The organism is Modicisalibacter xianhensis (assembly GCF_900113605.1).
Lineage (GTDB): Bacteria > Pseudomonadota > Gammaproteobacteria > Pseudomonadales > Halomonadaceae > Modicisalibacter > Modicisalibacter xianhensis.
The window spans coordinates 1-56,634 of sequence record NZ_FOPY01000004.1; the positions used below are offsets into that span (position 1 = coordinate 1).

Sequence of the window (56,634 nt, forward strand, 5' to 3'; positions counted from 1 at the left end):
GAGAGCAGTAGCCTTTTTTAATATTGCTTTTTCCCGCTCCAGACGATGGACCTGGGCTTCCAGTTCCTGTATCCGCTGCTGCTCCGGCGTCAGTGCCTTGGACTTGGGCGTGACACCATCACGCTCCTCCGCGAGCTGCCTTACCCATCGTCGCAGCGCGCTTTCCACAACGCCGAGCGAACGGCTGGCTTCGGTGATGGAATATCCCTCATCCAGTACCAGACAAGCAGCCTCCTGCTTGAACTCCGGCGTGAAAGATCGTCGTTTTCTGGTCATCAGACACCTCGCTAGGGGTGGCAAGCGTACCACCTACATAGGTGTCCAGTTTTATTGAACCACTACAAATAACACGCTGAGCCTGGCCGTGGATGGTGCGTCACAGATGGTTCGGGTGCCTCACAGCACGGTGTTCGATCCACAGTGGTCAAGCGACAATTGGGGATCTCGGTCTCGCAGTGGGACGATTTCATGGTGCGCATGAAGGCCTTGGCCGAGCGTCGCATCCATCCGACAGTGCCCATGCGTTCCCATCCATCTAGGTCTGATAATTCCAAGACGGCCAGCTAGCCCAGCCTTGGTCATTCCAGGATACTCTCGCCAACCGCACAGCAGTGGCACCTTGTCAGTCGGGTGACGACTGTCAATTTCATGGGTGGGGGCCAGGCCACTTACCTACTTGGACCGCTCTACCAGCTCGATAAACTGTTTTAGGGATACCACGGCGAAGCGGCGGCCCGCCTCATCGCTGGTGCGGTGATTAGTAGTTACGCACCTCTTTCCTCCCCTATCAGATGTGCACACCACATCGAATAGCACATACTATCGACCCATGCAGAGCTCATAGTAATGCGCCTCAACGGTTTTATGTCCTTGCTCGTGATGCAAGTTCACCCAGAATAGCGCCGGTTCTGTCCCAACCGAGCCTGGACGCCTTTCTGGCTTGATTGGCGGCCTTCAGTGCCCACTGCTCCTGAGCTTAGTTTCTATAAGCCGTAAATGTAGGTGAGGGTTGGTCATGCTGGTATCGCCAGCGATGATCAGCCATCCTCGGTCACGCTTGTCTAACGTTGAACCCGGCCTCTTCGGCAGCAATCTCGCTGCCCTGCCCTGGCGCTAGCTTGGCGAACGCCTCGACGGCATCACGCTTATGGTCTGGCGCTAGGTGGGCATAGAACTTGATAGTTGTCTCGATGCTACTGTGTGCCATCAGCTTAGAGACGGTCAGAATGTCTGTGCCGGCCATTATCAATTGGCTAGCAAAGTTGTGACGCAAAGTGTAGAGCTGTAGATCTTCAGGTAATCCGGCCAGCTTTCGTACGGTCGCCCACGGCTTTCGCATCGCCGTTCTGTCCAAGCGCTTGCCGCTTCTCGGGCTCGGGAAGACGAAGCTCGTCATCGGCTGGCCTTGCTGCTTGTGCCACGTCTTGAGCACTTCAACGGCCGCTCCGGAGATAGGGAATGTCTGGGGCTCAGGGCGCTTATGTGCAGTCTTCTCAATCGTTTTCCTGATAGTGGCGAACATCAAATTGACATGTTCCCAGCGCAAACCGAACAGGTCGCCAGGTCGTAAGCCCGTATAGAACATGGTTAATATCCATGGTGTTACGTGGTCGACGTAGGCCACATACTCCAAGTCTGGCAGGTACGCCTTGCCATGCTCACGGCTATTGCGACGTTGCTGCCGCTTTTCGTCTTGATACGCCTCGAGGCCGGCGAATAGCGCTTCGACCTCATTGGTTTCTAGGTAACGGCGTTCGCTTCCCTGTTCGGCCAGCTCCTGCTCGGTCAGTGCCGGCTTCTGAAGCTTGATGCTTTTCAAGGGATGAGTAGGTATCACATTTCGGTCGGTGGCATGAGCCAGAAGCGCTTGCAAAGCATCATAGGAACGCTTGAGGGTCTGGAAGGCCCGCGGCTTGTCGGCTGCTTCTTCCTTGGCTTGCCACCGTTCCACGTCAGCCCGGGTTAGGCTCCCCATTGGCTTATCCAGCCAGTCGGGGAAGTCACGGGCGATGCGTGTGAGCGTCCCTTTCCCATCCTTGCGGCGATTCTGGAATGCGGTGTATGGGCCGGTGAGGTAGGCCCGCAGGGTCTGCTGGTTCTGTCGCTCGGCCTCGGCCCGGGCCTCCTCCAACACCGCACGGGGATCGCCGCCTTGAGCGACGATAGCCAGGGCCTCAGTAGCGTTGGCACGCGCCTGGGGGGCCGTCAAGATGCCGTACTGCCCAAGGGTCAGCACGCGCTGCTTGCCGGTCTTGGTTCGATAGTAGAGACGGAAGGCCAGGCCACGTTTCCCGGCGAGGACATGATAGCCGGCCAGATCGGTATCCCACACCTTGCCACCAGAAGGTAGCTCGATTGCGAGCTGCTTCAGTGCCGCAGCGGTTAACTTCTGCTTGTTCTCAGCCATATACCGGCCCGTTTATTGGTAGCAAATTGGTAGCAAAGCTAGAATAAAACAGGGACAAAGCAGCAACAATAGGAAACAAAGGAAAAGCCCATAACCGATTGTAGATAAAAGGTTTTTGTGCTTATTTGTTTCTTGCTGTTTACCCTGAGATATGCCAATTAAGGAATGGGGTTGCAGAGGTCGCTGGTTCGAATCCAGTCGCTCCGACCAAAAAGATCAAGAAAACCGCCACTTACGGATCATCCCGGGTGGCGGTTTTTTGTTGCTCACAAAAAACTCCCAAAATATTTCCAAAACTCTGTAGCCAAGCTATCAGACCGCCCCTTCAAGCGAGCTCTTCGGCACAAATGTGTAGAGCCTTGCTTTGATGCCTTTTATGTGACGGCAATCAAGTTCCGAGATAAAAAGCTTTGCAGGCCCCTGAGTTGCTCTATAGCGTAAAAGACTCTACTTGCCGTGCCTCCAGACTCCTCATGACTACTTACACCATTGCTTATGAACTGACCCTTACCGACGGATACAAAGGTTTTTACGAGCACCTTGAGTCCTACCCTCACTGTCGAATGATGAGTTCCTGCTGGCTGATTCAGTCGGATAGCGACGCAGGCGAAATCCGGGACAAACTCGTTCCCTTCATGAACCATGGTGATTCTCTGTTTGTCGCCGAGTTGAGTTATGAGTGGGCCGGCGCAGGTACGCACTGCGGTAACTGGCTCAGCGCTCCCGAAAGAGAGGCATAAGCCAAGCTTTCGCTCCCCACCTTGATTTCAGATAGCCTGTAAGTTGAAACAGAAAGATTCCCTTGAATGGCCTCGCGCTGCATCGTTCCATCAGCGGTTACCTAACTGCGCCTCCACCCCGCACCCTCTATGGGAGAATAGTATTTTCAGCAGGGAGGATCATCATTGCAATACAGGCGAAGTCCGCGCCAGTTTCCCTAGTTCTGCGGACGATCATTAGGAGGGGGATCTCAAACTGGTCGGGCGCTTGATCCAGCCCCCTTCTACAACGTTTTACGTCAGGGCCAAGAGAGCCAGCATGGTTTCCTTCGGTATCTTTGATGACGACCTGCTTACTCGTAGACGCGCGCTTGATCCGCGCCCAGGCGACATCCTGATAGACCTCGTAGATGGTGAACTCGCCTGCAAGCGCCTCGGCACGTCCGACAGTTGCACGGCACTCATGTCCGGTAACTCCGACTATGCCTCGACCCTGCTGGACGGCTGCGTAGTTGCGGTCTGAGGCGTGGTCACGCACAACATCCATGCACACCGTCATGGGTAAGACAATGATCGCGCTGGTGGATTGCAACACTTATACATCTCGTTCGAGCGGGTATTCAATCCGAAGCTGGAGCAGCTGTGCCAAGGCTCATTTAGCAGCACACCCCTGTCGCGGAATTATGTGACATTGCCCGGAGAACAGGTGTTCGTCTGGCTTGCATGGGGTACATTCCTTCTGGGAACTGTGCCAGGCCGATCCCCCGGCGCATTGCGCGAGCAGTTCAGTATGGTGATGGAGAGGACGGTGCGGGAGTGCGCGGCGTGGACTGTAGAGAGGCAGGCGTCATCACCAAGCCCAAGCAGACGCCCCGCTACACCGCCCGATGGGACGAGCTGCCCGTGGCTTGTGCGATGAGCCAACACGCAAAAGCCCAACCGCTTAAGGCCGGGCTGTTTATAACGCTGCTTTCCTTGCTGCCCTCATAGGCATCTTGCCCATACTCCACGGTGCTTGAACTATCCATGCGCCCGGCGTTTTTTGCTTGCCTTGTTTGAGCTTTCCTCAACTCGGCGGGCGCAGAGTGGCAGGTAGAGACGGATTACGGATTGAAAAATTAGCGATGCTTGCAGGAAATTACCGTCACACAGCGTAGTAGCTATCAAAACGTCACTATCATGAGCTAATTGACAATTATGACTAACGCTATGCTTGAGAGGTATCGTGTTGGAAATCAATCCATGTTATACGAGAGAGAAAACAAGTAGTTTACGATCCACAACTCACGTTACGAGGCGCGGCAGGCCCCGTAGTGTTCTCATCACTACCTGCATGGATACCTGCATGAGCCTTCAAGCTAGTGTACTCATTAGGCAGTTCAGCCAGTACTGTACTTTATCGTTTGCCGACAAGGAGATATTGCTCTCTTTGGAGCAGCATCCGATCCGCGTCAGCGCAGCACAAGCCATCTGCCTGGAAGGTGACGAGCCCGAGCAGTTTTTTACTATCAGGGAAGGCTGGGCTTTCTCGTTTCGAACCCTGGACGATGGCAGCCGACAGATTCTTAAGATCTATCTGCCGGGCGACATCATTGGGATGCGAGACTTCTCCTTCTCCCAGCGCTTGGCCGGGGTCGCCATGATCACTGATGGCGTTATCTGCGCTTTCAATCACCCACAGCTACTCTCGGTATTTCATCGTTCAGGGAACCTGGCGGTTGGCTTCATCGCGATTGCCAGTCGTCAGCAGGCGATGCTGACCGAGCGCATGATTTACCTGGCGCAACGCCCCGCACAACAAAGGCTGGCACATTTCCTATACGAAATGTACCTGCGCCTAAAGCGAATCGGCGCCGTACAAGAGGGACAGTTTCTCCTGCCACTGTCACAGGAGCAGATTGGAGAAGCGCTGGGACTCAGCGCGGTTCATGTTAACCGCACCTTCAAAGCCTTCCGTGAAAGTGGAATAGTCTTGCGAGAGCGCCATCACGTCTCCATTCCCAACCTCAAAGACCTGGCCAACCTCGCTGAATTTGATGGCGGCTATCTCAACAACGAAGTTCCATCGGGTTTTTTTGTTCCACAGTGGGAGGAAGATATCCGTAAGGAATCACTGGATCACACGACCAATCTGGGCGGGCCGTAAACGAGGCGCACATTGGCCTCGAATATGCCTTGAGCCTGTCGGCGAGCGGAGATGGCTCAGTTGATGCTGTCCTGCCTGGCTGTGTGTGCTTACAGTATCGGGCCTGGCGATAGCTGCAAACTCGGGCGATTTATTCTGGATGACGATCAGCTAAAGATTGCTCAGCAACCTGAACAGGCCGATACCTGAACTATGCACGGCCCTGCGCGGTCTCTAGATAAGGTGACGCGAAAGATTACCAGGCTCCGCTACCTAGGATAATGCCGACTCATAGCTGATAGATGCTCAGCTTTAGCCGCCCGCAAGGCGGCTTAGCCGTTTCAGGGGCCCATGACGAGAGGAGAACGAAATGGATAGCTTGGATCTGGACGATGTTCAGCATCCACAACACGAGCCGCTGGCTCGGATTGAGTTCAAGGGCCAGGCCCGCCGCCCGGAGAGCGCATTGAGCGAGATGTTTCCTGAACTGGCGATAGCTACACAGGCATTTACACCAAGGCCGGAACAGGCAGACACATCACTCCCCCTTCGCGTACACGAGAAGTCGGTATGGGATGACGGAATGGTTCTAAAAGTGCGGGTCAAGAACACGACAGGACGCAAACAGCCACTGAGCGTTCAGCTGTCGCTGGCGGCCACCATCGAAAATCTATGGGGCGGGACTTATAAGGCAGACGGCAGTCACTACGTCATCACGTCCGACAAGGCCATCGCTCCAGGCGAACAATGGGACTATACGGTCAAAGTGTCGGGTAAAGATCACGGTTATGAGTTCAGAAGCATGGCCGACGGCCAGGAACCGGCATTGCAGGAAACAGCCTTCTCGCACACAAATCGACTGAGGCCAGAGGGGCCAGCCAAGACGACAGCCAGACCTGCAACAGGGTCACTGGAAAGCATTACTCCTGACCAGTTGGCTTATGCACCACGCCTCGACCCGGCCATGAGCGCCAAGCAAAACATCCTCGACAGTCTTGGCGGTGTCTACGCTGGGGGTTGGGGCTGGGAGAATATCGAGGTCAAGCACGGGCCCAGCGGTTCCTTCCTGCGAACGCATATGGAGGAAGGCGCTTATGTCCGAGAGAAAAAAGAGATCCGTGGCGCCGGCTTCGACACCCGCACGCTCTCAGTCACACATGCTGCCCTCACTTACGATCTGCGGTTCAAGCCGGGCTTCGATCCAGTGAAAGGCGGCAAGTTGCCCGGATTGATGGCAGGAGACTCTCCGAGTGGACACAAGAAAGCCAACAATGGCATTACTGCCCGCATGATGTGGCGTCGTGATGCTCAGGGAGAGCTTTACCTTTACTATCCCGACATGGAAAAAAGCCACGGTGATTCGATTGGGCGAGGCAACTTCTACTTTGACACATCCGGCGAATGGCACCGGATCAAGCAAGAAGTGAAGCTCAACGATATCGGTCAAACAAATGGCTTCATCAAGGTCTGGTACGACGACGAGTTGGTGATCGAAGCAAACGACCTGCGTCTGCGCACAAAGGACAGCGTTTATATCGAAGGTATCATGCACACCATCTTCTTCGGCGGTGGCAACGATTCCTGGGCTGCGGCACGCGACGAATGGGTCGATACGCGAAACTTCAAAATCTTCACGCCATCAGTCACTCATGCTAATAGGACGCCTTGAGGTAAGTTTTTACTTACGGCATTTACGCAAAAGATATTACGGCACCGCCCTTGAGGCGGTTTTTGCTTGTTCCATCGAACCGAGATTATCCGAGGAACCATCATTTCAGTTGCAGACCGGCGATAATATCGACATTCTCAACCAATCATTAAAGTCTCATGTTTTTTAATGATGATTGCTCAACGTTATTATCAAAGACCATTTAGCCACGATGGCTATCCAACCACCTTTCTGCTTCAGAGCTTATTCCAGACCAGTCTCCGGACAAGCTACAGACCAAGACACCGTCACTCCCTCCCACATGAGAGAGTAAATTAGCCCTGACTTTTTCAGCACTTTCATTAGCACTTATAAGACAGTGGTTATCCATGGCCCAGCAATGATCATAATCCTCAAGCTTATCATAAAACTCTTTATATGAATCAACCGCCATGAGATCATAACAGACAAGCAGTATATTCATTATATACACCCATGCGAACCAATAACATTAAAACCCAAATGTTTTTATAGCCAAATTATAAGCAATATTTTTTTTAAATTTATGACTATGATCATGTTTTGAGAAAGAACAACCTGTCCTGCCTTTCCTTGAGCCTGGATCAACACGGCTGATCTGCGTCGCCAACCTATGGTAAGGCAACCTACCAACTTCACCTGTGATGTCTAGGCGTTGGCCTTCAAATTAATCCAGAAGGCTTCCTAGGTGACTCTGCACCTTCTCACCTGTACCCTGCTCTACTCGGCACAAGGAAGCGCTTATGAAATGGTTATTCAAATCCGCCGGCGTGGCTGGCGCCCTGTCGGCTGCGATACTGATACTCAGCTATACCACCGATGTTGTACCTGAACCTGCTACGACGGCAGACGTCGAGCCCGAGCAACTTGAGCATGAACTCAAGGAAGTGGGCGACGAAGCGAACGAAGCGGTGGACAAGCTCATGCCCGATGCTGTGGCGAAGAAGGACGGAATCAACCTGGAGTAAGACACGAACACGGCGGTGACAAACCACATCAGGCGCTGAGCCATGTTTTGGCTCGGTTGGACGGTAAGCGCCCTTTCTGCGATAGTTTGTCATTCATTAGAGACATGAATTCGCGTTCAGCCATGTAACCAACAAGCCTGACGAGGCTTGGAGGAGACACAGGATGAAGCCCCTTTTCTTGCTGATGACATTGTTTGTTGGCGTAGGCTTTGGTATTTGGCACCTAAATGAGGATCGTGCGTCCGAAGCAGCTCAGGCCCAGGTGATGCAAGAAGCTTTCGAGGAGCGTTCAATTCCCCGCGGAAAGAGCTGATCGACAGTCACAACGCCAGCCATTGCCAGGAAACCGCCCGAGAGGCGGTTTTTCTTTATTGACAGAAAGTTAAGAAAAAATCAAAGCGCCATTTTAGCAGTTGCACCTCACGCATTATTACTTTCTTGAAAACAACAAAACGCTTTTTAACCAAAAGAACGACTTGCTTTACATGGATAAGTTAAGTGAGGCTATGGCGAAAGAGGACCAATTGGGGAGAACACCATGAACAGAATATTCCTGCTGCTTGCGCTTATCGTTGGCATCGCCTCGGCCTACGTAGTATTGAAGCCGTCAGAGGAGCAAGAACAAGCACAGGGAAGCTGGAACCTCTATGAAGAGCTGGATCGTGATGCTGCAGCGAACCGTCCCGGATGGCGCTGAACCGAGTGCTCATTTATCGATATGTCGCTTCCCTCAGCGAATTTGATGCACATCAAGGTCGTCTAACGCATCCCTAACTAGCCTTCATCGTAAGATGCTGAAGGATGTAGGTGGATGCCAGAACAACAAAGCCTGACACCCAACGGGCTCCAGGCGCTACTCGATGCCCTGCAGGCACGGGGCTACCGCATCATCGGCCCAACGCTTCGCGACCAAGCGGTTGTCTACGATGACGTACAAAGCTTGACCGACCTACCCGTCGGCTGGACCGATGTGCAGGAAGCCGGTCATTATCGGCTAGCGAGACGCGACGACGATGCTCTGTTCGGCTACGCCGTTGGCCCCCACTCCTGGAAGCATTACCTGCACACACCCGTCCAGCGCCTCTGGCACGCCAAACACGAACGGGACGATATCATTGTTACTACCGAACCGCCTGAAGCGCCTCGCCTGGCCCTGTTTGGCGTACGTTCGTGTGAACTGCACGCCATCGCCATACAGGACCGCGTCCTGCTCGGTGGCCACTATCGCGACGTGCATTACGCAGCCCGTCGTCAGGATAACTTCATCGTTGCCGTCAACTGTGCCGTAGCTGGTGGGACATGCTTCTGCGCTTCCATGCACACCGGGCCGAAAGCCGTAGCCGGCTACGACCTGGCGCTGACCGAAATCATCGACGAAGGAGAGCACCGATTTCTGATCGAGGCGGGCACGCCAGAAGGTGTGGAGGTGCTGAGCGAACTGCCTGCAAGACAGGCAAGCAACGAGGACATTGCACTCGCCGATGCGATTCTCGCCAGCACTGCCGAATCGATGGGGCGCGAGATGCAGGCCGATGATGTGCGCGAGCTTCTGCTGGCGCACCTGGAACATCCTCGTTGGGACGATGTTGCAACGCGTTGCCTGACCTGCGGCAACTGCACCCTGGTCTGTCCGACCTGCTTCTGTACAAGCGAAGAAGACTCCAGCGATCTGACGGGGACCGAAATGGCACGCTCGCGGCGCTGGGATTCCTGCTTCACGATGGATTTTTCCTACCTGCACGGCGGCAGCGTACGTGCCAGCCACCGCGCCCGCTACCGGCAATGGATGACCCACAAGCTGGCTACCTGGCACGACCAGTTCGACACGTCTGGCTGCGTCGGTTGCGGGCGCTGCATTACCTGGTGTCCGGTCGGAATCGACATCACCGAGGAAGTGAAGGCCATCCGGGAAACCAGCCAGGAGGCAGGAAGCTAGCCATGCGAGGCTTGGAGCGCATCATCCGGGACCATCCCTTCTTCGCAGGCCTTGACGACGCGTTCTGTCAGCTCGTCTATGGATGCGCCAAGAACGTTCGCTTCGCGGAGGGAGACTATCTCTTTCGGGAAGGTGAGGCAGCCAACCGGCTCTACTTGCTGCGGCAAGGTCGCGTTGCCCTGGAAACGAAGACACCGGGACGCGGCACCCTGATATTCCGGACGCTCAATACGGGTGATCTTGTCGGGCTCTCCTGGCTCGTCCCGCCCTACCGCTGGGCCTATGACGCCAGAGCGCTGGAATCTGTACGCGCCATTGCCATGGACGCCGCCTGCCTGCGCCAGAAGTGCGAGGAAGACCACGACCTGGGGTACGACGTCATGAAGCGCGTCGTGCCGATCCTGATCGAACGCCTGCACGGCACGCAAATCCAGTTGCTCGATGTTTATGGCGATCCAGTCTGACAAGCTTGCGCTGGCACACGACCCGATGACGCCACGTGTCATGCGGGTGCTGAAGCGATGCCACGATGGCCCACAGACGGTCACGCTGGATATCGAGCCAGGCGATAGCGCCCCATTCCAGCCCGGCCAATTCAACATGCTGTCCGTGTTCGGCGTCGGGGAGGTACCGATCAGCCTCAGCGGAGCCCCCACCGACCATGATCGACTGCGGCATACGATCCGTGCCGTAGGCCCCGTCTCGACAGCATTGACACGGCTCTCCAAAGGAGAGTGTCTCGGTCTTCGCGGCCCGTTCGGAAACGGCTGGCCGATGCAGCAGGCCGAGGGGCACGACGTGGTGCTGGTCGCCGGCGGGCTCGGGCTGGCCCCACTACGACCGGCGATCTACCAACTGCTGAGCGAACGCGAGCGCTACGGCAGGATTACCCTTCTCCATGGCACGCGCAGTCCTGCAGACATCCTGTTTCACCGCGAAATTATGGCCTGGCGACGGCACCGGAATATCGACATCGAAGTTACGGTCGACCACGCCCCTCCAGACTGGCGCGGCCATGTCGGAGTCGTGACCCGATTGATTTCATCCGTGCCATTCGAGACAGGTAATACCCTGGCCTTCGTCTGCGGCCCTGAAGTCATGATGCGTTTTGCCATTGCCGCGCTAAAGGATGCGGGGCTTGGCGACGAAACGATCTATCTTTCCATGGAGCGCAACATGAAATGCGCCGTGGGGTTCTGCGGTCATTGCCAGTTCGGCCCGGTCTTCGTCTGCCGCGACGGACCGGTCTTCCGTCATGATCGGCTTGGCGGCCTGCTCAACCTCAAGGAGATATGATTCATGGCTGCTTCCGGTAGAACGCCGCGCCTTGCCGTATGGAAGTTCGCCTCTTGCGATGGCTGTCAGCTCACGCTGCTCGATTGTGAAGACGAACTGCTCGGCATCGCTGCCGCTGTGGAGATCGCCTATTTTCCCGAGGCCACACGCGGGACAATTCGCGGGCACTATGACCTGTCGCTGGTCGAAGGCTCCATCACCACGCCGCATGATGCCGAGCGCATCCACGAGGTGCGCCGACGCTCCACTCATCTGGTCACCATCGGTGCCTGCGCCACGGCTGGCGGCATCCAGGGCCTGCGCAATTTTGCGGATGTCGCGGAATATATCTCCGTGGTTTATGCACGGCCGGATTACATCGAGACACTGGCAACTTCCACCCCGATTGCCGCCCACGTGCCGGTCGACTTCGAATTGCGCGGTTGCCCCATCGCCAAGTCACAGCTTGTCGAGGTCATCACGGCCTTTCTCGCCGGCCGTCGCCCGGTGACGCCTGCGCACAGCGTATGCATCGAGTGCAAGCTCAAGGGTAACGTCTGCGTGATGGTGGCTCACGGCACACCATGCCTCGGCCCGGTGACCCATGCCGGCTGCGGGGCACTGTGTCCTTCTTATCATCGCGGCTGTTACGGCTGTTATGGGCCCATGGAAACACCGAATCCCGCCCCGCTCAGCCAGGCACTGACGGAGCTCGGCATGGGCAAACGTGACCTGCAGCGTATCTACCGCACCTTCAATGCCAATGCGCCAGCATTCCGCGAAGAGAGCGAACGCCATGACGCGTAAGACGATCAAGGTCAGTTACCTGGCTCGCGTCGAGGGCGAAGGCGCATTCAGCGTGGTGGTGCGCAACGGCAAGGTCACGTCGGCCGAACTCAGCATTTTCGAGCCACCTCGCTTCTTCGAGTCGTTGTTGCGTGGCCGCGCCTTTTCCGAAGCGCCTGACATTACCGCCAGAATCTGCGGCATCTGCCCCGTCGCCTACCAGATGAGCACCGTGCAGGCGATGGAGAATGCCTTGGGGATTACCGTGACGGGCCCACTGCGAAATTTACGGCGCCTGCTCTATTGCGGGGAATGGATTGAAAGTCATGCCCTGCATATTTACTTGCTGCATGCCCCGGACTTTCTCGGCTACGCAGGCGCGATCGACATGGCACGCGATCATGGCGATGCCGTGCGACGGGGGCTGGCCCTCAAGAAAGCCGGCAACGACATCATGGCCTTGCTCGGCGGGCGCGAGATCCATCCGATCAACGTTCGCGTCGGTGGCTTCTATCGCGTACCGCATCGCCGTGAACTGGCAACACTGGCAGAGACCCTGAAACGAGCCAGGGAGCTGGCCGACGAGACGCTTCGCTGGGTGGCCGGCTTCGATTTCCCCGAGCGCGAACGCGACTACACTTTCGTCGCGCTGACCCATTCCGAGGACTACCCCCTGAGCGAGGGCCGCATCGCCTCCAGCCGCGGCCTGGACATCGGCGTCGATCAGTACGAAGACTATTTTCTGGAAACGCACGTGGCACGATCGACCGCACTGCAGTCACGCCTGAGCGACGGCGCGAGCTATCTCGTCGGGCCCCTTGCACGCTATGCCCTCAACTTCGACCGATTGCCGCCCAGTGTCCGGCAGGCCGCCCACGAGGCCGGGCTGGGGCCGGTCTGTCGCAACCCTTACCAGAGCATCCTGGTGCGTGCGGTAGAGGTGCTGTTTGCCTGCGAAGAGGCGCTACGCATCATCGAGGCCTATGAAGCCCCCGAGCAGGCCGCTATCGAGATCACGCCTTGTGCAGGCATCGGCCATGGCGCCACGGAAGCGCCACGCGGCCTGCTCTACCATCGTTACCGGCTCGAGCCTGATGGCACTATCATCGACGCCAAAATCGTACCACCTACCTCACAGAACCAGGCCTGCATCGAGGAGGACCTGGCCAACTTTGTGGAGAGTTTTCTCGATCTGCCGGATGAGGCATTGCGCCATCGCTGCGAGCAGACAGTGCGCAACTATGACCCCTGTATCTCGTGCGCTACGCACTTTCTGCGGCTCGACATGGACCGGGGTAGCCCATGAAGCGGACATTCGTCATCGGCATCGGAAACCGGCAGCGCGGCGATGACGCGGCCGGGCCCGACGTCGTCTCCCGGCTTTGCGGGACACTGCCAGCGCAGGTGGAGGTTGTCGAGCACGGAGGCGAAATGGCCTCACTGCTTGCCCTGTTCGAGCAGGCCGCCGCGGTCTATCTGGTCGATGCCTGCGTGTCCGGCGCCCCGCCGGGCACGCTGCGCCGTTTCGATGTTGCCGCCGCCCCCTTGCCAAGCGAAATGACCACTGTATCCACGCACGGCCTGGGCCTGTCGGAGGCGATAGAAATGGCGCGCACGCTGGGCCAACTGCCCGCAAGGAGCGTCGTCTATGTCATCGAGGGCCAGTCATTCGAGCCGGGCGCATCGTTGGCGCCCACCGTTGCCAAGGCGGTAATCAATGCCAGTCGACAGCTGCGCCTCGAGATTCTCGACCTCGACAAGGAGAAAGTCACCGATGCATGAAGCCTCGTTGATCAGAAACCTGATGCATCGCATCGAGGAGATCGCCGAGACCGAAGGCGCGAAACGCGTCGTCAGCGTGTCGGTGTGGCTCGGCGCACTGAGCCACATGTCGGAACGTCATTTCATTGAGCATTTCAATGACGCGGCAAAGGGCACCATTGCCGAAGACGCCGAACTGGCCATTACGTTATCCACCGACACCGACCACAAGGATGCGCAGGAACTGCTGCTCGACAGCATCGAGGTGGAGGTCTGACATGCCATGAAACACGCCTTTCCCTCATTCGGCGAGGAAGCCGGCATCGCAGCGGCACGCTGGCGTATCACCGTACGGGGTACCGTGCAGGGCGTCGGCTTCCGTCCCTTCGTCTATCATGAGGCGACGACACGGGGGCTTGCCGGCTGGGTGAAGAACACCTCGACCGGCGTGGTCATCGAAGTGGAAGGGAGCCCTGCTCTCTTGTCCGGCCTGGCCGATGTACTTCATCACACGCCCCCGAGCAATGCGCGGATCACCGCGATCGACATTCGCGAGGTTACACCCTCAGACGAGGCTGGCTTCCGCATCGCCAAAAGTGAACAAGGCGGATGTCGCCGCGTAAACCTTCTCCCCGATCTGGCTACCTGCGAAGCCTGCCTCGCAGAGATGCGAGACCCCAGCAATCGACGCTACCGATACCCCTTCATCAATTGTTCCGGGTGCGGACCGCGTTACAGCATCATCCATGGCCTGCCCTACGATCGCGCGCAAACCTCGATGCAGCATTTTGCTCTATGCGCGGCGTGTCGGGCCGAGTATGACGATCCGGCGAACCGGCGCTTTCATGCCGAGCCTATCGCCTGCCCGGCCTGCGGGCCTCGACTGACACTTCACGATGCGTCGGGCGAACCGCTCGAGACGGGCGACATGGCCCTGCTCGCGGCGTCGCAGGCCATACGCGATGGCAGCATCGTCGCGGTCAAGGGGCTCGGAGGCTTTCACCTCGTCACGGACGCCCGCAACGAGGCGGCTGTCGCCCTGTTGCGTACCCGCAAGCGGCGCAACGAAAAGCCCTTTGCCGTGATGTTTCAGTCGCTAGCGGCCATCCGCTCGTGCTGCGACCTGACTCCCGCCGCGGAAGCCTTGTTGTCGTCGTCTGCTCGACCGGTCGTGCTCCTCCCCTATCTTGACGGCCCGATAACGCGCTCTGTCGCCCCCGATAACCCACGGTTGGGTGTACTGCTGCCTTATACGCCGTTGCATCATCGGCTCATGGACGAAGTGGGCTTTCCAATAGTCGCCACCAGCGGCAACCTCAGCGGCGAGCCCATCGTGATCGACGACGCCGAAGCACAGGCCCGGCTTGCCGGTATCGCCGATCTCTTTCTGGTGCATGATCGACCCATCGTGCGTCCCATCGATGATTCGGTGGCCCAGGTCGTTTGCGGCGAGCCGCAACTCCTGCGCCGCGCTCGCGGCTATGCACCAGCTCCGATTCCCCTCGTTCATACCATGGCCGGCCTGCTGGCCGTCGGCGGGCAACTCAAGACGACCGTGGCACTGACACGCGAGACGGATGTGGTGGTCAGTCAGCACCTGGGCGACCTGGAAACCACCGCCACGCGCCAGGCCCATGCCGATGCCATCGACGACCTCGTGCGTCTTCATGACCTAAAACCCCGGGTTGCCATTTGCGATGCTCATCCGGACTACGCCTCGCGTCAGACAGCCGAGCGCCTCGGCCTGCCGACAATCGCCGTGCAGCATCACCTGGCCCACGTCGCCGCGTGCCTGGCCGAGAATGACCTGACGCCGCCGGCACTCGGCGTAGCCTGGGATGGTACCGGCCATGGCCCTGACGGCACGATCTGGGGTGGGGAATTTTTGTTGTTGAAGAAACACGGCTGGTCGCGGGTGGCCCGCCTCCGTCCCTTCCGGCTGCCCGGCGGCGAGGCCGCCATTCGCGAGCCGCGCCGTGCCGCACTTGGCCTGCTTTACGCCGCTTACGGTGAGCGCAGTTTCGCCATGCGCAAGCTGCCACCGCTGGCGGCTTTTGCCTCGGAGGAACTGCCAATACTCAGGACGATGCTCGAACGGGGAGTGAATGCGCCGCTGACCTCCAGCATGGGGCGATTGTTCGATGCTTGTGCCGCGTTGGTCGGGCTACGCCAGCGCTCGAGTTTCGAGGGCCAGGCAGCCATGAGCCTGGAAGGGACTGCACGTGACGGTGTAGCGGCCCGTCCCTATGCCTTTCCCTTGAAAGCGCTGCCGGATGGGGACATGGCAGAGCTCGACTGGCAACCGGCCATCGATGCACTGCTGGCCGACCTGCACGCCGGTGTTGAAGCCGCCGCCATAGCGGATGCCTGGCACCGCGGCCTGGCCCACGCCATCCTGGATGTCGCCAGGCATGTGGGCGAGCAGCGCGTCGTTCTGGCTGGCGGCTGCTTTCAGAACGTTCGGCTGACCGAAGCTGCTATTGGAGCCCTGCGCAGTAGCGGCTTCGAACCGATCTGGCACCGCCAGGTTCCGCCCAACGACGGTGGACTCGCCCTGGGCCAGGTCGCCTGGACTGCCTGGATGGAAACTCGGGGAAAGCGATCATGTGCCTAGCGATACCCGGACGCCTGCTGAGCCTGTCAGGCGAAGATCCTCTGATGCGTGTCGGCCGAGTCGACTTCGGCGGCATCGTCAAGCAGGTCCACCTCGCCTATGTACCCGGGGCCAAGCCCGGCGATCATGTCCTCGTCCATGTCGGCTTCGCCATCAGTGTTCTCGATGAAGCGGAGGCGATGCGCGTCTTCGCGCACCTGCGCGAGATCGGTGAACTTGAAGAGTGGGAGGCGCGGCGTGAAATTCCGTGACGAATACCGCGATAGCCGGGCCGCACAGGTGCTTGCCCGCGCGATTGCCCGCACCGTTACTCGGCCCTGGACACTGATGGAAGTCTGCGGCGGCCAGACGCATGCCATCGTGCGCTTCGGCATCGACCGGCTGCTGCCACCGGAAATTACTCTCGTGCACGGCCCGGGCTGCCCGGTCTGCGTGACCCCGGTCGAGTATGTCGACAGGGCGATTACCATTGCGGAATACCCGGACGTCATCCTGTGCTCGTATGGCGATATGCTGCGCGTGCCCGGCAGCCATGGCGACTTGCTGGCGGCCAAGTCGCGCGGTGCCGATGTGCGTGCCGTGTATTCTCCCCTGGACGCGCTATCCTTGGCCCGCGCCAACCCGCAACGCGAGGTCGTGTTCTTTGCTGTCGGGTTCGAGACGACCGCGCCCGCTAATGCCATGGCGGCCTACCAGGCCAGGCAGGACGGCCTCGCCAACTTTTCCATGCTGGTCTCGCACGTCCTCGTGCCGCCGGCCATGCGCTCGATTCTCGACGCGCCGGATAGCCGCATCCAGGCCTTCCTTGCGGCGGGCCACGTCTGCACGGTGATGGGGTACGAGGAATACCTGCCCATTGCCGCGCACTACCGGGTCCCCATCGTGGTGACCGGCTTCGAGCCGCTCGACATACTCGAGGGCGTCTATCGCTGCGTGCGCCAGCTCGAGAATGGCCAGGCCGAGGTCGAAAACCCGTACAGTCGCGTCGTCCGCCGCTCCGGCAATCCAACGGCACTGCGGATCATGAAAGAGGTGTTTCGTGTCATCCCGCGACGCTGGCGAGGCATCGGCGACATTGCTGACAGCGGCCTGGGCCTTGCACCGGCCTATGCGGCGTTCGACGCCGAGCGTCGCTTCGGTGCGGTGACCGTCGATACCGAACCCACGGGGGAATGCATCAGCGGGCTCGTGCTCAAGGGGCTCTGCAAGCCTACCGACTGCCCCGCCTTCGGTACACGCTGCACACCGGATCGTCCGCTCGGGGTGACCATGGTGTCATCCGAAGGCGCTTGTGCTGCCTACTACCGCTATCGCGGCAAGCCAGCGAGACCCTCATGACCAGCAAGAACAGCCACTTCCCAAACGCATGCCCCCTACCTGCGACGTCTGGCGACACGATACAACTCGCTCACGGCGGCGGTGGGCGCGCCATGGCACGCCTGATCAATTCGATCATCCGTCCGGCGTTCGACGACACGGAGCTCGACCGCCAACACGACGGCGCAACACTGATACTTGATGGCCCCCTGGCCTTCACCACCGATTCCTATGTAGTGCAGCCCTTCGTCTTCCCGGGTGGCGATATCGGCACGCTGGCCATCAACGGCACCGTAAACGACCTCGCCATGTGCGGCGCCCACCCGCTGTACTTGAGTGTTGGCCTGATTCTCGAAGAGGGCCTGTCCATCGAGTTGCTCCAACGCATCGTTGGCTCCATGCGCGCTGCAGCGACAGCAGCCGGCGTGCGTCTGGTGACTGGCGATACCAAGGTGGTCGACCGGGGCAAGGCGGACGGCATGTTCATCAACACGTCCGGTATCGGTCGACTCGTTTCACCGACACCGATTGGCCCGGCAAGTATCGCCCCAGGTGATGTCGTGATCCTGAGCGGCGATATTGGCCGTCACGGCATGGCGGTCATGGCCGCCCGCGAGGGTTTCGGTTTCGAGACGGTCATCGAGAGCGACTGCGCGCCCGTCGCTGATGCCGTGCTGGCACTGTTCGAGGCGGGTGTCGAGGTGCACTGTCTGCGGGACCTCACCCGCGGAGGGCTCGCCAGTGCCCTGGTAGAGATCGCCGAAACCGCCAGACTCGCCATCAGTATTGACGAAGCCGCCGTTCCCGTCGCCGATCACGTCCTCGCAGCCTGCGAACTCCTCGGTCTCGACCCGTTCCACGTTGCAAATGAGGGCCGGTTCATAGCCATCGTACCAGCCGACCAAGTCGAACAGGCACGGGATATCTTGACGCAATATTCGTCGTCAAGCGGTGCTGTCGTCATTGGCAGGGTGTATGCAGGTAACGGCGGCGAAGTCACCTGCCGGGGCATCCTCGGCGTCGAACGTGCCATCGACATGCTGAGTGGTGAGCAATTGCCACGCATCTGCTGATGGCAGGCTCTGGTCCTAGTCCTGGTCAATTCAAAACGAAAAATGTAATCGGGATGAAATGAAGCGTAACAGCTTCTATAGTGATGTTGGCCAGCGTGGAGTAACCGCCTGGCAACTCGTTGTTACGAGTGATAGAGCCGAAAAAGGCCACAAGGATGGAACTGAAGGGAGACCATGGATGAAATCGATAACATTGCTTTTCATACTTTTTGCCGGTACTGCATTCGGGATTCTTTCCCTGAATACGCAGGAATCGTTTGACCCCAAGGAGTGGAGCCTGCAATCCCAGTTGCGTCACGAATCCAGCCAAGAGCGTGAAGGCTGGGGCGGACCAGGCTGAATCGGCAGTATTATAATCCATAACCTGTAAGAAGCCGCCCTTCCTGGCGGCTTCTGTCATTACCAGGAAGCAGTAGACAGACAATCGCTGTGGGCAGTAATTTAACCTAGATCAAACCCTGTTTCTTTTCTACACATTTTCCTTTTTGCAATCACCAGGCCCTCTCACTAGTCTTAGGGGCACGGTAAGCAGCGGCCAAGGAGAGGTCGCCAGTTCATGGAAGAGCGCGGTCAGGATGACCGAGACTTGGGAAAGAAGGCAACGACGGCAGGACGCCACTGATGCCAAGGATCCCGAATAGCTTACCCTTTCGCAGAGCGTGATTCTGCTCCAGCCCGGTCCTCTCCCATTGAGGCCGGGCTTAGTTTATGTGCATTGGGTGCACTCACCCTCTTGATGTCGAATCCTTCCAGGCAAGAGCCTCACCAGCGTCCATGAGCGTCAATTGCCGGGTATGAAAGGCTCCGGTATCGATGTACAGCACATTTCCCAGGCGCACGGGGTACAAAACGATGGTATGGCCGACGATCACGAGATCGATACCCGATACCGGCGTCTCGTCGTGACACTGTATTCGTGTTCGTCCCCAGAGTATATCGTGCCGATGTCTTGTGCCTTGCGTCTCTATCATTGACCAAGCGGCTGGGGGCTCGGCGTGGACCATACCGATACGGTAGCCGTTCACTTCGACCTCACGTGCATAAGGCAAACGCTCCAGCGCCTGGATCAGGCGATGCCTGACATCGTCCCGATCGTAGCATTCGATCCACTCCCCACCATTCATCAGCCACAGACGCCAGTCCCTGCCGCCTTCTACCAAGGCCTGATACGCCAGCATTTCGTGATTGCCACGCACCCCGTGAAACCAGGGTTCGAATGCCAGCGACAAACAGGCCAGGCTATCAGGACCTCGATCGATCAAATCACCGACACAGAACAGCCGGTCCTTGTCACGATCGAATCCCACGCGCGCCAACGCGGCCTGAAGTAGCGCCAGTTGGCCATGAAGATCACCCACGAAAAAATCGCGTCCCTGCCTGTTGGCATCGTGCTTCCAGATCATGCGCCCTCCTTGAAACAAGGTCTGCAGAAGGCAGTTGACTGTTACCGATCGCCTGAGGCACCGCTTTCAGCCACCGTTACAGGACAAGGCTAGGCCAAGCGTTATACACGGACCTACCCTTGATCAAGGCTCTGTTAGCCAAGTGACGATTTTCCTTTGCGGTATCACTGCCTGACCAAGTGCTGCTCATTCTCCCTCATGAATCTCGGTATGAAATGGACAAACCTGTGCGGCAAGTTTGATGCCGATCAATCCCTGTATGGGCCGGTCCTACATACTTAAGGAAACATCCCCCAATGCCGCTGCGCGGCAGGAGAGTCCGGATCATGAAAGCACTTGTCTACGAAGGGGTGGGGAAAAAGCACTGGAAGGACAAGTCCCGTCCCGGTATCGAAAAACCCACGGATGCCATCGTACGGATAACGCACACCACCATTTGCGGGACCGATCTGCACATTCTCAAGGGCGATGTCCCCGCGGTCGAAGCTGGGCGTACATTGGGTCACGAAGGCATTGGCATCGTCGAGGAAACAGGCGATAGCGTCAGCAGCCTGAAGCCAGGCGATCAGGTGCTGATCTCCTGTATCACCTCCTGTGGCCACTGCGACTACTGCAAGCAGGGCATGTATGCGCATTGCCGCGATGGCGGCTGGATTCTGGGTCACAGGATCGACGGCACTCAGGCCGAGTTCGTGCGTATCCCTCACGCCGACAATAGCCTGTACCGCTTGCCTCCGGGGCTTGACCCCGCCGCCGCGTTGATGCTGAGCGACATCCTGCCGACCGGGCACGAGATCGGTGCGCTCAATGGCGAGGTCAAGCTCGGCGACACTATAGCCATCGTCGGCGCCGGCCCCATCGGCCTGGCAGCCTTGCTCACGTCTCGATTCTATTCACCGGCCCGCATCATCATGGTCGACCCCGACGAGAACCGACTGGCCGTGGCGCGCCAGTTAGGCGCGACCGATACTGTCAGTACCGATCCGGTCGATACGATAATGAAGCTCACCGATGGCGAAGGTGTCGATGTGGCCATGGAGGCAGTAGGTATCCCCGAGTCGTTCGATACCTGCCAGCGCATCCTGCGTCCCGGCGGCAGGCTCGCCAACATCGGAGTGCACGGCCGTAGCGTCGAGTTCCGGATCGAGGATCTATGGATCAAGAATGTCACGCTACGTACCGGACTGGTGAACACCAATACCATTCCCGTGTTGATGCGTTTTCTCCAAGCCGGAGGCATCGAGGCGGAAAGTTTGATCACGCACCGCTTCGCCCTGGGCGACATCGAGCAAGCCTATGATGTGTTCGCGCGCGCCGCTTCGGAAAAAGCCATCAAGATGCTGCTGACGGCCTGAAGGTGAATCGGCCTGAACTCAGCGATTGGTTCAGGCCGATGCTTCAAACACAAAACGGAACTGGGCTAATCGATTAGCGGATAACGTTTAACGTTATCTCACTAAACGAAAAATGATGCTCGTCAAATACCCGATCGGTAAACAATGCAGGGAAACAGAAGAGTCCTATACTTCTTTTCTTCACTGGGAGGATGAAACGATGACAACGTTAGAATTGCCCATGACCGCCTTGAAAACAACCAATACCGATAACCTTTTTACATGGTGGTACCAGCCCTGGATGGAGTCCACCAATTCGGCAGTCAAGCTACAACGCATCTGGCTGGAAACGCTCAACGATGCACTACGCCATGAATTCGAATTCTTTTCGACGATGGCGACATCGTATAGCAAGCTCACCCATTGCATGATGGGGCTTGGAGGGCCTCAGACCCCGGAGTCGATGGCGTCCTGCTACCATGAAATCGCTGGCGACATGACCGAAGCCACATTGAAGCGCATGCGCAAGGTCTCGGAACTCAGCGATGATTTCAGGGAGCGTATCTGGTGCGAGATCTGAAAGCTCGATTTGTTTAGCGCAGCCTCGCCAACCAAGGGATGGAACGGGCCATGGCAGTTGAGACCATTCAGGACGTGCTGGAACTGACCCGACAACTGCATGCCAACCTGGCCAATATGCTTGGGCGCGCCTCCAGGGAGGCACAGCAGGAAAGGCTGCGCATGCTGCTTGACTACCTATCCCTGCATGAACGGGAACTCAGCCGCGTCGTGGCATTGAGCGAGGACGATGCCCAGGCAGCCAGCATTCATACCTGGTGCACCGACTATTTCGACAAGCACCCCTTTGACCCAGAAGCTCTCGAGCGGATCGATTATGCCAATATGAGCACGGTCGGCGTCATGCGCTCATTATTGGCGATACATGACCGTATTATTGATCTGTATCGCTACTTGGCAACGCACGCTGAAGTACCGTCTGTCGAGGAACTACTGAACAGCCTCCTCGCTCTGGAGCAGCATGAAGCCATGCGAATGGTACGTGACGCAGAAGAGTTGGAGGATCTTTAACTGGCTTCGAGGGCATCCTCCATGCTTTTTGACGATACCCAGCACGCTAGCCTGGACAAGTTCGTACGTGCCTCGTTGGCAAAGCTGACCCTGGGCATTTCGCCTTCCTCTGTCATGCTGACATATATGGACTGGCTATCCAGCATGGCCCTGTCACCCGGCACCCAGGCACATCTGGTTCAAAAAGCTCTCAAGAAACAACTGCGCTTGGCGCACTGGGCCAGCCATTCGGCCTTCGATCCCGATGCTACGCCCTGCATCGAGCCCTTGCCTCAGGACCGCCGTTTCCGCGATCCGGCCTGGCGACGCTTTCCCTACAATGTCATTTATCAGGGATTCCTACTGCAGCAGCAGTGGTGGCACAACGCCACCACCGGCCTGCGCGGGCTTTCGCCTCACCATGAGCAGGCCATCGAATTCGGGGCCCGCCAATGGCTCGACGTGCTATCGCCGTCCAACTACCTGCCCACCAACCCTGTAGTGATCGAGCGAACGTTGACCAGTGGCGGACTCAACCTGCTCCATGGCATGCAGCACTGGTGGGAAGACGTGCAAAGCCAGTGCATCGGCAAGAAACCGGCCGGTGCCGACGATTACGTCGTGGGCCGCGATGTCGCGGTGACGTCCGGCAAGGTCATCTATCGCAACCACCTGATCGAGCTGATCCAGTACGCGCCGACGACCGAGAGCGTCCGCGCGATGCCTTTATTGATCGTGCCGGCGTGGATCATGAAGTACTACATTCTCGACCTGTCGCCGCACAACTCGCTGGTCAGGTATCTGGTCGAGCAAGGGCATAGCGTGTTCATGATCTCCTGGCGCAACCCGACGGAAGACGACCGCGATCTCGGCATGGACGATTACCGACGCCAAGGGATCTTGGACAGCATCGAGGTCATCAGTCGCCTCATACCCGATCAGAAGATCCATACTGTCGGCTATTGCCTGGGCGGCACGCTATTGTCCATCACCGCCTCGGCCATGGCCCGCGATAGGGACGACCGACTCGCATCGATCACCCTGTTCGCGGCCCAGACGGATTTTCGCGAGGCCGGCGAACTGATGCTGTTTGTCGATGACAAGCAGCTTGCTTTCCTCGAGGATCTCATGTGGGCTCAGGGGATGCTCGATACCAAGCAGATGGCAGGCGCTTTCCAGATCCTGCGCTCCAACGATCTTATCTGGTCGCGGGTCGTCAACGAGTACCTGTTGGCCACGCGTCAGCCAATGAACGATCTGATGGCCTGGAATGCCGATGCGACGCGCATGCCCTACCGCATGCATTCCGAATACCTGCGCCAGCTCTTTCTTAACAACGATTTTGCAGAAGGCCGTTTCCGGGTGGACGATCGTCCCGTGACCTTCAGCGATATACAGATGCCGATTTTCTGTGTCGGTACCGAGTGGGATCATGTCGCTCCCTGGCGCTCAACCTACAAGTTGCACCTGCTCTCCGATGCTCCCGAGGTCACTTTTCTGTTGACCAATGGCGGACACAATGCAGGCATCGTCAGCCCGCCGGATCATCCGCGTCGCCACTACCGCATGGCCACCGCTCGAGATGGCGATGTCTATATCGATCCTGATGCCTGGCTGGAACGCACACCAACCCACCCCGGTTCCTGGTGGCCTGCCTGGCAGTCTTGGCTGGCAGAGAAATCGGGGCCACATGTCGCTGCACCGACAGTCGGCTCTGTTGACTATCCGCCGCTCGACGACGCACCAGGCAGCTATGTACGGCAAGCATGAGTCGACGTGACCTGCGTCAAGAACATTGTGTCTTATATGCCGTTAAATGGTATCGATCCTGAACCGACATGTCGGGTGAATCATGGCAACACAAGCGCGAAAGGCCAAACTGGAAGAGCTGCGTGCCGACCTTCTGGCACGCATTGACCGTTACCAGGACCACCAGCACCGTGCCAGTGGTGCCCTGGACAAGGATCTCGAAGAACAAGCGCTGGAAACTCAGAACGACGAAGTGGTCGACCGGCTCGAGCAGGAAGCCAAGGAAGAGTTGGCCCAGGTCGACCGTGCCTTGGCGCGTATCGATGCTCAGGTGGGTGATCGCTGCGAGGAATGTGGCGACCCGATTGCCGCCGAGCGACTGGCTGCCCTTCCCTACACGACCCGCTGCAAGGATTGCGCCGATCATTAGGGCAAACGGTCTATCCTCCGCTTTCGCCTTGCGACAACGTCAGGGAGGTCAGCATGGACAAGCGATACCGGGCACATGTCTTGTTCTTTGTCATAGGCTTCATTTTTGTCTTGATCGCTCAGGATTTCATCGGCTCGGGACGTACCTACGCCCCGATTGCCTATTCCGAGTTTCGCCAGCATCTTGAGCAAGGCGATATCGACACACTGGAAATCAGTTCAGAACGCATCAGGGGAACCTATAAAGCCCCGCTCGCCGATGGCACCAGCGGCTTTACTACCCACCGCATCGATCCCGAGTTGGCCACTGACTTGGCCCAATACGATGTCACGTTCGATGGCGAACCGGACGAAACCTGGCTGAGCAACTTGCTGTCCTGGCTGCTGCCAATCCTGCTGGTGTTCGCCATCTGGGGCTTCTTCCTGCGACGACTGGCCGCCAGCCAGGGCGGATTGGGCGGCATGATGACCCTGGGTAAGTCGAAAGCCCGGGTCTATGTCGAGACCGAGACCAAGGTGACCTTCTCCGACGTGGCGGGTATCGACGAAGCCAAGGACGAACTCAAGGAAGTCGTGGCCTTCCTGCGCGACCCTCAACGCTATGGCCGGCTAGGTGCCCATGTGCCCAAGGGCATACTGCTGGTCGGTCCACCAGGCACAGGCAAGACATTGCTCGCCCGGGCCGTGGCCGGCGAGGCTGGCGTCCCCTTCTTCTCGATTTCAGGGTCGGAATTCGTGGAAATGTTCGTCGGGGTCGGGGCTGCCCGGGTGCGCGATCTATTCGCCCAGGCGGCCAAGGCTACGCCGTGCATCATTTTCATCGATGAGCTCGATGCACTCGGCGGCGCTCGCGGGCTGGGCCTGCCCGGTGGCGGCCATGACGAGAAGGAACAGACACTCAACCAGTTATTGACCGAACTCGACGGCTTCGATACCTCGTCCGGCATCGTGCTGCTGGCCGCTACCAACCGCCCCGAAATCCTCGACCCTGCGCTGCTACGTGCCGGTCGCTTCGACCGTCAGGTACTGGTCGATCGCCCCGAGCGCAAGGGACGTATCGCTATTCTCGATGTACACCTCAAGAAGATCAGCAAGTTGGCGCCCGATGTCGATGTCGAGCAGATCGCTGCCTTGACACCGGGTTTTACCGGTGCCGACCTGGCCAACCTGGTCAATGAAGCCGCCCTGCTGGCCACGCGTCGCGATGCCGATGCCGTTACCCTGGATGACTTTACCCGCGCCATTGAGCGCATCGTTGCCGGGCTGGAAAAGAAAAGCCGTGTACTCAACGAGCACGAACGACGCGTCGTGGCGCACCACGAAATGGGCCATGCCTTGGTCGCTGCAACGCTGCCGGGAATGGATCCCGTACACAAGGTGTCGATCATTCCGCGTGGCGTCGGTGCCTTGGGGTACACCATCCAGCGCCCCACCGAGGAGCGTTTCCTGCAGACCGTCGCCGACCTCAAGAGCCGCATGGCGGTGCTGATGGGTGGTCGAGCCGCCGAACGCCTGATCTTCGATGAGATCTCCACGGGGGCAACAGATGACCTGGCCAAGGTCACCGATATCGCCCGTAGCATGGTCACTCGCTTCGGAATGAGCGACGAGGGCGGCCAGGTCATCTACGAAGAAGACCGCCAGGCCTTCCTGGGCGACAAGTTCGGCCTCGCCAAGTCCAAGACCTATTCCGAGGCCACCGCTCGCGACATCGATGCCGCTGTACGCCGGCTGGTCGACGAGGCCTTCGATCAAGCGATTCAGGTTCTGACCCATCGCCGCGACGAACTGGAAAGCGGCGCTGCGCTGCTGCTGGAGCGTGAAACCCTGACCGTACAGGATTTCCCAGGCATTGGTGGCACGGCAGAGCCGCCCCCTACCCCTCCATCCAGTCGCCAGACCGGTAACGCTGACGAACTCAGCCCACCCCGCGGGACCGAAAACTACCATGGCTGACAGGTTGCAGGGCAAGGTCACTGCAGTACGCGGCGCAGTGGTCGATGTCGCATTTTCTCAGGGCCTGCCACGCATCAACGAGGCCTTGGCCATTGCTCGCGGGGAAAGCGCACCGCTGCTGGCTGAAGTGCAGGCTCACCTCGACGAACACCATGTGCGCAGCATTGCCTTGGCAAGTACATCGGGACTTTCACGCGGTGGACCGGTGCATGCGCTCGGCGGGCCGCTAAGTGTGCCGGTGGGCGATGCCGTGCTGGGTCGCCTGCTCGACGTGACCGGCGCGCCGGGCGATGCCGGTCCGGCCCTGCCCGAAGACATCGAGCATCGGCCGATTCACCAGTCGCCCCCCGACTTGGCCACTCAGCATGTCAAGGACGAGCGCTTCGCCACGGGCATAAAGATCATCGACTTGCTGACGCCGCTGGTCCAGGGCGGCAAGGCCGCCATGTTCGGTGGCGCCGGGGTCGGCAAGACCGTACTGGTCATGGAACTGATCCATGCCATGGTCGAGCGCTACCAGGGTATTTCGGTATTTGCCGGTGTCGGCGAACGCTCACGCGAGGGGCACGAGATGCTCCTCGACATGCAAGAATCCGGTGTTCTGCCGCATACCGTGCTTGTCTACGGTCAGATGAACGAACCGCCCGGTGCGCGCTGGCGTGTCCCGCTGACTGCATTGTCCATCGCCGAGTATTTTCGCGACGAACGTCGCAAGAACGTGCTCCTGCTAATGGATAATGTGTTCCGCTTCGTACAGGCCGGCGCCGAGGTTTCCGGCCTGCTTGGCCGCCTGCCGTCACGGGTCGGCTACCAGCCGACCCTGGCCGATGAGGTAGCCGCGCTTCAAGAGCGCATCGTGTCGGTCGAAGGCGTCGCCGTTACCGCAATCGAAGCAGTCTATGTCCCCGCCGACGACTTCACCGACCCGGCGGTCACCGCCCTGGCCAGTCACGTCGACAGTCTGGTCGTGCTGTCCCGGGCCATGGCAGCACAAGGCATGTATCCGGCCATCGATCCCATTGCCTCGTCGTCGATACTGCTTGACCCGCTGGTGGTCGGCGAGTCCCACTTCGGCGTGGCCACCGAAGTGCGCCGCACCATTGAGCATTACCGCAGTCTGCAGGATGTCATCTCGCTGCTCGGGGTCGAGGAACTGGGTAGCGAAGATCGGCGTATCGTCGCACGGGCCCGGCGATTGCAGCGCTTCCTGACCCAACCGTTCGCGGTCACGGAAGCCTTCACCGGCATGCCGGGACGCTCGGTAGCGCTCGAGGATACCTTGGCCGGCTGTCAGGCTATCCTGGCCGGGGAGTGCGACGATTGGCAGGAACGTTCGCTGTATATGATCGGGACGCTCGACGAGGCGCGCAGCAAGGAACAGGCGACCCGAAGGGACAAGCACGGAGCATCGTCGACATGAGCCGGATGCCTTTTCATCTAATGATTACCACACCGCAGCAGATCCTCATCGACCGCGACGATATCGTGGCCCTGCGCGCCGACGATGCTAGCGGCAGCTTCGGACTGCTGCCTGGTCATGTGGATTTTCTGACGGTGCTCTCGCCCTCGGTAGTGCGCTGGCGCTGCCAGGCGGGGCATCAAGGCTACTGTGCGGTAAACAGTGGCGTACTGAGTCTGGTTGGCCATGAATTGCGCATTGCCTGCCGCGAGGGAGTGACCGGTGATGATCTCGATGCACTCGAGGCCCGGGTTCATCAGACTCGTGACTATCAGCAGGACAACATTCGCCAGGCGCGTGTCGAGCACCTTCGTTTGCATACCCAGGCGGTACGGCAACTGGTGCGCTATCTGCGCCCTGGCAGTGAAACGACACTGCACGAGGATGGCAACAATGCCCCGTGAGCCTGAGCGCAATCATGTTCACGATGCGGCTCGCCGTGCCGCGGAGCGTGCCCGTAAAGGCAGAGACGATCCCGAACCTTCGTTGGCCAGGCGCCTGGGCCAGATCGGCGTGCTGGGATGGGCCATCGTCATTCCGCTGCTACTGGGCCTGTTGTTGGGACGCTGGCTGGATCGCCTGCTGGAAACGGGCGTGCTGTTTGCTGCGGCCCTGTTATGTGTCGGTGCCGTAATCGGCCTGTGGTCGGCCTGGCGCTGGATGCACCGTCAATGAGATGCATCAAGGACATCGGTACGAGGAGGCTTGTGGCATGAACCTGATCGGACAAGGTGCAGCGGGTTTGGTCCTGGGTCTGGCAGGCGGGTTCGTTCACTTCCTGTCGCTGGCCTGGAACCTGGAGTTGTTTCTGGGCGGCAGGACATGGCAAGCCCTGGGGCTACAGGGACTGCGTCTGGCATTGACAGTCGCCCTGCTGGCCGGCTTGGCCCATTGGGGCCTGTTTGCCGTCCTGGCCGGCCTGGCCGGCTTGCTGGCATCACGCCACTTGGCGCTACGCACCCGCAAGGCGGTCGCATCATGAACGAATCTCCACTGCTTACGCCTACCCTGTTTCATGCCGGCCCGGTCCCCATCAGTGGCGCAGTCGTGGTGACATGGCTGCTGGTTGCGGTGATCACCACGGCCAGTTGGGCGCTGACCCGACATCTCTCGCTGCGTCCCGGTAAAGCCCAGTGCGTACTCGAATTGTTCGTCGAGACACTCGACAATCAGATTCGCGACACCATGCAGGTGCAGCCCGAACCCTATCGGGCCCTGATCGGCACCCTGTTTCTCTATATTCTTGCCGCCAACTGGTCGTCGCTGGTTCCCGGCATAGAACCACCAACGGCACGTCTGGAAACCGATATCGTGCTGGCCATGATCGTGCTGCTGGCCAGTATCGGTTACGGCGTGGCAACTCGTGGCGTCAGGGGCTACCTGCGCACCTTCGCCGAGCCGAGCTGGGTAATGATTCCCTTGAATCTCGTCGAACAGCTCACGCGCACGTTCTCGTTGATCGTGAGGTTGTTCGGCAATGTCATGAGCGGTGTATTCGTGCTGGGCATCACCTTGTCACTGGCCGGACTGCTGGTGCCGATCCCATTCATGGCGCTGGACTTGCTGACCGGTGCCATCCAGGCCTACATCTTCAGCGTCCTCGCCATGGTGTTTCTGGGTGCCGCCGTAGAGGCCCACCCAACACCCAAAACATTGGAAAACAAGGAGCCTTGAGTTGGATAACCTGATCCAGATCGTCAGCATCCTCGCGGCGGCGATTGCCGTTTCCTTCGGCGCCATTGGCCCGGCGCTCGCCGAGGGGCGGGCCGTTGCCGCCGCCATGGATGCCATCGCCCGTCAGCCCGAATCGGCCGGCACGCTGTCACGAACGCTTTTCGTGGGGTTGGCGATGATCGAGACAATGGCCATCTACTGTCTGGTCATTGCCGTGCTGGTGCTATTCGCCAACCCTTTCGTCGGGTAACCCGATGGCACTCGATTGGTGGACCCTGGGGCTGCAGACCCTCAATGTCCTGGTCCTGATCTGGTTGCTGTCACGCTTTCTGCTGAAGCCAATAGCAGCCATCATTGCCGAGCGTCAGCAGGCGGCCAGCCGTCTGCTTGATGACGCTGCAACAGCGAAGGACGAGGCCCGGCAGATTCGCGATGCCGCCGAACAGGCCCGTGCCGAAGCCGACCGTCAACGTGCTGCTGCCTTGCACAAGGCCGAACACGACGCCGATCTGGCCCGACGTCAGCGGCTTCAGGAAGCCGGTGCCGAGATCGAGCGCCGCCATCAGCAAGCGCAGGAAGCCCTTGATGCCGAACAGCAAATGCTCCAGACAGCTATCGAGGCGCGTGCCGGCCAACTGGCCCTCGCCATTGCCGACAAGCTCATGCAGCGTCTGCCGGCCAGCGCTCGGGTCGAGGGATTCATCGATGGTCTCGTCGAAGGGCTCGAGACGTTACCGGCCGAGACACGCCAAACCCTCTCCCATCCGGGAGTTTCCCTCCTTCTCAAGGTGCCCAGATCACTGACCGACGCCGAACATGGCGCCTGCAGTGCCGCCCTGCAGCGGGCTCTAGGACACCCGCTGAAGCTTGAGGTCAGTGTCGACAGTGGATTGATTGCTGGTCTGGAACTGGAAACCGAGCATGCCGCAGTACGCAATAGCCTGCGTGCCGACCTGGCTCGCCTGGAGACGGAGATGACCCTGAATGACCTCCAACGGCCCTGATGCTACTGCCGATGCCTGGCTGGCGCGAAGCCAGGCCGCGCTTGAACGCACCCCTTTCCGGGTCGAGGTCGGGGAGATCGGACGTGTCAACCAGATCGCCGACGGGATCGCTCGAGTTTCGGGCCTGCCACATGTGAAGCTCAACGAATTGCTGCGCTTTGCCGATGGCAGTGTGGGCTTTGCCTTGTCGCTCGACGCTGCGTATATCAGTGTTGTGTTACTGGACGATACCGGCGACATCGCAGCCGGCAGCGAGGTACATGCGACTGGAGAAGTACTGCAAGTCCCGGTCGGCGAGGCCCTGCTCGGGCGTGTCGTGGATCCGCTGGGCCGTCCCCTGGACCGCGATGAACCGATCGAACCCGATGGCATGCTGCCGATCGAGCGCCTAGCCCCCGCCATCATCGAACGCGCCTTGGTCAACGAGCCGCTCGATACCGGCATACTTGTCATCGACAGCCTGTTTCCGATCGGTCGCGGTCAACGCGAACTGATCATTGGCGACCGCGCCACGGGCAAGACCTCACTGGCTGTCGATACCATCATCAACCAGAAGCACAGCGATGTGATCTGCGTCTATGTGGCCGTCGGACAACGTGCCCGGGCAGTACAGCAGGTCATCGAGTCGGTGCAACGGCATGGCGATCCGAGCCACTGTATCTTTGTTGTTGCTGCTGCATCGGCAACCGCCGGGCTCCAGTGGACTGCTCCCTTCGCGGGATTCAGCGTCGCCGAGTACTTCCGGGATCGTGGCCAGCATGCCTTGGTGGTCATTGATGACCTTAGCCAACATGCCGCCACGCACCGCGAACTCGCCCTGCTGACCCACGAGCCACCGGGCCGCGAAGCCTATCCTGGTGATATCTTCTATCTGCATGCCCGGCTTCTCGAGCGCGCCGCCAAGCTCAGTACCGAGCGCGGAAGCGGCTCGCTGACAGCGCTACCGATTGCGCAAACTGATGCCGGCAATCTTTCTGCCTACATTCCGACCAACCTGATCTCGATTACTGACGGCCAGATCGTGCTCGATGCCCACCTGGCTGCGGCCAATCAACGGCCTTCCGTGGATGTGGGCCTGTCGGTAAGCCGTGTCGGTGGCAAGGCCCAGCCCCGTGCCTTGCGCGATGTATCAGGACGACTGCGCCTGGAGTATTCACAATTTCAGGAACTCGAAATGTTCACGCGTTTCGGGGGGCTGAGTGACGATCACGTCAAACAGCAGATCCTGCGCGGACGTGTCATACGCACCCTGCTTACCCAACCACGATTCGACGCCCTGCGCCGCATAGACCAGATTGCCCTGTTGGTCGCCCTGGCCGAGAGTCGCTTCGACACTTATCCGTTGCCCCGCATCGCCCGGCTACGGGCTCGCCTACCGACCTGGCTGGACGCACGCCTGGGGAATGACATGCCCGAAGCCTCCCGTCTGGCTAACGAACCACTGGATGATTCGTTACGCCGTCGGTTGGTCGATGAAGTGCAGGCCTTGGTTGACGATATGGCGAGTCAGGCGACATGAGCGGTCGCCTGAACGACGTTACCACGCATCTCGGCACAACCCACGAGCTCGGCCTGGTTATCGCCGCCATGCGCGGTATCGCTGTCGCACGCACCCGTGAAGCCCATCAATACCTGCAGGGCATCCGCACCTATGCCGACACCATTGGCACGGCTATCGGCGAGGCCTTGACGCTACTCGACGTTGCGGAGCGACCGACTGCTTCCTCGGCAGGCACTCAACGACACCTGCGCATCGTGCTTTGTGCCGAGCAGGGCTTTGCCGGCAGCTTCAGCGAGCGCATTCTGAACATGGCGCTCGAATCGGAACCCGACGCAGAAGATCTATTGTTTGTGGTGGGTGAGCGCGGCCTGACGCTGACAGCGGAACAAGCAATGACCCCCGCATGGTCAGCGGCCATGGCCATCCACCCCGACGCGATGCCCGCACTGGCCGGAAGCATTGCCAACGCCCTCTATGCGGCACTCGACGATGCTATTCCCACCCGTGTGACACTCGTTCATGGACTTCCCGGTGGCACCGAGATCCAGCCCATCGTTAGCCGCCTGCTGTTGCCATTCGACTATTCGCGCTTCCCCATTGCAAGCCAGGCTCGATCACCGTATGTCACGCTGCCCCCTCCCCAACTGATTACCAGTTTGGCGGAAGAATATATCTATGCGGAACTGCACGAAGCCTTGATGTTGTCCTTTGCCGCAGAAAATGAAGCTCGCATGCAATCCATGGTGGCTGCGCAAGGCAATATCGAGCAACGACGCGATACCCTGCTGGCCGAATTTCGGCGCTTACGGCAGGAAGAGATTACAGAGGAGATCATTGAACTATCCGCCATAAGATTTTGAAATTCTTACTATGTTCTGTTTGAAAAATTCCTGCGCTCAACCATATAGTTTTAAAAAACGACTCAAGGTACTCATTTACTCATGTAAGCGCGAGCCCAGTCCGTCTTTCGTCAATTTTGCCTTTTCTGGCTACCGCTCGCCGGCTTTTTAGACAGAATTCCAAAGAACATGCTTATTTTGCTATCAGTATTGCGCTGGATCGCATGCTGAGTTGATAACTGGACGTAATTTCCAGCATATCGTCTGCCCCCACTATCAACGGGACCTGCTGGGCTTCGTGACCGGTATCCACTACGAGACGCCACTGCATACCAGATGCTACGGGGGGCAAGTGGAAATCCACGGCATCCATACCGGCGTTGAACATCAGGAGTAGCGCATGCTCTGCCTCCTCTCGAATGAAGCAGGCGCATTGCTTTGCGTGGGGGTGATGCCACTCGGGGGGGCCACCCTGCGGTCCAAGCCAGAGGATCTCCTCGCTTGTGTAGAAGCTTTCCCTGCTCAAGACCGGGTGGGCATGCCGGAAAGCAATCAGGCGCTGTACAAAGCGGAAAAGCTCCGCATGTGTTTCCAGACGATGCCAGTCATACCAACTCGTCTCGTTATCCTGGCAGTAGGCATTGTTATTTCCCTGCTGCGTGCGGCGAAACTCGTCGCCGCCAAGCAGCATCGGCACGCCGCGTGAAATGAACAGAGTCAGCAGGAAGTTCTTTATCTGTCGCTCCCGCATCATCTCGATAATGGCATCGGTGGTTTCCCCCTCCGTACCGTAGTTCGCACTATAGTTATCATCGGTGCCGTCATAATTGTGTTCACCGTTGGCTTCATTGTGCTTCCTGCTGTAACTCACCAAATCATTGAGCGTGAAGCCATCGTGGCAAGTCACGTAGTTGATGCTGTTATCGGGCTCCTTTCCCGATGCCGCATAAATATCGGCGCTTCCACAAATACGGCTCGCAAACGCTCCAAGCATGCCCTCGTCGCCTCGCCAGAAACGCCTGATATCATCCCGGTACCGGCTGTTCCATTCTGACCAACGCTGCTCGGAAAAGTTACCCAGCTCATAGGCCCCGGCGATATCCCACGCTTCGGCGATGAGTTTGACGTCTCGTAGCACGGGGTCTTCGGCGATCTGTGCGGGAAGTGGCGCGTGGGCCAACAGCTTGCCATCGCAGCCTCGGCCAAGGATCGATGCCAGGTCAAACCGGAACCCATCCACATGCATTTCCACGACCCAATAACGCAAGACATCGAGTATATAGTTACGCACGACCGGGTGATTGGCGTTGAACGTATTGCCGGTTCCCGCATAATTTTTGTAGTGACGCTTGTCATCGGCCAGCATGTAGTAAATGGCGTTGTCGATTCCGCGAAAGTTCAGGGTGGGACCCAACTCATTGCCTTCCGCCGTATGGTTAAGTACCACGTCCAGTATCACTTCGATACCCGCCTGATGCAGTGCTCTCACCAAGGCTTTAAATTCCAACACCTGTTGCCGCTGGCTCCCGGCACTACTGTAGGAAGCTTTTGGGGCAAAGTAACCCACCGAGTTGTATCCCCAATAATTGTGGGCGGTAAACGGCTGTCCTGTCACTGGATGGATCTCGGGGAGTTGGCGCTCGTTGAACTCGTGCACCGGCAACAATTCCAGTGCCGTCACGCCCAATTCCTTCAGGTAGGGGATCTTTTCCATCAGGCCGCGATAGGTGCCGGGATGTGCCGTCTTAGCGCTCGGATGCCGAGTGAAGCCACGCACATGGACTTCGTAGATGACTGTCTTCGACCAAGAGTGGCGGAGCGGTAGGTCATGCTGCCAGTCAAAGCTACTGTCCGTGACGATACATTTCGGCATGGAGCCTGCGTTGTCGAGTTTGGAGGGCGACAGATCCCCTTCCGAAGGATCGTATCCCCGCGCCGGCCCGTAATCCCAGTCGGAATGTAGCGTCATTGCCCGCGCGTAGGGATCCAAGAGCAGTTTATGGAAGTTGAACCGGTGCCCCTTCTCAGGCTGGTAAGGGCCATCAAGCCGATAGGCATACAATTGGCCCGGCCGAATGTCGTTCACCCAGACATGCCACACATCGCCAGTACGGTTGCGGCCCGGATCGAGACTGACCACTCTGGCAGGCTCGGCATCTTCGGGAAGTTCGAAAAGTTCCAGATGAACGCGACTGGCATGACGACTGAAAAGCGCAAAATTGACTCCACCCCCATGGAAGTGGGCCCCCATAGGCAGCGGCACACTTCTTGCACTTCGGTCAAATCCGCAACAGGCTCGGCAGCCTTCGTAAGTCGATCAACGAAAATGATAGACGACGCCTATACTGATTGCATCGAATATAGCGTCTGACGTATCCGTGTAACGCATGTAGTCGGCATTGATTGCCAGGTTTGGGGCAACACCCAACTCTGCCCCGAACCCACCCGATAGGTCGACAACATTGTCATCGCCGGGGGAAAAATCACCGTCGAGCATACTAACCCCAAGCAAGCCATAAAGATGCAGGGCACGATCGATGGGTAGTATCAGCTTTCCATAGGCACCTGCCAGATAGTCCAGGTCCCCTTTCGTACGCCCTTCATCATCAGCGCCGCCCACCGCAAGGTGGCCTTCCACGCCAATAAAGTCGTTGAACAACCCCCCGGCACGCAGCCGTAACCCAAGATCGTAGACGGCAGGAGCCCCTTCGGGGTCGTACTCCCAGAAAAAGGCATCGGCAGCAGCATACTTTTCTTTGTGGCTCCCATGGTAGGCATGCGCAGTTGTCGCAAATAACCCAAAGCACAGCAAGGCACCACCGAACATCATGATTTTTTTCATGGTCCTTATCACCTCATGGCAGTTCCCGTATACCCTATGCACTCTTGCTTTACCTACTAGTTAATATATAACCAAGACAAACTACCCAACACACAGAAACACACAATCCTTGCTTAGCATCAAACTATTAAAAAGCTATGGCTAATTTAAATAAATCCAATTAAATGCATGCAGTGACAACCGCAGATAGTTCATGATGAGCATCAAGAAAAGGGCAATTTAATTATAAACCACACCAATCAACCGCTAACCTTTACTTCATGAAGTATGTGCAAAAGGATACTTTAGGTTCTTATCATGCAAAGCAAAGTTTCGGCCATGAGGGATCCTGTTTCCGATACGCTCAACCAGGCGATCGAACACGAATTTAGCGAAATGAAGCGCTATCATTTACTGGCGTTGCGCTATGTCACGTTTCGACCCAGCTTGTCCAGACAAATGAATAGTTTGGCCATCGAGTGCCAAGGTCGCCTGGATAGGCTCGTGGACGCGGACATCACTCATACAGATGCCGTTTATTGCGATAGCTTCTTGTCATTGCCCCTGATGTCCACTGTCACGTTGAAAGGCAAGCATTTCTTCGTTTTCACCGAAGCAATGGCGTTTCAACTGCTGGACGAGGCGCATTTCCTGGCTCACCGCTCTTTACATCAGTATCAGGCATGGGCTAACCGCCTCAGCCAAGGGGATCTAGGCGCCTTGCTCAGTGACATTCTTGCCCAAAAGGGTGCCGAGTGCAGAGTTCTGCATGTCTACCAGACTCAATGGCCCGAGGCTTCTCCTTGTCTCGCGGCTTGGCCACATGCCTGCGATGGAAGGTAATGATACACAGCAAGGACAAGGGGGCTAGTCGCCCCCTTGTTGTGACTCGTTATCCCGCCAGTGTCTCATGCCCGGCTTTTGCCTTGCCTGGAAGACGAACTCTCGGCACTGCTTCGAGACGTTGCGGACCTGCCGGACTCAGCCGATTTGGAAGCAGCAGATGCAGTGGCTTCCTTGGTAGCCTCCGCCTCGTTCTCGGCAGCTTCCGACGCCTTATCTATCGCCTTATCGACTACCTGCTTGCTGGCTTCGTTGATATGATTGGACAAATCCTCGACCTGATGGGCAACCTGGCTCCCCGCTTCGGAGAACGCCTGGTTCAATTCATCCCGAAACTCCGTGCTCAGATCGGCCATGGTTCGAAAGTCACTCATCATCTGGTCGACCCATGTACTGAATAGATCGCCGTAATGCTGGGCATCGCCAATGTCCCGCGAGCCATTGGCCAACTTCAGCTGCTCGGTACCCAAATGACTGTAACGTTGCATGGCCTCCAACTGAAAATTAATGGTCTTTTGCATATTGTCGATCATGACATTGTTGACCCTGGCCCACGGTTCGAAGGCATTGAGGGCCTGATCGAAATAGCTGCCGATATTTTGTTCGCGTTGCATGTCAACCTCCTGTAGAAAAATTACAATACTGTTGCAAGAGTTATATTATAGACAAATAGACAAAGGTAACTTAGCGTTATTTAAACCACACCCCTCAGTCGTGCCACGCACCTATTGTGTGGCAAAAAAGGGAGTAGTCTCCTTGACGCAAGTCATGAAAACCAACTGCAATTACTTTTCTTAAATAACAAGATATGCTTATAGACAGAAAAATTAGATAGCTTTTTTATTTTTCAGGCTCAGCAATATTGATTAAAGCGTCGTAATCCTTGATACAGTAGTCATGACCATGTGCTGTTAGAACCCCAGATTGTTGAAATCGGCTAATCAGACGGCTGGTGGTTTCAAATGCCATGCATAGATAATTGGCAATATCACACCGGGTCATCGGTAGCCTGAACTGATAGGGAGAAAATCCCTGGGCCTTGAAACTATTGGACATGGTCAGAAAGAATCGCGCTAATCGAACATCCGAGGCCTGGCTCATCATGTGCCGCATACGTGTACGTTCCCGCTGCATAGCTCGGCTTAGATAACATAGCAATTGCAAATGATTCTCCTGCGCGCCAGGAAACTCCTCGAGCCGTGCAAACGGGATCTGGATCAGGCCGACAGTCTCCAATGCCGTGACTTTTCCTAAGTATCGCTTGTCTTCAATGGCATCGAGACCAATGACATCATCAGGTAGGAAAAAGTGTGTGATTTGTTCATCGCCGCTCTTGTCTCGATGACTTTGCTTTAACATGCCACAGCGGACAATATACAAGCCATGGAAGTTTTCATCTTGCTTGACAAGCACTTGCTTTCTTCTGAGTGCAGGCAGCGAACGGCAGGCGTCTCGGAGGGCATCAGTTTCAGTAAAACCAGCAGTTTTCCCCGTCGAGAGCTGATTGAACAGGCTGGCTGTTCTTGGCTGCGCCATCTTCATGCTCGGCAGCTCCTTCTATATCCGCTCAAGCATTGCGCCTTAGTGATCACTAGCGCTCGTATAATGTGACCCGATGAAACTTAATTCTTTCATCCATTTGACTGCTAACACCGTGGATACGACGGGCTCAGCCAGAATTTGAAACTCGCTATGCTGGCAATGCGGGCAGGCAGGCAAGGGGAACCCTACCGAGGCGTAGACCATACCTTGACAGCGTCGACACTCAAAAAGACGCCGACTCTGCTCAACACCACCAGCCTTGTTGTACACACCCTGTATCATTCTCTCCCCCCTTGCACAACTAACATACAAACCAACAACTAATCATTTTCGTCATGACAGCGGAGCTTATCCGCGCCTGACTCAACAAATGTTAACTACGCATCTAACTAATTAACTACACTTCTAACTAAAAAGCATGTTTTCCCAGCTGCTACTAGTTAATCAAAGCCTCTCTTGCACCTACTTTTAGTGCAAACTTAAATTAATCTCAACCCTTGGCGCAAAAAGTTACAAAACAAAATCACCTACAAGAAACGGCAATGAAAATATAATGTTTATCGTCTCCTTTAAGTGACAAAAAAGCCGAACTGTCGCCACACACAATCTAAGCAAATTCGAATAATTAAATTCAAACCAAAGTTTGCTGTCGCATTTTAAAGACGACCACATATCAGTGCTTGTTTATTAGATCGGAAAGCGGATGAGGTGTGAGTGCAGCTCGTAAGGCATTGAGTATCGCCATGACATCGATGACTTCCTGAAGAATCGCCCCTTGGACGGGAGACAAGTGCCCCATGGCAGCAATACCGACTGCCGCCAGGCTCAGGCCCATACCCCCGAGGGCGCTTTGCAGGGCTATTACTCGCATGCGTCGCCCGATATGTAGCAATTCATCGACGCGAGCCAGACTGCTATCCAGCACAACGGCGTCAGCAGCTTCCGAGGCGACTTCGCTGCCCTGCCCAAAGGCAACGCCGACGGTTGCTGCAGTGAGCGCAGGCGCATCATTGGTGCCATCGCCCATGAACAGAGTCGGCGCTTCCCGAGTCGCCTTGCGTACGAGGGCGAGTTTCTGCTCGGGGCTCTGACCGGCGTGGACCTCAAGGATACCGATCTTGTCGGCTAGGTAGCGAACCTCGCTCTCGCGATCTCCCGAAACGATCATCACCCGCTCGAAACCATGCAAGGGCGATAGATGATGAACGAAGTCACGTCCTTCCAGTCGCGGTTCGTCATGCAGCCGGAACAAGCCCGCATAAGTCTCATCGACCAGAACGACACACTCCAGTCCACCAGCCGGCGCTGGCAAGTGTGAGAGCAATTCGGGGTGGCTAGCTTGGAGCTTGCTACGCCCGGTAATAACGAGGCGCTTGCCCGCGACCCTGCCCTTTAACCCTTCGCCTGGGCGTTCGCTGACTTCTTCAGCATCGCTCAGCGTCAGGCTTTCCTTTCGAGCCGCTGCCAGAATAGCGACTGCAAGCGGGTGCCGGGAGTAGCGCTCAAGGCTGGCAACCCAAGCCAGCACGTCTTCTCGCAGCATGCCGGGCGCCACAAGGATGTCCGTGACTGTTGGATGCCCATAAGTCAATGTACCGGTCTTGTCGAAGATCGCGACACGGCAGGTAGCAATCTGTTCGAGTACGCCAGGGTTACGAATAACGATCCCGCGCCGTGCGGCCAGCGAGACCGAGCCAATCACCGCCACGGGGATGGCGAGCAGCAGCGGACAAGGCGTTGCCACGACAAGCACGCTCAAAAAACGCACTGGATCGCCGCTTATCCCCCAGGCCAGCAAGGCAATGCCCAGCGCCAGCGGCGTATACAAGGCACCAATACGATCACCGAGCCGGCGAAGCCGCGGCCGACGCTGCTCCGACTCGCGCATGACCTGCATGATCTTGGCATAGCGTGAATCGACAGCACGAGACGTTGCCTGGACCGTCAGCCTACCTTCGCCATTGATGGCCCCCGAGATGACGTTGGCGCCGACGGCCTTGGGCAACAGGAAAGGTTCTCCCGTCAGATAGGCTTCATTCATGGTGCTTTGGCCATCAAGCACAATGCCATCGACCGGGCACGTCTCATGCGGGTAGACCGAGATCACGTCACCGACGGCCAGGTCATCAAGCGCGACATCCTCAAGTTGTCCATTGTGGTAGCGATGTACCACGCTGGGCATACGATTCGCCAACGCCTCGAGCGCGAACGAGGCACGGCGAACCGCCCACCCTTCAAGCGCGTGCCCTCCCGACAGCATCAATACAATTAGCGCCCCTGCCAGATATTCATCCAGCAACAGCGCGGTAAGAATGGACAAGCCCGCCAGCAAGTCGGCGCCAAACTCGAGCTGAGCCAGCGACTTCATCAGGTTGAATAACAGTGGAACACCAGCAGCCAGGGCCAGCAGCAGAGGCACATCGACCACGCCGATGCCAGGCTGATCGACCCGATACTCAAGCCCGAAGCGCAATATCAGATGGATGACGATGCCCAGCAAGGCCATCAGGGCAATCAAAGCTTCCCAGTGACTAACAAGCCGGCCAAGCAAAGGGGGAATTTGCTTCATCGTCATCTCGCAGCGCTAACGAAACCGCTATCTGGAGCTTCCGGTCATCTTTTCCCGTCATTTAATAATATGCCCGGCCTTGAAGCCGGGCATCTATCGCAGAGTCAGTTCAAGCGACATCGTCAGCGTCTGGCCCCCGCTTCTTGCCCGTCCACATGGCGCGAATCAGGTTTTCATGATGTACCCAACTGGCCACCAGCACCCCAGCGATATGTAGCCCCACAAGCAAAAGGAGCAGATTGGCAAGAAACTCATGAGTCTCTTCGACCCATTCGACACCCCAGTAGGCTTCTGTCGTGTACATCCAACCAGTCAGGGCAGTGCCTGCCAGCATAGCCAGCAAGACCACGATCATCGCTCCCCCTGCCGGATTATGACCGAGATAACGTGGCTCACGCCTTTTCAGCATATCCGACAGGTACCGGGCAATCACCCGCGGGGATCGAATGAATTGCCCGAACCTTGCATAACGTGGCCCCACCAGCCCCCACACCAACCTGAATACGACCAGCGCCGCCACGACGTAGCCTGCCCATTCATGCACTATCCGGCTATCCTCTCCGGTCAGCCATGCAGTCACGAATGCAGTCACCAGGCTCCAGTGAAATAGCCTTACTCCCGGGTCCCAGATGCGGACCGGTGCCATCGCGTTGGTTTGCATGACTCATTCATCCTCGCCGACCGGCTCCTGCGTCTTGGGATCGAAATAAACTTCCTTGCGCTCCCCCTTGGCATCAGTGGCATAAACCTCATAACACCCGTCATCCTCCTTGATGCGCTTGATTGTCCAGCCTTGCTCGACGAGCTTCGCTTCCAGCGCGGACTGAGGCTGCCATTGGTCTTTCGGTACCTGGCACCGATCTTCGGCCAGAACCTGCCCTATGCTGATCAAGCTCAACGTGAGCAGTACGGCTGGCATAAGTAGTCTGGTTTTCATGGCTGTTCTCCTGAATGGTTGCGTCACGGTCCGTGACGGCTTCAACCTAGCCATGAAATCTGAACATCGTCTTAAGAGTCGCCTTAGTTCAAAACAACCCGTTATCCCTCCGCTTTCGATCGTTCAGGTCCTCGTCTAGCACTATCGATCAGAACCCATGAGATCCTGCTTTCTCACCGACCTGCAACTCTGCCACTCCTGACACATAAGCCTTCGTTAAGTTGGGCAAGCCACAGTGTCAGCGAACGTCATGGAGATGTGCCGATGCAGGATCTCGTTTATCCCCTCTCCCAGGTTCGATGGCTAGAGGCTCGCCACGAAGCAAAGAGGCAGCAACTGGAACGATTGATAAAGGAACGTTTCGCGAAAGATCACGGCGCCACGATCCGCTCTTTCCTGCCGCGCCTGTTCGGGCTCTGGCAGGGCGAGCGTCCTCTCGCTGCACTGGGGTTGCGCGTGGGGCATACGGGACGCCTGTTTCAGGAACGTTACCTGGATCAAAGTGTGGAAATCCTGCTCGCTACTCGCATCGGGCACCTACCCGCCCGGCAGGAAATCGCCGAGATCGGCAATCTGGCTAGTCAACGCCCCGGACTCCAGAGATACATGTTTCTACATCTGGTGGAACAGATGGCCGACGAAGGCGTTGCCTGGCTGATATTCACCGCGACCCCTGAGGTAGCCAATGGAATACATCGGCTGGGGCTGACACTCGAGCGCTTGATGCCCGCCGACCCTGCCCGGCTGGGGGCGGAGAGGGTCGACTGGGGCAGTTATTATGACCGCCACCCCTGGGTCATGCTCGGTGACTTGAAGCGTGCTCATCAGGCACTGTCGAGCCGAGGCCTGCTGCCCGGTAGACCCACCCCTGTCCGGGAGCCCCTCGATGCCCAGCCCATCTAGTCTTTTCATTGAACGGCTGACACAACATGCCCGCGAAACCCCACATCGCGTCGCCCTTCACGACGGTTCTCGACAGCTTCGTTATGGCGATCTGATAAACACACTGGTCGAACGCCGCCATCGTCTTGCCAGGCTCGATGCCCGACGGGTCGCTCTGGCGCTGGATAATGGCGTGGAGTGGGCGCTATGGGATCTGGCCCTGCTGCTGGATGGCAGGGTTGCGGTGCCTGTTCCCGGCTTCTTCAGCCATGCCCAGCGTCAACACCTAGTGACGCAGGCGGGCCTGGACGCATGGATCGGCCCGGGCGGCGACGCGCTTGGTTTCGCCACCAGCGACGACGCGGCGATCGCCATTCGCCCGGTGGAAACCCCACCCTATCTGCATGCCGGTACGACTCGAATCACGTTCACTTCCGGTACCAGCGGTACGCCCAAGGGCGTCTGTCTCGATGCGAAAGCTCCCTTGCAGGTGACTGCCAGCCTGTCCGACATCGTGGGACCGCTGGGCATCGAGCGTCATCTGGCGATGCTCCCGCTGGCCACGCTACTGGAAAACATCGGAGGCATTTACGTGCCGTTGTGGCTGGGGGCCACTGCCTGCCTGCCAAGCCTGGCGACAACCGGCTTGCAAGGCGCCAGCGCGTTTTCCCCCGATATCGCACTGACAGCCATCGACACTTTCCGTCCAAATAGCCTGATACTCGTGCCCCAGTTGCTCCAGGCCTTGATCGAGGCCAGTCCTCAAGCACCGGAGAGCTTGCGATTCGTCGCTGTAGGTGGCGCACGCGTCAGCGAGTCCTTGCTCTCCCGGGCCCATGAGGGCGGCTGGCCGGTATATCAGGGCTATGGGCTGTCGGAATGCGCCTCGGTGGTCTGTCTCAATCGACCCGGTGAACAGGCCCAAGGCGTCGGACGCCTGCTGCCACATGCGCAAGCCAGGATCACCACGTCGGGCGAGGTTTTGATCAACGGCGCCACCATGCTCGGCTACCTCGGGGAGCCGGCTGCCAGCGACTGGCACCCCAGCGGTGACCTGGGCCATTGGCATGGCGACTCCCTGGTACTCGATGGGCGTCGACGCGAGATGTTCATTACCGCCTTCGGACGCAATGTCGATCCCCAGTGGGTCGAGGGCGAGTTGCTTCTCCAACGGGACATTGCCCAAGCACTGGTCCATGGCGAAGCCCTGCCGAGCAATCGCGCGCTGATCGTCCCGGCGACCCCCGAGACAACCGACGTCCAGCTGGCCTGCGCCATTGCTACAGTCAACCGCACCCTTCCCGACTACGCACGTATCGGCACCTGGCGACGCTGCGCCCCATTCACGCCACATAACCAACAGCTAACGGCCAATGGTCGCTTGCGCCGAGACACCCTATTGGCGGGTTACGGCGAATGGCTTCTGGCCCCCCACATCCCCACCGAGAAGGTAACTGCCATGTCTGCTTATCAAATGCTTCAGGATGCCACGCATGAAGAGCGTAACTGGTTACTGAGCGCTCCCTTGCTGACCCGCGCCCAGGCCGGAAAAGTGAGCCTTGCCGAGTACCTGGGCTTTCTGACCCAGGCCTACCATCATGTCCGTTTCACGGTGCCGTTGATGATGGATTGCGGAGCGCACCTGCCCGACCGGCTCAACTGGTTACGTGCAGCGCTGGTGGAATACATCGAGGAAGAGCACGGACACGAGCAGTGGATTCTCGATGACATACGTGCCGCTGGTGGTGATGCTGAGGCTGCCGCCCGGTCCAACCCGCACCCTGCCACCCAGTTGATGGTTTCCTATGTACGAGACGTCATCAACCACGGCAACCCCGTGGGCTTTTTCGGCATGGTCCAGGTGCTGGAAGGCACCAGCACGGCGCTGGCGACCCAAGCCGCAGAGCAAATGCAAGCGAGCCTGGCATTACCGAACGATGCGGTACGTTACCTGACCTCGCACGGCGATCTGGATATCGGTCACATCGCTTTCTTCGAGGGATTGGTGAACCGACTCGAAAACGACGACCTCCAGGCGGTGATTGAAACGGCACGGATGGTTTATCGCCTTTATGGGGCCATGTTCCGCGGTATCGAAGCCAACAGCAACGGCGGCAGTGCTGTCAGGGAGCTTACCAATGCCCTGGTTTAAGGCACAGCTACCGGTAGGAGGTTGGGCCGCACAACGTATCCTGATTACCGGGGCCAGCGGCGGTATTGGCCAAGCCCTGGTGAACGAACTCGCGACTGCCGGTGCCCAGCTATTGATCACGGGGCGACGCACCGAGGCACTCCAGCGTCTCAACGACCGTTATCCGAATCAGGTCAGAAGCCTGGCCGCCGATCTGACCCGGGCGGAGGAACGGGCGCAACTGGTTGAAGCGAGTCGAGATGCCGGTATCAACATGCTGATCAACGCGGCTGGGATGAATCGCATGGGCCTGTTCGAGACCTGGAGCGACGACGAAATCCAGCACCTGCTGACGCTTAACCTCACCTCGACGCTACAACTGACTCGAGAACTACTGCCGCAGCTGCTTGGTGCCCAGCACGGCTGGGTCGTCAACCTTGGCTCGACCTTTGGCACCTTGGGCTACCCTGGCCAGGCCTGTTATTGCGCTTCCAAGTTCGGGTTACGCGGATTTAGCCAAGCTCTACGCCGTGAATTGTCTGCTACTAGAGTCCATGTGCTTCATGTCTCTCCCAGGGCGACCTGCACAGACATGAATGCGCCCGAAATAGAAAGGATGAACCGCGAACTGGGTAACGCCATGGACAGCCCGGAATACGTGGCCAGTGAGGTACGCCGGGCCATCGAACGCGGCCGCAGCGAAGTCCAGCTGGGTTTGCCCGAACGCTTTTATTCCCTGGTCAATGCGCTGGTGCCGAGCTTGGTAGATCGAGCGCTGGCTCGCCAGTTACCCGTTATCCGTCGATTTATCGACGAGCCGGAGCAAGCATCATGAAACGCAGACTTGCCACCTTGGCCCTGTGCCTGAGTCTTATCGGCCTGTTTTCGCTGCCTCTAATGGCCATGGATCAGGATATCGCCTCGGCGTTGTCCTCTATACAAGCCCGCTGGGCAGAAATTCACTACAAGATGCCCCAAGCGCAGCAGGAAAAAGCCCTGGCAGCCCTCGGCTCTGAAGTGGACACGCTGATTGCCGGATACCCCAACGCTGCTGAATTGCAAGTATGGGCAGGCATCGTTCGCTCCACACAGGCTGGAGTCCATGGCGGCCTGGGCGCGCTCAAGCTCGTCAAGCAGGCCCGACGCCATCTGGAGACCTCGCTAAAGCTGGACCCGAGAGCACTGGACGGCTCGGCCTATACCAGTCTCGGCGCATTGTATTATCAGGTTCCCGGCTGGCCGCTAGGCTTCGGTGACGACGACAAGGCAGAGAGGTACCTGAAGCGCGCACTCAACATCAACCCTGATGGCCTTGATGCGCTGTATTTCTGGGGAGACTATCTCCATGAACAAGGCCACGATGCACAAGCACGTCAAGCCTTGGAAAAAGCATTACAGGCTCCGCCCCGAGAGGGACGCGAACTCGCCGACGCCGGGCGTCGCGAGGAGATTCGGCGCCTGCTTGGCCGTCTGCAAAGTGAATAGGCAAGTCATGCGTATATTGCTGGTAGAAGATGATCATAGTTTGGCATCAGGTATTCGGCTCGCCCTGAAGCCCGAGCATTACACGATTGACTGGTTGAGTGACGGCGCGCTCGCCTTGGCCGCCCTGAAAGGAAAGGAGCCTTTCGATGCCGTGATCCTCGATCTGGGTCTCCCCGGGCTCGATGGCATGCGAATACTGGAAAGCGTCAGGCGTCTCGGCAACAGGGTTCCCGTGCTGGTGCTCACTGCCCGGGATGGCCTCGAAGATCGCATCGCCGGCCTGGACGCCGGTGCCGACGATTATCTGGTCAAGCCTTTCGAGGTAACTGAACTCAAGGCCCGGCTGCGCGCCCTGCTGAGACGCAGCCAGGGCCAGGCCAGCAGCATACTGGAGTGTCGCGGCATTCGCCTCGATCCGGCGACCCACAGCGTCAGCTACCTGGGCAAGCCGATCATCCTGTCACGGCGCGAGTTCACGCTATTGGGCGAATTTCTTAGCCATCCGGGGCGGGTCTTCACTCGTGAAACCCTGGCGCAGTTGATCTATGGCTGGGAAGAGGATGTGGAAAGCAACGCCATCGAAGTGCACGTGCATCATCTGCGGCGCAAGTTCTTCCCTGAACTCATCAGAACGCTGCGCGGCATTGGCTATGTTCTGGACAAGGAGCCTCGGGAGAAGGCCGGATGATCTCGATCCGCCGGCGTACCCTGGGGGTGGTGCTGCTGGTCTTTGGAATCAGCATGTCAGTGATCGGCGTGACCAGCTACCACGATGCTGCCCACGAAGTCGAGGAACTCTACGATGCGAACCTGGCCCAGAATGCTCGGCTGTTGGAAGGCTTGACTCATGCGCCCCTGGCCAACGAGCAACGCAACGCCTTGCTGGCCAGCCTGAACAACACCTTTCAGCGAGCCGACCTTGCCGACAAGCGTATCGCCGGCCATCGCTACGAAAGCAAACTCGCCTTTCAGCTCTGGGAGGGCGACCGACTGTTGTTGCGTTCGAGCAATGCCCCCACGGAACCTTTCACCGAGCGCCTTGAAGGGTATACCTATAGCAGCGTGGCAGGGCACGAATGGCGGATCTATGCGCTGAACACCCCGCAGCAGGGACAGCGGGTGATCGTGGGAGAACGCGAGGACGTACGGGGCGAACTCGTGACGCTGATCGCGCTTCGCACACTGATACCCGATCTGCTCGGATTACCTGTACTGGCACTGCTGCTGTGGTGGGCTATCGGCTGGGGGCTCAGGCCCCTCTCGCAGGTCGCCAATGCCATTCGAAAACGCGATCCACACAACCTGCAACCGTTGGCAGTGGCTCAACTCCCCGGCGAGATCATGCCAATTGCAGAAGCCCTGAACCGATTGCTGGAACGTATCCGCCAGCTCCGGGTGCGTGAAAAGCGCTTCATTGCCGATGCCGCCCACGAATTGCGCACGCCCCTCGCCGTCCTCGACCTGCATGCACAGAATGCCTTGACCACGGAAAGTGCCGAGGATCGACGCGATGCGCTCGACCAATTGCGTGATGGCGTGATGCGGGCGACACGCCTTGTTTCTCAACTGCTCACGTTGGCACGCCTGGACCCGGAGGCGGATGCGCTGCCATACCGCCATGCCGTCAACGTGCTGCATGAAGTGCGCGAGGCCCTTGCCAAGCTGTCGCCTCTGGCCTCGGAGCGGGGCCAATTGCTTCAGCTGGAGGCTGATGAAAAGACACACTGGCAGTTATCACTGGAGCCAGGCGCAATCGATACCTTGATACAGAATCTGGTTGGCAATGCCCTCCAGCATTCCCCGAAGGGTAGCACGATCCGCATCACCCTCGAACGGCAAGACGCTGGCATTCGCCTGATCGTCGATGATCAAGGGCCAGGTATCCCCGCCGATGAGCGAGCGCGAGCCACCGAGCGTTTCTACCGGGCTGGCCCTGGTGCAGGTGCGGGTTTGGGGCTTTCCATCGTCGAGAGATTACTCGAACGACACGGCGGTTGGCTGGCCCTGGAGGATGCTCCCGCCGGCGGCCTGCGAGTGGTCGCCACCTTGCCTTGAAGCCACTGCTGACCCGGTAACTGAAGCCGATTAGTGGCTATGCTGACATGCAGGGAAGCCAACGGCAGCCTGATGATCCGTTGAGATATTCCTGAGCCCCACATGGAACGACACGGGAATGGCGGCCTTGCCCATCTCACGCTTTACCAAGATCACTGCCAACATTTGCGCAGATGTGGAAGGCTTCGACGCCCTGGCCGAGCTTGCGCTGGATCTGCGCTCGTCGTGGAATCACACCACCGACCGACTTTGGCGCACGTTGGACCCGGAGCTCTGGGAACTGACCCATAACCCGTGGGTCGTGCTGCAGACGGTTTCCCGGCAAACGTTGGAGCGGCTGCTTGCTTCACCTGACTTTCGCCAGGAAATGGAAGCGCTTCTCCAGGCTCGAAGGCATGCCAACGAAGTACCGTCCTGGTTCCAGACTACCTATGCTAGCGATTCGCTGGGTACGGTCGCCTATTTCTGCATGGAGTTCATGCTCAGCGAAGCCCTGCCGATCTACTCCGGCGGCCTGGGTAACGTCGCCGGCGATCAGTTGAAAGCCGCCAGTGACCTGGGCCTGCCAGTCGTGGGCGTGGGCCTGCTGTACCAGCAAGGCTACTTTCGCCAGATCTTCGACCTGCATGGGAGACAACAGGCGCTCTTTCCGTATAACGATCCAGGGCAGTTGCCGATCGTCCCCTTGCGATCCCCCGACGGCGAATGGCTGCGGATCAAGCTCGAGTTGCCGGCGCATGCAGTCTGGCTACGTGCGTGGGAGGCCCAGGTCGGTCGCGTGAAGCTGTACCTGCTGGATAGCAACGATGCCGCCAATATCCCCGCCCATCGCGGCATTACCAGTGACTTGTACGGTGGAGGACCTGAGTTGCGGCTGTTGCAGGAGCTAGTGCTCGGTATCGGAGGCTGGCGCCTATTGACGATGCTGGGTAGCGAGCCGGAAGTCTGCCACCTGAACGAAGGCCACGCTGCATTCGCCGTGCTTGAGCGGGCGGCACATTTCATGCGCACACACGCCTTGCCTTTCGAGGCTGCCCTGGACATTACCCGCGCGGGTAATATCTTTACGACCCATACCGCAGTAGCGGCAGGTTTCGATCGGTTCGAACCCAACCTGATCCGACAGTACCTGACGACCTATGCCGAGAAGACGCTGGGCATATCCGTGGAGTCATTGCTGGCCCTGGGCCGGCAAAATCCTGAAGATGCGCATGAACCGTTGACTACCGCTTACCTTGCGATCCGTGGCAGCGGTGCGGTCAATGGCGTGAGTCGCTTGCACGCGCGCGTCAGCCGTCACTTGTTCGCCCCGCTCTTTCCCCGCTGGCCTATCCACGAGGTTCCGATTGGCCATGTCACCAACGGCGTCCATGTACCAAGCTGGGACTCGGTAGCAGCCGATGAATTATGGACCGAGGCCTGCGGACACGATCGCTGGCTTGGCACAGTGGCGGATGTCGCCGAGCCAATCCGCCATCTCCCCACCGCGCAACTCTGGCAGTTCCGATTAGCGGCAAGCACCGAGCTGGTCGACTACATTCGCGAACGGCTGTCTCGTCAATTGGCGGCGTCTGGCGTTTCCCAGGAGGATATCGAAGCAGCAAGACACATCTTCGATCCCGGTATATTGACCTTGGGTTTTGCCCGCCGCTTTGCCGAATACAAGCGCCCCAACCTGCTCTTGCATGATCCGGAGCGCCTGCTCAGGTTACTGAACGATCCTCAACGACCGGTACAGCTCGTCATTGCGGGCAAGGCTCATCCGGCTGACATGACCGGCCAGGCGATGGTCCAGGCCTGGCTGCGTTTCATTCACCGCCCGGAAGCCCGGGGGCGTGTCGTGTTCCTGAGCGACTATGACATGCAGGTGGCCGAACAGCTGATCCAGGGCGTCGACGTCTGGCTCAACACACCACGCCGGCCCTGGGAAGCGAGTGGCACCAGTGGCATGAAAGTGCTGGTGAATGGCGGCCTGAACCTGTCGGTCCTGGATGGCTGGTGGGCGGAAGCCTACTCTCCTGGCGTCGGCTGGTCGATAGGTGACGGTCTCGAGCACGCGGACATTGCGGCCTGGGATGCTGCCGAAGCGAAGGAGCTCTACACACGACTCGAACAGGACATCGTTCCGACATTCTACGATCGCGATGAATCGGGTATTCCCTATGCCTGGGTCAACCGCATGCGGGAAAGCATGGCCACATTGACGCCGAAATTTTCCACCAACCGATCGCTACACGACTACCTGGAGCGGTACTACCTACCTGCCGCCGATGCCTTTCGTCATCGAGTGGCCGATTGCCAATGCGGAACCTACCTGCATCGAATGCGACCCGGCCGGCAGCTCTTCGATGCACGGCGTTGGGCCGGTGTGCATTTCGGTGCGTCATCGGTTGCCAGCCATGACGGCCAACGCCACGTTGAAGTCGAGGTCTACCTGGGCGATATCTCGCCCGATAGTGTGCAGGTCCAACTCTATGCCAATGGAACGGCAGGTGGGGAGCCCGAGATCATACCCATGGAGCGTGTTCGACAATTGGCCAACGCAGCCAATGGCTATATCTACGAGGCGGTAGGTTCGTCATGTCGTCCTGAATCCGACTATACGGCACGAGTCATTCCCTGTTTTCATGACAGAGCGATTCCCTTGGAGATTCAACATATTGTCTGGCAGAGATGAGACTGACTGACCACCCTACTCAGGTATTTACATAGGCGACATTGATGCGGGCGATACCACGTCGAAAGTGACTGGAAGATGCCTTTCCCCAGCGAACTTCAGAACGACTGCGACCTCGTCCCCCATCGCCAGCGAGTGCGAACGCTTCATGAACATGAGGTGATAGCCGCCGGGAGCGAACTCGAGCGTTTCGCCAGGCGCGATGCCAAGCTTGGAAACCGGTTTCATCCTGGCGATCCCGTCGTTGCGCATGCTCATGTGCATCTCGAGGCTTTGGAAGGCATCGCTGTCGGCACCTACCAGTGTCACGGGCTTGTCACCGGCATTATGCAAGCGAAAATACCCGGCACCTGGCGTACCGCCTGGCAGCAGGCTCAAACGGGCATTGGTCACTACCAGGTCGTTGCCGTGAGCGACGCCTGCCATTAACGTGAACACGAGAACCGACCACACCTGTCGATATGAGACTCGCCGAGTGCTTTGTCTTGCCATGATATGTCTTCTTCTCTCAGCCCGTGCTACCCAACCCACTGACACTGACGCTTATGCGGCTGGCGACCTCCCGGGCTGGATGATGGTAGGCAGTTCTTTCGCCAAGTGGTCTCGAAGGTCCTGATCTTTCAAATGAATGAAATCCTTGCCCAGTTCCATGAATACGCATTCAGCCACCGGCTCGGACAAGGCCTCGCGGAGAAAGCCGAGCAGTTTGGGCGGCGCGCACAGCACGAGGCGTTGGAAATCGCCCCGATGCAGATGGTCAGCCAGCACGTCACCGACCAGGCCGGCAAAGCGAATTTCCTGCTGTGTCGTCGCGGAATGCTGCTTACTCATGGCATGCCGGGCCATACCCATGGTATCGAAGGCCCGTCCGGGGCGATCGGAGTCGATGTCACGGTCATGCAAACGCCCCTTTGCATTGTTCAGATCCGCAATTTCCTCGAGTGGATCTTTCGGATGGCGAATGGTGAACAGACGAGCCAAGGTCTGGTCCGCAACCATGATTCCAGTAGTTTTCATATTTTAACCTCGTATCGACGCGGCCAGTCGACAATGAGTGATCCGCGTATGTCAGGTGCCAAACGGATAGGTTTCTGGAATGTCTTCTCGCTGCCAGGGCTCACGTTTGTCGAACGGCTCCACGGCAGTCGTTTCATCCAGATGGAAAAGTGCATCGAACTGCTGAGGCAAGGAGGCGCGAAAATAATGACTGCCCCGCTCTGTCTCGGGGCGATAGATCACCCCAATGGCCCGTTCCAGCAACCTGGCACGCAAAGGGTCGGCATACATACCCTCAAGCGGCAGATAGAAACGATCCAGTCCGCTGCGGTAAAATAGACGTTCGTAACTGTCTTCGTGTGAAGGCCGGACCCAGCGGTGTTCGACCGGGGCATCCCAGTCTCGGGCTGCCGAGACATAGCCCGTATGCGTGGTGAAGCCGACCAGCAATACACGACGGCGACCGAAGCGCTGCCGAGCCAGCTGGCCAATATTATGCTGGCGTCGCCCCCACCCCATTTCCGTTCCACGCGCGTCGCCAAGGTGGGAATTGTGCGCCCAGACAACGACTCGCCCTCGCCCGCCCTGGCTGCGAAGGTAGTAATGCAGTTCGGTCAAGGTATCAGTCATATGTTTGTCGCGCAGGTTCCAGGTATCGACTCGCGCCTGGAACATGGCGCGGTAATACTCTTCGGCATTGACCACGACACGCGCGTTCTGCTCGGCAAAGAATTGTTCATCCGAGGCCAGCCGCCCGTCATGAGCGAGGTAATCCCCAGCCTTGTTGATCAACTCGCACAATAGCTGCACCGAGGCTTCTTCACAGGAATGGCTCAGCCCAAAGGCGACATTACGGCCATACTGGAAAGGGTCGCCATGATGGTCGAGACAGGCGTAACCATGTCGCGCCAGTTCGGCCTGCTCGGGATTGATCCGCGATAAATAGGCAATCACGGCCTCAGCAGAACGATGCAGGCTATAGAGGTCGAGACCATAGAAACCAACCTGCTCCGCCAACGGCTTATCGGCGTTATGCTCATGCAGGTCAGCAATGAAGTCGCGAACATCCTCGTTGCGCCACATCCACTGGGGAAAACGCTGAAAATCGCCAAAGGCTTCCATCAAGGAATCCTGGCTGATGCCCCTCACGTAGCGGTTGAGACGCAGTGCATCGGGCCAATCGGCTTCGACCAGAACCGCTTCGAAACCCTTTTCCTCGATCAGGCGCTGGGTAATCTCCGCGCGCATGAGATAGAACTCGGCCGTGCCATGCGACGCCTCGCCGAGTAACACGAAATCGCGTTCCCCGACTTGTTCAAGCAACGCATCGTAATCGCTGGAGCGTTCGTTGAGCCGGGTGGCAAGCTGACGAACACACGTGAGTGGAGTAACCATGGCTGCGACCTCTCGCCAAGCTCAACCAGAGTCTAGAAGACAAGAAGAAGGCGTGAGGAACTAGTCATCAAAAGCTTGTCGCTAAGCAAGCTTGGTTAATTTAAGCCTACTTATTCAAAGGGTTAGCCAGGCGAGCCATTTCGAAATGTGAACTGCCATGCACTGTTGCCAATAGCCTGGCTACAATGTGTAGTCATCCTGTACCCCGTTGCTCGATAGCAAATGGAGCCAATCATGGCGTATCAGGTCGGTGATGCCTTGTTGATCGTCGATATGCAACGCGACTTCTGCGAAGGCGGGACCTTGCCCGTCCATGGCGGCGCGGCGCTAGTTGCAGGTATCAATGCCGAGGCGAATGACGCCCAGGCGGCCGGCGCCCTCATCATTGCTACCCGGGACTGGCACCCTGTCGGGCATTGCAGTTTCTCCAGTCAGGGCGGGCCGTGGCCTGAGCACTGCATTCAGGACACCCCGGGCGCTGCCTTTCATCCGCGCCTGCAGCTGCCCGAAGGCACCATCATCGTCAGCAAGGGGGGCGCTTTCGACCGCGACGCTTACTCCGCTTTCGAGGGTACGGGCCTGGCCATGTATCTCCGTAAGCACGGCATCGTTCGTGTCATCGTCTGCGGCCTTGCCCTGGACGTCTGCGTCAGGGCAACCGTGCTGGATTCACTCAAGGCAGGATTTCAGACCCGCTTGCTGAGCCGGCTCACGGCGCCGGTAACCCCCTCGAAGCGTGAGGCCTGTGAACAGGAATTGCACCGGACCGGATGCGAGATCGCAGCATGAACACGCCCATCGACGCATTCAGCACACGCAACGCATACCGATGCCGATAAGTCCGGGATTGTTGACGTTCGTCAAGCGTGTCTACGGAAAGCCGGAGTAAAACGGAAATAGCTTCCTTAGGTCATGAGGAATGGAGCGATTCCGTGGAGTTCAAGGACTATTACCAGATATTGGGCGTCGACAAGGCTGCGAGCATACCCGACATCAAGAAGGCCTATCGCAAGCTGGCGCGCAAGTATCACCCGGATATCAGCAAGGAGCCCGACGCGGCTCTACGCATGCAGGAAATCAACGAGGCCAAGACGGTGCTTACCGACCCCGAGAAACGGGCGGCCTATGACCAGCTTGGCGAGCGCTACCATGCCGGACAGGACTTCCGGCCACCGCCGGATTGGGATGCCGGCTTCGAGTACTCGGGCGGCGGTTTCGAGGAGTTCGATCTGGGCGAGTTCAGCGATTTCTTTGCCAATCTGTTCGGTCACGGCGGGCGAACTCGTTCGCGTGCCCATCACGCCTACCAGATGCGCGGCGGCGACCGCCACGCCCGGATCTTCGTCGACCTGAGCGATGCCTTTCACGGCGCGACGCGCAGCGTGACGCTGCATGTCCCGCAGACCGATGCGCAGGGGTATGTCTCGTTGCAGGAGCACAACCTCAAGGTACGCATACCCAAGGGTATCAAGGAGGGGCAGCACATTCGTCTGGCGGGCCAGGGGCACCCCGGGATCGGCGGAGGTGAGCCCGGGGATCTCTACCTGGAAGTGCATTTTACGCCGAGTCCGGATTATCGCGTGGAGGGCAAGGATGTCTTTGCGACCTTGCGGGTCGCCCCCTGGGAGGCGGCTCTTGGCGCCGCCATCGACGTGCCCACGCCCTCGGGACAGGTGCATTTGAAGATTCCCAAGGGCTCGCAGGGCGGCCGCAAGCTGCGCCTGAAGGGACGCGGCATTCCCGGCGCTGAGCCCGGCGATTTGTACTTCGTGCTGGAAGTGGTACTTCCACCGGCCAATACCGACAAGGCGCGTCAGCTTTATGAGGCCATGGCGCGTGACATGCCATTCAATCCACGTCAGACGAGGTAGGAGCATGGCTGAAAACAACGCAGTCAACGGCATCGTACTCGACGAGGCCAGCCTGACACTTGAGGAGTTCGCTCGTGCCTGTGCCGTCGAGCGACAATGGGTAGTGGAAAGGGTCGAGAGCGGCATGCTCGGCGACGGCTCGCACTATGTCTCGCAATGGCGTTTCACCAGTCGCGACCTGACCCGCGCACGACGCCTGCGCCAGATGGAATACGACTTCGACGCCGAGCCGGAATTGGCCGCTCTTGTCGCGGACCTGTTCGAAGAAGTGGATCACCTGAGAAAACGGCTCAGGGCCGCCGGAATCGACACCAATTAAGCCGTTACTGGCTAGCCAGTTGTGGGGCCGAGCTATCGCAATGCAGAAAGGAGGATGTTTTCAGCCACTCGTCATCCGGGTAATAGACGAAGAGATATTGCCCGTCCTTGAGGCTGTCGATCAGTGGCGAGGCGATATTCTCACGCACCGCCGGGCACCCGTGACTGCGCCCCAACCGCCCGGTTTGCGCAATGAAGGCCTTGTCGACGTAATCGGCGCCGTGAATGACGATCGCCCGCTCGAAGGCGTTGTCGTTGACGCCCGGCTCCAGGCCTTCCAGACGCAATGAGTAACCGTTACTGCCCTGGTAGCTGTTCAGGGTCCGGAACAGTCCCAGGCTTGACTGCCAACTATCGGGTACGTTGGAGAATGCCGTTGCACGGGCATTGCCGGAGCCCCGGCCATGCGCGACGAGTTCCTTGAACGTCAGCGTACGTTTCACGAGATCGAAGACCCAGAGCCGGGGCTGGGTGGACGGTAATGAGTAATCGATGACGGCCAGCCGGTCGGCATCCTTCCCGGCACACGAGACGGCGCGTGCTGCCAGGCGCAAAACCCGACGATCCGCCTGGGGAGCCAGCGCAGACAACATGTGGGCCAGTGACTGCGTTTGCGGCGAGTGTGTCGGGACAGTGCTTGCTTGGGCAAGGAACTCCCCGGCTCGTGCTTGCTGCCCCAGCAATGGCAGGACAAGGACCAGCAAGGCGAACAATAGGCTAGGCAACGGGCGACGTAACATGAAAACGGTACCTGTCTGAGCATATGACACAGGATAGTCACCGGGATAGTACCCGAGACATCAAGAATAGGCATGTCCAAAACCAGCGAGACCTTGTAATGCGCTTTCAACTGACGCCAAGAGGCTTTCTGCCCGGCCTGCTTCTATTGCTGACCTGCCTGATGGTGATGGTCGCCGCCTCGGCCCAAGGCGACGACGCGCTCCCCATGGAAGGCATCGAGGCCCTTATCACCGGCCAGGAAGGCGACAGCGACAGCCTGCTCCACCAGGTCTACGAACGGCGTGGTT

At 58.3% G+C, this 56,634-nt stretch carries 60 protein-coding genes (1 of these 60 only partly in view); 44 read left to right on the forward strand and 16 right to left on the reverse strand.

What is annotated here, in order from left to right; translation table 11 throughout:
• Positions 1–276, reverse strand: a 276-nt coding sequence (locus BM194_RS04980; protein ID WP_143097571.1) for a transposase, incomplete at its 3' end; no start/stop codon positions are given.
• Between the two features lie 775 nt (positions 277–1,051).
• Entirely contained in the window at positions 1,052–2,407 is a 1,356-nt protein-coding gene (locus BM194_RS04985; protein WP_092844355.1) for a site-specific integrase, read from the reverse strand.
• Between the two features lie 473 nt (positions 2,408–2,880).
• Here BM194_RS04985 and BM194_RS04990 point away from each other — a divergent pair, with 473 nt between their 5' ends.
• Positions 2,881–3,147, forward strand: a complete 267-nt coding sequence (locus BM194_RS04990; RefSeq protein WP_092844357.1) for a hypothetical protein — start codon at positions 2,881–2,883, stop codon at positions 3,145–3,147.
• Positions 3,148–3,274: 127 nt separating this feature from the next.
• On the opposite strand, the gene BM194_RS04995 is transcribed toward BM194_RS04990, so the two are convergent.
• Positions 3,275–3,721 carry a hypothetical protein gene (locus tag BM194_RS04995; RefSeq protein WP_092844359.1) on the reverse strand — a complete coding sequence of 149 codons (447 nt, stop codon included), beginning with the start codon at positions 3,719–3,721 and terminating at the stop codon, positions 3,275–3,277.
• 750 nt (positions 3,722–4,471) lie between these two features.
• Here BM194_RS04995 and BM194_RS05000 point away from each other — a divergent pair.
• The 16 genes from BM194_RS05000 (at position 4,472) to hypE (ending at position 18,668) form a co-directional block, all read left to right on the forward strand.
• The gene (locus tag BM194_RS05000; RefSeq protein WP_092844361.1) at positions 4,472–5,272 is read left to right on the forward strand and encodes a Crp/Fnr family transcriptional regulator; all 801 of its coding nucleotides are present in this window, start codon (positions 4,472–4,474) and stop codon (positions 5,270–5,272) included.
• 349 nt (positions 5,273–5,621) lie between these two features.
• Entirely contained in the window at positions 5,622–6,920 is a 1,299-nt protein-coding gene (locus tag BM194_RS05005) for a polysaccharide lyase (protein WP_092844363.1), read from the forward strand.
• Between the two features lie 761 nt (positions 6,921–7,681).
• The gene (locus tag BM194_RS05010) at positions 7,682–7,906 is read left to right on the forward strand and encodes a hypothetical protein (protein WP_092844365.1); all 225 of its coding nucleotides are present in this window, start codon (positions 7,682–7,684) and stop codon (positions 7,904–7,906) included.
• 163 nt (positions 7,907–8,069) lie between these two features.
• A complete protein-coding gene (locus BM194_RS20605; protein WP_166671016.1) occupies positions 8,070–8,219 on the forward strand; it encodes a hypothetical protein in 150 nt (49 codons plus the stop codon).
• A 225-nt stretch (positions 8,220–8,444) separates the two neighbouring features.
• On the forward strand, positions 8,445–8,603 hold the full coding sequence (locus BM194_RS20610; protein ID WP_177223348.1) for a hypothetical protein: 159 nt from the start codon (positions 8,445–8,447) through the stop codon (positions 8,601–8,603).
• Between the two features lie 114 nt (positions 8,604–8,717).
• Positions 8,718–9,842, forward strand: a complete 1,125-nt coding sequence (locus BM194_RS05015; RefSeq protein ID WP_092844367.1) for a 4Fe-4S dicluster domain-containing protein — start codon at positions 8,718–8,720, stop codon at positions 9,840–9,842.
• Between the two features lie 2 nt (positions 9,843–9,844).
• Positions 9,845–10,306 (forward strand): cyclic nucleotide-binding domain-containing protein, encoded by a 462-nt coding sequence (locus tag BM194_RS05020; RefSeq protein WP_092844369.1) that lies wholly within the window; start codon positions 9,845–9,847, stop codon positions 10,304–10,306.
• Positions 10,290–11,138, forward strand: a complete 849-nt coding sequence (locus BM194_RS05025) for an FAD/NAD(P)-binding protein (protein WP_092844371.1) — start codon at positions 10,290–10,292, stop codon at positions 11,136–11,138. Before BM194_RS05020 ends, BM194_RS05025 begins: the two co-directional genes overlap by 17 nt.
• A 3-nt stretch (positions 11,139–11,141) precedes the next feature.
• Positions 11,142–11,924 carry an NADH-quinone oxidoreductase subunit B family protein gene (locus BM194_RS05030; protein ID WP_092844373.1) on the forward strand — a complete coding sequence of 261 codons (783 nt, stop codon included), beginning with the start codon at positions 11,142–11,144 and terminating at the stop codon, positions 11,922–11,924.
• Positions 11,914–13,209 (forward strand): Ni/Fe hydrogenase subunit alpha, encoded by a 1,296-nt coding sequence (locus BM194_RS05035; RefSeq protein WP_092844375.1) that lies wholly within the window; start codon positions 11,914–11,916, stop codon positions 13,207–13,209. Before BM194_RS05030 ends, BM194_RS05035 begins: the two co-directional genes overlap by 11 nt.
• Positions 13,206–13,685 (forward strand): hydrogenase maturation protease, encoded by a 480-nt coding sequence (locus BM194_RS05040; RefSeq protein ID WP_092844377.1) that lies wholly within the window; start codon positions 13,206–13,208, stop codon positions 13,683–13,685. Before BM194_RS05035 ends, BM194_RS05040 begins: the two co-directional genes overlap by 4 nt.
• Positions 13,678–13,941 (forward strand): hydrogenase maturation nickel metallochaperone HypA, encoded by a 264-nt coding sequence (locus BM194_RS05045; protein ID WP_092844379.1) that lies wholly within the window; start codon positions 13,678–13,680, stop codon positions 13,939–13,941. The genes BM194_RS05040 and BM194_RS05045 overlap by 8 nt, the downstream gene beginning before the upstream one ends.
• 6 nt (positions 13,942–13,947) lie before the next feature.
• Positions 13,948–16,278, forward strand: coding sequence for a carbamoyltransferase HypF (gene hypF, locus BM194_RS05050; protein ID WP_092844381.1), 2,331 nt, complete (start codon positions 13,948–13,950; stop codon positions 16,276–16,278).
• The gene (locus BM194_RS05055) at positions 16,269–16,529 is read left to right on the forward strand and encodes a HypC/HybG/HupF family hydrogenase formation chaperone (RefSeq protein WP_092844383.1); all 261 of its coding nucleotides are present in this window, start codon (positions 16,269–16,271) and stop codon (positions 16,527–16,529) included. The genes hypF and BM194_RS05055 overlap by 10 nt, the downstream gene beginning before the upstream one ends.
• The gene (hypD, locus tag BM194_RS05060; RefSeq protein WP_092844385.1) at positions 16,516–17,616 is read left to right on the forward strand and encodes a hydrogenase formation protein HypD; all 1,101 of its coding nucleotides are present in this window, start codon (positions 16,516–16,518) and stop codon (positions 17,614–17,616) included. Before BM194_RS05055 ends, hypD begins: the two co-directional genes overlap by 14 nt.
• A complete protein-coding gene (gene hypE, locus BM194_RS05065) occupies positions 17,613–18,668 on the forward strand; it encodes a hydrogenase expression/formation protein HypE (protein WP_092844387.1) in 1,056 nt (351 codons plus the stop codon). Before hypD ends, hypE begins: the two co-directional genes overlap by 4 nt.
• Positions 18,669–18,693: 25 nt before the next feature.
• On the opposite strand, the gene BM194_RS20415 is transcribed toward hypE, so the two are convergent.
• Both BM194_RS20415 and BM194_RS05070 read right to left on the reverse strand, forming a co-directional pair.
• On the reverse strand, positions 18,694–19,068 hold the full coding sequence (locus BM194_RS20415; protein ID WP_143097572.1) for a hypothetical protein: 375 nt from the start codon (positions 19,066–19,068) through the stop codon (positions 18,694–18,696).
• A gap of 325 nt (positions 19,069–19,393) precedes the next feature.
• Positions 19,394–20,071, reverse strand: a complete 678-nt coding sequence (locus BM194_RS05070) for a metallophosphoesterase (RefSeq protein WP_092844389.1) — start codon at positions 20,069–20,071, stop codon at positions 19,394–19,396.
• A 326-nt stretch (positions 20,072–20,397) separates the two neighbouring features.
• Between BM194_RS05070 and BM194_RS05075 the strand changes: the two genes are divergently transcribed.
• From BM194_RS05075 to BM194_RS05145, 15 genes are all read left to right on the forward strand, one after another.
• Entirely contained in the window at positions 20,398–21,426 is a 1,029-nt protein-coding gene (locus BM194_RS05075; RefSeq protein ID WP_092844391.1) for a zinc-dependent alcohol dehydrogenase family protein, read from the forward strand.
• 112 nt (positions 21,427–21,538) lie between these two features.
• Complete coding sequence (locus tag BM194_RS05080; RefSeq protein ID WP_244890883.1) at positions 21,539–21,985, forward strand: hypothetical protein; 447 nt, start codon at positions 21,539–21,541, stop codon at positions 21,983–21,985.
• A 50-nt stretch (positions 21,986–22,035) separates the two neighbouring features.
• The gene (locus BM194_RS05085; protein WP_092844393.1) at positions 22,036–22,494 is read left to right on the forward strand and encodes a hypothetical protein; all 459 of its coding nucleotides are present in this window, start codon (positions 22,036–22,038) and stop codon (positions 22,492–22,494) included.
• Between the two features lie 21 nt (positions 22,495–22,515).
• Positions 22,516–24,243: a PHA/PHB synthase family protein gene (locus BM194_RS05090; RefSeq protein WP_092844395.1), complete on the forward strand. Its 1,728-nt coding sequence runs from the start codon at positions 22,516–22,518 to the stop codon at positions 24,241–24,243.
• 82 nt (positions 24,244–24,325) lie between these two features.
• A complete protein-coding gene (locus BM194_RS05095) occupies positions 24,326–24,652 on the forward strand; it encodes a TraR/DksA family transcriptional regulator (protein WP_092844397.1) in 327 nt (108 codons plus the stop codon).
• 53 nt (positions 24,653–24,705) lie between these two features.
• The gene (ftsH, locus tag BM194_RS05100) at positions 24,706–26,607 is read left to right on the forward strand and encodes an ATP-dependent zinc metalloprotease FtsH (protein ID WP_092844399.1); all 1,902 of its coding nucleotides are present in this window, start codon (positions 24,706–24,708) and stop codon (positions 26,605–26,607) included.
• Entirely contained in the window at positions 26,600–28,027 is a 1,428-nt protein-coding gene (gene atpD, locus BM194_RS05105) for a F0F1 ATP synthase subunit beta (protein ID WP_092844401.1), read from the forward strand. Before ftsH ends, atpD begins: the two co-directional genes overlap by 8 nt.
• Entirely contained in the window at positions 28,024–28,470 is a 447-nt protein-coding gene (locus tag BM194_RS05110; protein WP_092844403.1) for a F0F1 ATP synthase subunit epsilon, read from the forward strand. The genes atpD and BM194_RS05110 overlap by 4 nt, the downstream gene beginning before the upstream one ends.
• Entirely contained in the window at positions 28,460–28,741 is a 282-nt protein-coding gene (locus BM194_RS05115; RefSeq protein WP_218155366.1) for an AtpZ/AtpI family protein, read from the forward strand. The genes BM194_RS05110 and BM194_RS05115 overlap by 11 nt, the downstream gene beginning before the upstream one ends.
• A gap of 37 nt (positions 28,742–28,778) precedes the next feature.
• Positions 28,779–29,048, forward strand: a complete 270-nt coding sequence (locus BM194_RS05120) for an N-ATPase subunit AtpR (protein ID WP_092844407.1) — start codon at positions 28,779–28,781, stop codon at positions 29,046–29,048.
• Positions 29,045–29,740, forward strand: coding sequence for a F0F1 ATP synthase subunit A (locus tag BM194_RS05125; RefSeq protein WP_092844409.1), 696 nt, complete (start codon positions 29,045–29,047; stop codon positions 29,738–29,740). The genes BM194_RS05120 and BM194_RS05125 overlap by 4 nt, the downstream gene beginning before the upstream one ends.
• Position 29,741: 1 nt before the next feature.
• A complete protein-coding gene (locus tag BM194_RS05130; RefSeq protein WP_092844411.1) occupies positions 29,742–29,990 on the forward strand; it encodes a F0F1 ATP synthase subunit C in 249 nt (82 codons plus the stop codon).
• 4 nt (positions 29,991–29,994) lie between these two features.
• A complete protein-coding gene (locus tag BM194_RS05135; RefSeq protein ID WP_092844413.1) occupies positions 29,995–30,744 on the forward strand; it encodes an ATP synthase F0 subunit B in 750 nt (249 codons plus the stop codon).
• Complete coding sequence (locus tag BM194_RS05140; protein WP_092844415.1) at positions 30,725–32,263, forward strand: F0F1 ATP synthase subunit alpha; 1,539 nt, start codon at positions 30,725–30,727, stop codon at positions 32,261–32,263. The genes BM194_RS05135 and BM194_RS05140 overlap by 20 nt, the downstream gene beginning before the upstream one ends.
• Positions 32,260–33,105, forward strand: a complete 846-nt coding sequence (locus BM194_RS05145) for a F0F1 ATP synthase subunit gamma (RefSeq protein ID WP_092844417.1) — start codon at positions 32,260–32,262, stop codon at positions 33,103–33,105. Before BM194_RS05140 ends, BM194_RS05145 begins: the two co-directional genes overlap by 4 nt.
• A 172-nt stretch (positions 33,106–33,277) precedes the next feature.
• On the opposite strand, the gene glgX is transcribed toward BM194_RS05145, so the two are convergent.
• Positions 33,278–35,335, reverse strand: a complete 2,058-nt coding sequence (glgX, locus tag BM194_RS05150) for a glycogen debranching protein GlgX (RefSeq protein ID WP_092844419.1) — start codon at positions 35,333–35,335, stop codon at positions 33,278–33,280.
• 66 nt (positions 35,336–35,401) lie between these two features.
• A complete protein-coding gene (locus BM194_RS05155; RefSeq protein WP_244890884.1) occupies positions 35,402–35,926 on the reverse strand; it encodes an outer membrane beta-barrel protein in 525 nt (174 codons plus the stop codon).
• Positions 35,927–36,223: 297 nt separating this feature from the next.
• Between BM194_RS05155 and BM194_RS05160 the strand changes: the two genes are divergently transcribed.
• Positions 36,224–36,748 carry a hypothetical protein gene (locus BM194_RS05160; RefSeq protein ID WP_092844421.1) on the forward strand — a complete coding sequence of 175 codons (525 nt, stop codon included), beginning with the start codon at positions 36,224–36,226 and terminating at the stop codon, positions 36,746–36,748.
• A 65-nt stretch (positions 36,749–36,813) separates the two neighbouring features.
• Here BM194_RS05160 and BM194_RS05165 read toward each other — a convergent pair whose 3' ends face one another.
• From BM194_RS05165 to BM194_RS05185, 5 genes are all read right to left on the reverse strand, one after another.
• A complete protein-coding gene (locus BM194_RS05165) occupies positions 36,814–37,362 on the reverse strand; it encodes a phasin family protein (RefSeq protein ID WP_092844423.1) in 549 nt (182 codons plus the stop codon).
• 226 nt (positions 37,363–37,588) lie between these two features.
• Positions 37,589–38,290 (reverse strand): helix-turn-helix domain-containing protein, encoded by a 702-nt coding sequence (locus BM194_RS05170; RefSeq protein ID WP_092844425.1) that lies wholly within the window; start codon positions 38,288–38,290, stop codon positions 37,589–37,591.
• A 673-nt stretch (positions 38,291–38,963) separates the two neighbouring features.
• Positions 38,964–40,859 carry a heavy metal translocating P-type ATPase gene (locus tag BM194_RS05175; protein WP_092844949.1) on the reverse strand — a complete coding sequence of 632 codons (1,896 nt, stop codon included), beginning with the start codon at positions 40,857–40,859 and terminating at the stop codon, positions 38,964–38,966.
• 109 nt (positions 40,860–40,968) lie between these two features.
• Complete coding sequence (locus BM194_RS05180; protein WP_092844427.1) at positions 40,969–41,520, reverse strand: cytochrome b/b6 domain-containing protein; 552 nt, start codon at positions 41,518–41,520, stop codon at positions 40,969–40,971.
• 3 nt (positions 41,521–41,523) lie between these two features.
• On the reverse strand, positions 41,524–41,796 hold the full coding sequence (locus tag BM194_RS05185; protein ID WP_092844429.1) for a PepSY domain-containing protein: 273 nt from the start codon (positions 41,794–41,796) through the stop codon (positions 41,524–41,526).
• A 264-nt stretch (positions 41,797–42,060) separates the two neighbouring features.
• Here BM194_RS05185 and BM194_RS05190 point away from each other — a divergent pair, with 264 nt between their 5' ends.
• The 7 genes from BM194_RS05190 to glgP all read left to right on the forward strand — a co-directional run bounded on the left by BM194_RS05190 (position 42,061) and on the right by glgP (position 51,026).
• Positions 42,061–42,699 (forward strand): thermostable hemolysin, encoded by a 639-nt coding sequence (locus BM194_RS05190; RefSeq protein WP_092844432.1) that lies wholly within the window; start codon positions 42,061–42,063, stop codon positions 42,697–42,699.
• Positions 42,683–44,830, forward strand: a complete 2,148-nt coding sequence (locus BM194_RS21060) for an AMP-binding protein (RefSeq protein ID WP_092844434.1) — start codon at positions 42,683–42,685, stop codon at positions 44,828–44,830. The genes BM194_RS05190 and BM194_RS21060 overlap by 17 nt, the downstream gene beginning before the upstream one ends.
• Positions 44,817–45,644 carry an SDR family oxidoreductase gene (locus BM194_RS05200; RefSeq protein WP_092844436.1) on the forward strand — a complete coding sequence of 276 codons (828 nt, stop codon included), beginning with the start codon at positions 44,817–44,819 and terminating at the stop codon, positions 45,642–45,644. The genes BM194_RS21060 and BM194_RS05200 overlap by 14 nt, the downstream gene beginning before the upstream one ends.
• Positions 45,641–46,294: a tetratricopeptide repeat protein gene (locus tag BM194_RS05205; protein WP_218155367.1), complete on the forward strand. Its 654-nt coding sequence runs from the start codon at positions 45,641–45,643 to the stop codon at positions 46,292–46,294. The genes BM194_RS05200 and BM194_RS05205 overlap by 4 nt, the downstream gene beginning before the upstream one ends.
• 7 nt (positions 46,295–46,301) lie before the next feature.
• Positions 46,302–46,982, forward strand: a complete 681-nt coding sequence (locus BM194_RS05210) for a response regulator (protein WP_092844438.1) — start codon at positions 46,302–46,304, stop codon at positions 46,980–46,982.
• Positions 46,979–48,349: an ATP-binding protein gene (locus tag BM194_RS05215; RefSeq protein WP_092844440.1), complete on the forward strand. Its 1,371-nt coding sequence runs from the start codon at positions 46,979–46,981 to the stop codon at positions 48,347–48,349. Before BM194_RS05210 ends, BM194_RS05215 begins: the two co-directional genes overlap by 4 nt.
• A gap of 118 nt (positions 48,350–48,467) precedes the next feature.
• Positions 48,468–51,026 carry an alpha-glucan family phosphorylase gene (gene glgP, locus BM194_RS05220; RefSeq protein WP_092844442.1) on the forward strand — a complete coding sequence of 853 codons (2,559 nt, stop codon included), beginning with the start codon at positions 48,468–48,470 and terminating at the stop codon, positions 51,024–51,026.
• Positions 51,027–51,053: 27 nt separating this feature from the next.
• Here glgP and BM194_RS05225 read toward each other — a convergent pair whose 3' ends face one another.
• The 3 genes from BM194_RS05225 to BM194_RS05235 are packed head-to-tail and all read right to left on the reverse strand — an operon-like array spanning position 51,054 to position 53,417.
• Positions 51,054–51,518 (reverse strand): copper chaperone PCu(A)C, encoded by a 465-nt coding sequence (locus tag BM194_RS05225; protein WP_092844444.1) that lies wholly within the window; start codon positions 51,516–51,518, stop codon positions 51,054–51,056.
• Positions 51,519–51,569: 51 nt separating this feature from the next.
• A complete protein-coding gene (locus tag BM194_RS05230; protein WP_092844446.1) occupies positions 51,570–52,043 on the reverse strand; it encodes a baeRF12 domain-containing protein in 474 nt (157 codons plus the stop codon).
• A gap of 51 nt (positions 52,044–52,094) precedes the next feature.
• Entirely contained in the window at positions 52,095–53,417 is a 1,323-nt protein-coding gene (locus BM194_RS05235; protein WP_092844448.1) for an erythromycin esterase family protein, read from the reverse strand.
• A 234-nt stretch (positions 53,418–53,651) separates the two neighbouring features.
• Here BM194_RS05235 and BM194_RS05240 point away from each other — a divergent pair, with 234 nt between their 5' ends.
• From BM194_RS05240 to BM194_RS05250, 3 genes are all read left to right on the forward strand, one after another.
• Positions 53,652–54,206 (forward strand): nicotinamidase, encoded by a 555-nt coding sequence (locus BM194_RS05240; RefSeq protein ID WP_244890885.1) that lies wholly within the window; start codon positions 53,652–53,654, stop codon positions 54,204–54,206.
• Between the two features lie 143 nt (positions 54,207–54,349).
• On the forward strand, positions 54,350–55,288 hold the full coding sequence (locus tag BM194_RS05245) for a DnaJ C-terminal domain-containing protein (protein WP_092844452.1): 939 nt from the start codon (positions 54,350–54,352) through the stop codon (positions 55,286–55,288).
• Positions 55,289–55,292: 4 nt separating this feature from the next.
• Entirely contained in the window at positions 55,293–55,607 is a 315-nt protein-coding gene (locus BM194_RS05250) for a chaperone modulator CbpM (protein ID WP_092844453.1), read from the forward strand.
• Between the two features lie 4 nt (positions 55,608–55,611).
• On the opposite strand, the gene BM194_RS05255 is transcribed toward BM194_RS05250, so the two are convergent.
• Positions 55,612–56,346, reverse strand: a complete 735-nt coding sequence (locus BM194_RS05255) for a murein L,D-transpeptidase catalytic domain family protein (protein ID WP_092844455.1) — start codon at positions 56,344–56,346, stop codon at positions 55,612–55,614.
• Positions 56,347–56,444: 98 nt separating this feature from the next.
• Between BM194_RS05255 and BM194_RS05260 the strand changes: the two genes are divergently transcribed.
• A protein-coding gene (locus BM194_RS05260; protein WP_218155368.1) for a L,D-transpeptidase family protein crosses the window boundary here: on the forward strand, positions 56,445–56,634 show its beginning. Its footprint extends 1,436 nt past the window's final position; only the first 190 of its 1,626 coding nucleotides appear in the window; its start codon is at positions 56,445–56,447; the stop codon falls past the right edge of the window.

Excerpts from the sequence above, each read along its gene's own strand:
- BM194_RS04985 (WP_092844355.1), bottom strand. The coding sequence starts at position 2,407 with ATGGCTGAGAACAAGCAGAAGTTAACCGCTGCGGCACTGAAGCAGCTC.
- BM194_RS04990 (WP_092844357.1), top strand. The coding sequence starts at position 2,881 with ATGACTACTTACACCATTGCTTATGAACTGACCCTTACCGACGGATAC.
- BM194_RS05000 (WP_092844361.1), top strand. The coding sequence starts at position 4,472 with ATGAGCCTTCAAGCTAGTGTACTCATTAGGCAGTTCAGCCAGTACTGT.
- BM194_RS05005 (WP_092844363.1), top strand. The coding sequence starts at position 5,622 with ATGGATAGCTTGGATCTGGACGATGTTCAGCATCCACAACACGAGCCG.
- BM194_RS05010 (WP_092844365.1), top strand. The coding sequence starts at position 7,682 with ATGAAATGGTTATTCAAATCCGCCGGCGTGGCTGGCGCCCTGTCGGCT.
- BM194_RS20605 (WP_166671016.1), top strand. The coding sequence starts at position 8,070 with ATGAAGCCCCTTTTCTTGCTGATGACATTGTTTGTTGGCGTAGGCTTT.
- BM194_RS20610 (WP_177223348.1), top strand. The coding sequence starts at position 8,445 with ATGAACAGAATATTCCTGCTGCTTGCGCTTATCGTTGGCATCGCCTCG.
- BM194_RS05015 (WP_092844367.1), top strand. The coding sequence starts at position 8,718 with ATGCCAGAACAACAAAGCCTGACACCCAACGGGCTCCAGGCGCTACTC.
- BM194_RS05020 (WP_092844369.1), top strand. The coding sequence starts at position 9,845 with ATGCGAGGCTTGGAGCGCATCATCCGGGACCATCCCTTCTTCGCAGGC.
- BM194_RS05025 (WP_092844371.1), top strand. The coding sequence starts at position 10,290 with ATGGCGATCCAGTCTGACAAGCTTGCGCTGGCACACGACCCGATGACG.
- BM194_RS05030 (WP_092844373.1), top strand. The coding sequence starts at position 11,142 with ATGGCTGCTTCCGGTAGAACGCCGCGCCTTGCCGTATGGAAGTTCGCC.
- BM194_RS05035 (WP_092844375.1), top strand. The coding sequence starts at position 11,914 with ATGACGCGTAAGACGATCAAGGTCAGTTACCTGGCTCGCGTCGAGGGC.
- BM194_RS05040 (WP_092844377.1), top strand. The coding sequence starts at position 13,206 with ATGAAGCGGACATTCGTCATCGGCATCGGAAACCGGCAGCGCGGCGAT.
- BM194_RS05045 (WP_092844379.1), top strand. The coding sequence starts at position 13,678 with ATGCATGAAGCCTCGTTGATCAGAAACCTGATGCATCGCATCGAGGAG.
- hypF (WP_092844381.1), top strand. The coding sequence starts at position 13,948 with ATGAAACACGCCTTTCCCTCATTCGGCGAGGAAGCCGGCATCGCAGCG.
- BM194_RS05055 (WP_092844383.1), top strand. The coding sequence starts at position 16,269 with ATGTGCCTAGCGATACCCGGACGCCTGCTGAGCCTGTCAGGCGAAGAT.
- hypE (WP_092844387.1), top strand. The coding sequence starts at position 17,613 with ATGACCAGCAAGAACAGCCACTTCCCAAACGCATGCCCCCTACCTGCG.
- BM194_RS20415 (WP_143097572.1), bottom strand. The coding sequence starts at position 19,068 with ATGACAGAAGCCGCCAGGAAGGGCGGCTTCTTACAGGTTATGGATTAT.
- BM194_RS05070 (WP_092844389.1), bottom strand. The coding sequence starts at position 20,071 with ATGATCTGGAAGCACGATGCCAACAGGCAGGGACGCGATTTTTTCGTG.
- BM194_RS05075 (WP_092844391.1), top strand. The coding sequence starts at position 20,398 with ATGAAAGCACTTGTCTACGAAGGGGTGGGGAAAAAGCACTGGAAGGAC.
- BM194_RS05080 (WP_244890883.1), top strand. The coding sequence starts at position 21,539 with ATGATGCTCGTCAAATACCCGATCGGTAAACAATGCAGGGAAACAGAA.
- BM194_RS05085 (WP_092844393.1), top strand. The coding sequence starts at position 22,036 with ATGGCAGTTGAGACCATTCAGGACGTGCTGGAACTGACCCGACAACTG.
- BM194_RS05090 (WP_092844395.1), top strand. The coding sequence starts at position 22,516 with ATGCTTTTTGACGATACCCAGCACGCTAGCCTGGACAAGTTCGTACGT.
- BM194_RS05095 (WP_092844397.1), top strand. The coding sequence starts at position 24,326 with ATGGCAACACAAGCGCGAAAGGCCAAACTGGAAGAGCTGCGTGCCGAC.
- ftsH (WP_092844399.1), top strand. The coding sequence starts at position 24,706 with ATGGACAAGCGATACCGGGCACATGTCTTGTTCTTTGTCATAGGCTTC.
- atpD (WP_092844401.1), top strand. The coding sequence starts at position 26,600 with ATGGCTGACAGGTTGCAGGGCAAGGTCACTGCAGTACGCGGCGCAGTG.
- BM194_RS05110 (WP_092844403.1), top strand. The coding sequence starts at position 28,024 with ATGAGCCGGATGCCTTTTCATCTAATGATTACCACACCGCAGCAGATC.
- BM194_RS05115 (WP_218155366.1), top strand. The coding sequence starts at position 28,460 with ATGCCCCGTGAGCCTGAGCGCAATCATGTTCACGATGCGGCTCGCCGT.
- BM194_RS05120 (WP_092844407.1), top strand. The coding sequence starts at position 28,779 with ATGAACCTGATCGGACAAGGTGCAGCGGGTTTGGTCCTGGGTCTGGCA.
- BM194_RS05125 (WP_092844409.1), top strand. The coding sequence starts at position 29,045 with ATGAACGAATCTCCACTGCTTACGCCTACCCTGTTTCATGCCGGCCCG.
- BM194_RS05135 (WP_092844413.1), top strand. The coding sequence starts at position 29,995 with ATGGCACTCGATTGGTGGACCCTGGGGCTGCAGACCCTCAATGTCCTG.
- BM194_RS05140 (WP_092844415.1), top strand. The coding sequence starts at position 30,725 with ATGACCTCCAACGGCCCTGATGCTACTGCCGATGCCTGGCTGGCGCGA.
- BM194_RS05145 (WP_092844417.1), top strand. The coding sequence starts at position 32,260 with ATGAGCGGTCGCCTGAACGACGTTACCACGCATCTCGGCACAACCCAC.
- glgX (WP_092844419.1), bottom strand. The coding sequence starts at position 35,335 with ATGGGGGCCCACTTCCATGGGGGTGGAGTCAATTTTGCGCTTTTCAGT.
- BM194_RS05155 (WP_244890884.1), bottom strand. The coding sequence starts at position 35,926 with ATGAAAAAAATCATGATGTTCGGTGGTGCCTTGCTGTGCTTTGGGTTA.
- BM194_RS05160 (WP_092844421.1), top strand. The coding sequence starts at position 36,224 with ATGCAAAGCAAAGTTTCGGCCATGAGGGATCCTGTTTCCGATACGCTC.
- BM194_RS05165 (WP_092844423.1), bottom strand. The coding sequence starts at position 37,362 with ATGCAACGCGAACAAAATATCGGCAGCTATTTCGATCAGGCCCTCAAT.
- BM194_RS05170 (WP_092844425.1), bottom strand. The coding sequence starts at position 38,290 with ATGAAGATGGCGCAGCCAAGAACAGCCAGCCTGTTCAATCAGCTCTCG.
- BM194_RS05175 (WP_092844949.1), bottom strand. The coding sequence starts at position 40,859 with ATGAAGCAAATTCCCCCTTTGCTTGGCCGGCTTGTTAGTCACTGGGAA.
- BM194_RS05180 (WP_092844427.1), bottom strand. The coding sequence starts at position 41,520 with ATGCAAACCAACGCGATGGCACCGGTCCGCATCTGGGACCCGGGAGTA.
- BM194_RS05185 (WP_092844429.1), bottom strand. The coding sequence starts at position 41,796 with ATGAAAACCAGACTACTTATGCCAGCCGTACTGCTCACGTTGAGCTTG.
- BM194_RS05190 (WP_092844432.1), top strand. The coding sequence starts at position 42,061 with ATGCAGGATCTCGTTTATCCCCTCTCCCAGGTTCGATGGCTAGAGGCT.
- BM194_RS21060 (WP_092844434.1), top strand. The coding sequence starts at position 42,683 with ATGCCCAGCCCATCTAGTCTTTTCATTGAACGGCTGACACAACATGCC.
- BM194_RS05200 (WP_092844436.1), top strand. The coding sequence starts at position 44,817 with ATGCCCTGGTTTAAGGCACAGCTACCGGTAGGAGGTTGGGCCGCACAA.
- BM194_RS05205 (WP_218155367.1), top strand. The coding sequence starts at position 45,641 with ATGAAACGCAGACTTGCCACCTTGGCCCTGTGCCTGAGTCTTATCGGC.
- BM194_RS05210 (WP_092844438.1), top strand. The coding sequence starts at position 46,302 with ATGCGTATATTGCTGGTAGAAGATGATCATAGTTTGGCATCAGGTATT.
- BM194_RS05215 (WP_092844440.1), top strand. The coding sequence starts at position 46,979 with ATGATCTCGATCCGCCGGCGTACCCTGGGGGTGGTGCTGCTGGTCTTT.
- glgP (WP_092844442.1), top strand. The coding sequence starts at position 48,468 with ATGGCGGCCTTGCCCATCTCACGCTTTACCAAGATCACTGCCAACATT.
- BM194_RS05225 (WP_092844444.1), bottom strand. The coding sequence starts at position 51,518 with ATGGCAAGACAAAGCACTCGGCGAGTCTCATATCGACAGGTGTGGTCG.
- BM194_RS05230 (WP_092844446.1), bottom strand. The coding sequence starts at position 52,043 with ATGAAAACTACTGGAATCATGGTTGCGGACCAGACCTTGGCTCGTCTG.
- BM194_RS05235 (WP_092844448.1), bottom strand. The coding sequence starts at position 53,417 with ATGGTTACTCCACTCACGTGTGTTCGTCAGCTTGCCACCCGGCTCAAC.
- BM194_RS05240 (WP_244890885.1), top strand. The coding sequence starts at position 53,652 with ATGGCGTATCAGGTCGGTGATGCCTTGTTGATCGTCGATATGCAACGC.
- BM194_RS05250 (WP_092844453.1), top strand. The coding sequence starts at position 55,293 with ATGGCTGAAAACAACGCAGTCAACGGCATCGTACTCGACGAGGCCAGC.
- BM194_RS05255 (WP_092844455.1), bottom strand. The coding sequence starts at position 56,346 with ATGTTACGTCGCCCGTTGCCTAGCCTATTGTTCGCCTTGCTGGTCCTT.